The following is a 55856-nucleotide window of genomic DNA, read 5'->3' on the forward strand; positions in this document are numbered from 1 at the left end:
CCGTCCCCTATGCCGATGCCTGGAAAACACGGTGCCCGTATATCTCTTTATCGAATAACCAAATGAATAAATATGATTTAAAGATATATGAATCACCTGTTAAGGTCTCTTCATCGAAGCGAGATCGCACACGGCGAATCGCCAACACCGTTCAAGGAATCGTCTGAATGCTGGTCGTCTCACTGGGTGGCAGTCCGAGCCAACGCTCCCGTTCCGGGGTGCTGCTGGAGCGCTCCCAACGCTGGTTGCAGGAACAGGGTGTGGAAGTGGTGAGTTACCAGGTGCGGGACTTCCCGGCCGAAGACTTGCTGCACGCACGTTTCGACAGCCCGAAGGTGATCGACCTGCTGCAACAGATTGAAAACGCCGACGGCCTGCTGATCGCGACGCCGGTGTACAAGGCATCGTTCTCCGGCGCACTGAAAACCGTACTGGACCTGCTGCCCGAACGCGCCCTGGCCCACAAAGTGGTTTTGCCGATGGCTACCGGCGGCAGCATCGCCCACATGCTGGCGGTGGATTACGCACTCAAACCGGTGTTGTCGGCGTTGAAGGCCCAGGAAATGCTCCACGGGATTTTCGCTGCGGACAGCCAGATCGCTTACGGTGAAGGCAGCGCGCAAGCGCAACTGGCGCCAGAGCTGGAAGAACGTTTGAACGAATCCCTGGAGCTGTTTTTCAGCGCCATGGCGCGACGGCCGAAGCCGCTCGATCCGAACCTGTTGAATGAACGCCTGTTGAGTGCTCGCTGGAGCATTTAAGCCTGCACTCAAGCCACACCTGAATTCTGAAGTACTCACCTTACTCAGCCGTCAACGGCCAAGCAGGTGCAGCCAAAACCCAACGGCAAAAAGGAGAGCGCTATGCGCACTGTCATTTTGCGTCGTGGTCTGGTCGCTCTGTTTGCTGCGGCTGTGTCCTTCGGCGCCATTACTCAAGCTCAAGCCGAGACCCTTCGGATCGGTTATCAGAAGTACGGCACGCTGGTGCTGCTCAAAGCCAAAGGCACGCTGGAAAAACGCCTCGCCGCCCAAGGCGTGGATGTGCAATGGACTGAATTCCCCGGCGGCCCGCAGCTGCTTGAGGGGCTGAATGTCGGCTCCATCGACTTCGGTGTCACCGGCGAAACGCCTCCGGTATTCGCTCAAGCGGCGGGTGCCGATCTGCTCTACGTCGCCTACGAACCGCCAGCGCCCCACAGCGAAGCGATCCTGGTGCCGAAAGACTCGCCAATCAAATCGGTGAAGGACCTCAAGGGCAAGAAAGTCGTCCTGAACAAAGGCTCCAACGTTCACTACCTGCTGGTTCGCGCGCTGGAAGACGCCGGCCTCAAATACACCGACATCCAGACCGTCTTCCTGCCGCCGGCCGATGCCCGAGCCGCGTTCGAACGTGGCAGCGTCGACGCCTGGGTGATCTGGGACCCGTACCAGGCCGCCGCCGAACAACAGCTGCAAGCGCGCACCCTGCGCGATGGCCAAGGCATCGTCGACAACCATCAGTTCTACCTGGCGACCAAACCTTACGCACAGAAAAATCCTGAGGTCATCAAGACCCTCGTGGAAGAAGTGCGCGCCGTCGGCGAGTGGTCAAAGGCCAACCCGGAAGACGTGACCCAACAGGTTTCGCCACTGCTTGGCCTGCCGGCTGACATCACCCTGACCTCGGTGAAACGCCAGGGCTACGGCGCACTGTTCCTGACTCCTGAAGTGGTCGCCGCCCAACAGAAAATTGCCGACAGCTTCTATCAGCTCAAGCTGATTCCGAAGCCGCTGAGCATCAAAGACGTGATCTGGACGCCACCGGCGGCCGTCGCCAACGCGCAGTAATTCGATTCCCCAAGGAGACCACTCCATGAGCCTCAATATCTTCTGGTTCCTGCCTACCCACGGCGACGGCCATTACCTTGGCACCGCCGAGGGCGCTCGCGACGTCGATCACGGTTACCTGCAACAAGTTGCGCAAGCGGCGGATCGCCTGGGCTTCGGCGGGGTGCTGATTCCCACCGGCCGCTCGTGCGAAGACTCGTGGCTGGTGGCGGCGTCGCTGATCCCGGTGACCCAGCGTCTGAAATTCCTTGTCGCGCTACGCCCCGGGATCATTTCCCCGACGGTGGCCGCGCGTCAGGCCGCGACACTGGATCGCCTGTCCGGCGGTCGTGCGTTGTTCAACCTGGTGACGGGCGGCGATCCGGAAGAACTGGCCGGCGACGGTTTGTTCCTGACGCACGAAGAACGCTATCAAGCCTCGGTGGAATTCACCCGCATCTGGCGTCGTGTGCTGGAAGGTGAAACCGTTGATTACGACGGTCAGCACATCAGCGTGAAGGGCGCCAAGTTGCTCTATCCGCCGATCCAGCAACCGCGTCCGCCGCTGTACTTCGGCGGCTCTTCGGAAGCGGCGCAGGACCTCGCGGCAGAGCAAGTGGAAATGGTCCTGACCTGGGGCGAGCCACCGGCCGCTGTTGCCGAGAAAATCGAACAGGTTCGCGCTAAAGCCGCGAAGCTTGGCCGCACGGTGCGCTTCGGGATTCGCCTGCATGTGATCGTTCGTGAAACCAATGCCGAAGCCTGGCAAGCGGCGGACCGACTGATCTCGCACCTGGACGACGACACGATCGCCCGTGCCCAGGCTTCACTGGCGCGCTTCGATTCCGTCGGCCAGCAACGCATGGCGGCATTGCATGGCGGCAGCCGCGACAACCTGGAAGTCAGCCCCAACCTGTGGGCGGGCGTCGGTCTGGTGCGTGGCGGTGCTGGCACCGCGTTGGTCGGCGACGGTCCGACCGTGGCCGCACGCGTGAAGGAATACGCGGACCTGGGCATCGACACCTTCATTTTTTCCGGCTATCCGCACCTCGAAGAGTCCTACCGCGTCGCGGAATTGCTGTTCCCGCATCTCGATATCGAGCGCCCCGAGCTGCCGAAAAGCGCCGGTTACGTCAGTCCGTTCGGCGAGATGGTCGCCAACGACATTCTTCCCAAAGCCGCGCCCCGGAGTTGAGGCGCGCCATGAAGAAAATCATCCACAACCTTGCGCCCTGGGTGTTGCCGGTTTTGCTGTTGGCGGTGTGGCAGTTGTCAGTGTCGGCGGGCTGGTTGTCGACACGGATCCTGCCGGCGCCGATCGCGGTGATTGAGGCCGGCGTGAGCCTGGTACGCAGCGGCGAAATCTGGACGCACCTGGCGATCAGCGGCTGGCGTGCGGCGCTGGGCTTCACCCTTGGCGGCAGCATCGGACTGGCGCTGGGCTTCATCACCGGTCTGTCGAAATGGGGCGAACGCCTGCTCGACAGTTCGGTGCAGATGATCCGCAACGTGCCGCACCTGGCGCTGATTCCACTGGTGATCCTGTGGTTCGGCATCGATGAGTCGGCGAAGATTTTTCTGGTGGCGCTGGGCACGTTGTTCCCGATCTACCTCAACACCTATCACGGCATTCGCAACGTCGATCCGGCGCTGGTGGAGATGGCACGCAGCTATGGCTTGTCCGGTTTCAGCCTGTTCCGTCAGGTGATCCTGCCGGGTGCATTGCCTTCGATTCTGGTCGGCGTGCGTTTTGCGCTGGGCTTCATGTGGCTGACCTTGATCGTCGCTGAAACCATTTCCGCGAGTGCGGGCATCGGTTACCTGGCGATGAATGCCCGGGAGTTTTTGCAGACCGACGTGGTGGTGCTGGCGATCCTGATGTATGCGGTGCTCGGCAAACTCGCCGACCTCGCAGCCCGTGGACTTGAGCGCGTCTGGCTGCGCTGGCATCCGGCGTATCAGGTTGCCAAGGGAGGTGCAGCATGACCGCTCAACAACCTCCACGCCTGCTGCGCGGTATTCCGCTGGTGGTGCGCAGGCTGCAAAAAACCTTCGGCTCGCGGCAGGTACTGCGGGAGATCGATCTGCACATTCCGGCCGGCCAGTTCGTCGCCGTGGTGGGGCGCAGCGGTTGTGGCAAAAGTACCTTGCTGCGGTTGCTCGCCGGTCTCGACAAACCCACGGGTGGTGAATTGCGCGCCGGTTCCGCACCGCTGGGCGATGCGAGGGAAGACACTCGGCTGATGTTCCAGGAAGCGCGTTTGCTGCCATGGAAAAAGGTCATCGACAACGTCGGCCTCGGGCTCAAGGGCCACTGGCGTCCGCAAGCCTTGGAAGCGCTGGAGTCAGTCGGCCTGGCAGATCGCGCCAATGACTGGCCCGCGGCGCTGTCCGGTGGCCAGAAGCAACGTGTGGCCCTGGCCCGCGCGCTGATCCATCAACCGCGGTTGCTGTTGCTCGACGAACCGCTGGGTGCACTGGATGCCCTGACCCGAATTGAAATGCAGCAGTTGATCGAGCGGCTCTGGCAGAAGCACGGTTTTACGGTGTTGCTGGTGACCCACGATGTCAGCGAAGCGGTGGCGATTGCCGATCGGGTGATCCTGATCGAAGAGGGCGAAGTCGGTCTCGACCTGCACGTGGAGCTGCCGCGGCCTCGGGTTCGGGGTTCGCATCGGCTGGCGGCGCTGGAAACCGAAGTCCTCAATCGCGTCCTCGCACTGCCCGGCGAACCGCCGGAACCTGAACCTGTTTCACCCTTGCCTACGCAATTGCGTTGGGCTCAATAACTCAAGCCTCATCCAACGACAGGAATCAACATCATGACTATCAAGGCCATCAACGTTCGTAACCAGTTCAAAGGCTCGATCAAGGAAATCGTCCTGGGTGACGTGCTGTCGGAAATCGACGTGCAGACCGCTTCCGGCATTGTCACTTCGGTGATCACCACCCGTTCGGTCAAGGAGCTGGAATTGGTGGTCGGGAGCGAAGTGATTGCGTTTGTGAAATCCACCGAGGTGTCGATCGCCAAGTTGTGATCGTGTGCATTTCGAGCCACCCCGGAGGGTGTGAGCCCTTCGGGGTTTTTCATGGATGAGAATCAGCGAGTTCGGCGGTGCTGCCATCGCGGGCAGGCTCGCTCCCACAGGGATTGTTGTGGTCCACAAATGCTGTGTTCGCTGTGCGAGCCTGCTCGCGATGAGGCCGTCGCAGCCGCCATAGAGATCAGGCTGAAACGGCGCGCTTCGGCAGATACGGCGGCAAATACAACCCCAGATACGCATCAAACACCCGCATCCCTTCCTCGGCCATGCGCGGCGTAATCTGCCCATGCTGTTGCACCGAGCGTGCATACACCCGATCCCCCAATTCCATGGCCAGCGCAAACACATCAACGTCTGTCGGCAGCGTCGGCAGTTCGAAGTGATGATCGAACAGCTTGTGCATCAGGTCGCCCAATTCGATGTCGTGCTGACGGTCAGCCTGGGTGACTTCGGTCAGGCCATGCTGGGCGAGGATCAACTGGCGGGCGGCGGCGTCCTCGTCGTAGATCGCGAGCATCCGTTGTTCCACCAGCCGCGACAGGTCGCGCCAGCCGTCGAGGGCGCCGTGGTCGATGGGCGCTTGCAGGCAGGCGCGGAAAGCGGCATGGACGTCGGCGGTCAGCGCTTCGAGCAGGGCCGGGACACTGGCGAAAAAGTGGTAGACGGAGGAGGGCGGGATCTCCGCGCGTTCGGCGACACTGTAGATCGACAGGCTGGCCACACCTTCGGCAGCCAGCAGCGTGCGGGCGGCATCGAGTATCGAATCGATCCGGGCCTGGCTGCGGGCGCGGGGTTTGCGAATGGTGGCGGTGCGCGTCATTGGAGTCCTCCTGCGGGGCAGCGGGCATTGTACGCAGAGCGGGCAGATGTTCCATATCCCCTGTGGCGAGGGAGCTTGCTCCCGTTGGAGGCCGAAGGACTCCCTGTAACAGCGATACGGTTCTGTCAGACACACCTCATTGACTGTTTTGGGGCCGCTTCGCAACCCGGCGGGAGCAAGCTCCCTCGCCACAGGTTTGATGTTGGCCATAAAAAAACGCCGCTGGCTGTGAAGCCGGCGGCGTTGTTTTTACTGCAACCGCTTAAACGGTATGCAGATACCAGTTGTACTCAAGGTCGGAGATGGAGTGTTCGAACTCCTCCAGCTCACTTTCCTTGCAGGCCACGAAGATATCGATGTACTTCGGATCGATGTACTTGGCCATGACTTCGCTGTCGTCCAGCTCGCGCAACGCATCGCGCAGGTTGTTCGGCAGGCTTTGCTCGTTCTGCTCGTAGGAGTTGCCTTCCACGGGTGCGCCCGGCTCGATCTTGTTGGTCAGGCCGTGGTGCACGCCTGCCAGGACCGAAGCCATTAACAGATACGGGTTGGCGTCGGCACCGGCTACACGGTGCTCGATGCGCACGGCATCGGAAGAACCGGTCGGCACGCGGATCGCTACGGTGCGGTTGTCCAGGCCCCAGCACGGCGAGTTCGGCACGTAGAACTGTGCGCCGAAACGACGGTAGGAGTTGACGTTCGGGCAGAGGAAAGCCATCTGCGCCGGCAGGGTCTCGAGCACACCGCCGATCGCGTGACGCAGTGCGGCGTTCTGCTCGGGATCCTCGCTGGCAAAAATGTTTTTGCCATCTTTATCAAGAATCGAAATGTGTACATGCAGACCGTTGCCCGCCTGGCCCGGGTAAGGCTTGGCCATGAAGGTGGTGTCCATCTCATGGTCGTAGGCGATGTTCTTGATCAGTCGCTTGAGCAGGACCGCGTAGTCGCAGGCCTTGATCGGGTCGGCCACGTGATGCAGGTTCACTTCGAACTGCGCCGGGGCACTTTCCTTGACGATCGCGTCGGCAGGGATGCCTTGCTCTTTCGCACCTTCCAGAATGTCCTGGAGGCAGTCGACGTATTCGTCGAGGTCGTCGATCAGGTACACCTGAGTCGAATGCGGGCGTTTGCCGGAAATGGGCGAACGTGGAGGTTGCGGACGACCGTTCACGTTTTCCTGGTCGATCAGGTAGAACTCAAGCTCAAAGGCGGCGCAGATGGTCAGGCCCATCTCGTCGAACTTGGTCACGACCTGACGCAGGACTTCGCGAGGATCGGCGAAGAAAGGGTCACCTTCGAGTTCGTGCATGGTCATCAACAGTTGCGCGGTCGGGCGCTTCTGCCAGGGCTCATTGCACAGGGTGTCAGGGATTGGATAGCAGATTCGGTCAGCATCGCCGATGTCCAGGCCCAGGCCGGTGCTTTCCACCGTCGAGCCATTGATATCCAGAGCAAATAGAGAGGCCGGCAGGTTGATGCCTTTCTCGTAAACCTTGTGGAGACTGGTGCGTTCAATGCGCTTGCCGCGCACCACACCATTCATATCCGCAATCAGAAGGTCAACGTACAGAACCTCAGGATGTTCCTTAAGGAACGCGTTCGCTTCGTTAAGCTGAACGGCACGCGGGGGTACCGACATGATGCAACACCTTTGTTGTTAAAAATATCAATCATTGATCTCTTCGGGTTTCAGTCAACCTGAACGGCATGCCGAAGTCAAGCGAGGCCTTTTTTGCCCTAAAAAAGCGCCCATGAGGCTTTTTTGAGGCACTTTGGGGCGTTTTTATGCCTTTGAGCGCTTTACCGGCCGCGGGCTTGAGCGGGCCGTGTTGTATTTTTTACGGGGGTGTTGTGTAAAAAAATGAACAAGGCTAAGCTCGATTCAAACCCATAACAGCAATAATACCGGGGTGCTTCATGTCTCGCCTGCCGTTAATCGGCGTCACCATCTGCTCCAGGCAGATCGGTCTGCATGCTTATCACATCAGTGGCGATCGTTACGTCCACGCCATGGCCCGTGTTGCCCAAGGCGTGTCGTCGACTTCTCTTTCCCCGGCGAACCGGCTGGCTCCGTCCGATATTCTGGACGGTCAGCACGACATTCTCTTTACGAGTTGTCCTTCCAATATAGAACCGTTTTACCTTGGCAGCCCGTGCAACGTGTCGGCCGCTGCTCATGATTCTGCACGCCCTGATCTTCTCTTGCTCACCCTGCCATTACCCGAGTGGGTAGTTGTGCGCGGCAATTGCAATGGCAATCTGTACCAAGCGACGCCCACGCGTCAAACAACGCCTGACTTATAAGAGTCAGGAAACTCAGCCTAAGAGGCATTTATGAGTAACAACCTCGACCAGCTCACCGATTGGTTGAAAGACCACAAGATCACAGAAGTCGAATGCATGATCGCCGACTTGACCGGGATCACCCGGGGCAAGATTTCGCCGACCAACAAGTTCATTGCTGAAAAAGGCATGCGCCTGCCCGAGAGCGTTCTGTTGCAGACCGTGACCGGCGACTATGTCGAAGACGACATCTATTACGAACTGCTCGACCCGGCGGACATCGACATGATCTGCCGGCCCGATCAGAACGCGGTTTACCTGGTGCCTTGGTCCATCGAGCCGACCGCCCAGGTGATTCACGACACCTACGACAAGCAAGGCAACCCGATCGAGCTGTCGCCGCGCAACGTGCTCAAGAAAGTGTTGAAACTCTATGCCGACAAAGGCTGGCAGCCGATCGTGGCGCCGGAGATGGAGTTCTACCTGACCAAGCGCAGCGACGACCCGGACTATCCGTTGCAACCGCCGATTGGCCGTTCCGGTCGCCCGGAAATCGGTCGTCAGTCGTTCTCGATTGAAGCGGCAAACGAATTCGATCCGCTGTTCGAAGACGTCTACGACTGGTGCGAACTGCAGGAACTGGACCTCGACACGCTGATCCACGAGGACGGCACGGCGCAGATGGAAATCAACTTCCGTCACGGCGATGCCCTGTCCCTGGCCGACCAGATCCTGATCTTCAAGCGCACCATGCGCGAAGCGGCGCTCAAGCACGATGTGGCGGCCACGTTCATGGCCAAGCCCATGACCGGCGAACCGGGCAGCGCGATGCACTTGCACCAGAGCATCATCGACATCGAAACCGGCAAGAACGTCTTCTCCAATGAAGACGGGACCATGAGCCAACTGTTCCTGCACCACATCGGTGGCCTGCAGAAACTGATCCCCGAGCTGTTGCCGCTGTTCGCGCCCAACGTGAACTCGTTCCGCCGCTTCCTGCCGGACACCTCGGCACCGGTGAACGTGGAGTGGGGCGAAGAGAACCGCACCGTGGGCCTGCGGGTTCCGGATGCCGGGCCACAAAACCGTCGGGTGGAAAACCGCCTGCCGGGCGCCGACGCCAACCCGTACCTGGCGATTGCCGCGAGCCTGCTCTGCGGTTACATCGGCATGGTCGAAGGCCTGAACCCGAGTGCGCCGGTGGTAGGACGTGGCTATGAACGCCGCAACCTGCGCCTGCCACTGACCATCGAAGACGCGCTGGAACGCATGGAAAACAGCGCGACCATCGAGAAATACCTGGGCAAGAAATTCATCACTGGCTACGTCGCGGTCAAGCGGGCCGAGCATGAAAACTTCAAGCGCGTGATCAGTTCGTGGGAGCGGGAATTCCTGCTCTTCGCCGTCTGATGCGCCGGGCGCCGCTGCACTTGGCGGCGCCCTTCACTGGAATCTTAGGAGAATTCGCATGACCAGCAACAACCCGCAAACCCGTGAATGGCAAACCCTGAGCAACGATCACCACCTGGCCCCGTTCAGCGATTTCAAGCAGCTGAAAGAGAAAGGCCCGCGGATCATCACCAACGCCAAGGGCGTTTACCTGTGGGACAGCGAAGGCAACAAGATCCTCGACGGCATGGCCGGCCTGTGGTGCGTAGCGATCGGCTACGGTCGCGATGAACTGGCGGATGCCGCCAGCAAGCAAATGCGCGAGCTGCCTTACTACAACCTGTTCTTCCAGACCGCTCACCCGCCGGTGTTGGAGCTGGCCAAGGCCATCGCCGACATCGCACCTGAAGGCATGAACCACGTGTTCTTCACCGGTTCCGGTTCCGAAGGCAACGACACCATGCTGCGCATGGTTCGCCACTACTGGGCGATCAAGGGTCAGCCGAAGAAGAAAGTCATCATCAGCCGCAAGAACGGTTATCACGGTTCCACCGTGGCCGGCGCGAGCCTGGGTGGCATGACCTACATGCACGAACAGGGCGACTTGCCGATCCCGGGCATCGTCCACATCGCCCAGCCGTACTGGTTCGGTGAAGGCGGCGACATGACACCGGAAGAGTTCGGTGTGTGGGCGGCCAACCAGCTGGAAGAGAAGATTCTGGAAATCGGCGTGGACAACGTCGGTGCCTTTATTGCCGAGCCGATCCAGGGTGCCGGCGGCGTGATCATTCCGCCAGACACTTACTGGCCGCGCATCAAGGAAATCCTCGACAAGTACGACATCCTGTTCGTGGCGGACGAAGTGATCTGTGGTTTCGGCCGCACCGGTGAGTGGTTCGGTACCGATTTCTACGACCTCAAGCCCGACATGATGACCATCGCCAAAGGCCTGACGTCCGGTTACATCCCGATGGGTGGCCTGATCGTGCGTGACGAAGTGGTGGCGGTGCTCAACGAAGGCGGGGACTTCAACCACGGCTTCACCTACTCCGGTCACCCGGTAGCGGCCGCGGTAGCACTGGAAAACATCCGCATCCTGCGCGAAGAAAAAATTATCGAGCACGTTCATGCCGAAACGGCACCCTATTTGCAAAAGCGTCTACGGGAATTGAACGATCACCCGTTGGTGGGGGAAGTGCGAGGGGTTGGTCTGTTGGGGGCCATCGAACTGGTTCAGGACAAGGCCACGCGCAAACGTTACGAAGGCAAGGGCGTCGGCATGATCTGCCGTACGTTCTGCTTCGACAACGGCCTGATCATGCGTGCCGTGGGGGACACCATGATCATTGCTCCGCCACTGGTGATTACCAAGGCTGAAATCGATGAACTTGTAACCAAGGCTCGCAAGTGCCTGGACCTGACCCTGAGTGCGTTGCAGGGCTAAGTGCTAGGCTCTGAGCGGGAGTCATGAAACTTTCGCTCAGAGCAGTTCCAAAGGGTGGCCTTTCCTTGAAAGACCGCCTCGGATCTTGCCAGACTAGCCGCGGTTCCAGTTGTCCGGTTTCGGCCGCTGAACAAAGTGGTTCAAAAAAGAAAAAATTTGGAGCATTACGCATGAAGGCATTAGGAAAAAAGCTTGCTGGCAAGACACTCCTCGCCATGTCCCTGATGGGCATAATGGCGGGTGCGGTTCAGGCGGACGACAAGGTGTTGCACGTCTATAACTGGTCCGACTACATCGCTCCGGACACCATCAAGAAGTTCGAAGCCGAGTCGGGCATCAAAGTCGTTTACGACGTATTCGACAGTAACGAAACCCTGGAAGCCAAGTTGCTGGCAGGCAAGTCCGGCTACGACATCGTCGTACCGTCGAACAACTTCCTGGCCAAGCAGATCAAGGCCGGCGTTTACCAGAAGCTGGACAAGTCCAAGCTGCCTAACTGGAAGAACCTGAACACTGACCTGCTCAAAGCGGTATCGGTGAGCGACCCGGGCAACGAGCACGCCTTCCCGTACATGTGGGGTTCGATCGGTATCGGCTTCAACGCCGAGAAGGTCAAGGCTGCGCTGGGTGCCGATGCGCCAACCAATTCCTGGGACCTGCTGTTCAAACCTGAAAACGCCGCGAAGTTGAAATCGTGCGGGATCAGTTTCCTCGATTCGCCAACCGAAATGATTCCGGTGGCGTTGCACTACCTGGGCTATCCAACCGACAGCCAGGACAAAAAACAACTGGCCGAAGCCGAAGCACTGTTCCTGAAAATTCGTCCTTCGGTGGGCTACTTCCACTCGTCCAAGTACATCTCTGACCTGGCCAACGGCAACATCTGCGTAGCCGTGGGTTATTCGGGTGACATCTACCAGGCCAAGTCCCGCGCGGCTGAAGCCGGTGACAAGGTGAAAGTCAGCTACAACATTCCGAAAGAAGGTGCCGGCAGTTTCTATGACATGGTCGCCATCCCTAAAGATGCCGAAAACGTCGAAGGCGCCTACAAGTTCATGACCTTCCTGCAGAAGCCGGAAGTCATGGCCGAAATCACCAACGCCGTGCGTTTCCCGAACGGTAACGCGGCCGCCACCCCATTGGTCGAAAAAGAAATCACCGATGATCCAGGCATCTACCCGCCAGCGGACGTGCTGGCCAAGCTGTACGCGATCGCCGACTTGCCGGCCGCGACCCAGCGGATCCTGACTCGCAGCTGGACCAAGATCAAATCGGGTAAATAAGCCGGTTTGAGGTAACAACCTGTTGTCGTCGCCTGCGCGGTGACGGCAGCAGGTGTAATTAAATGACAGAAAGTTTTGCTGGAACGGTTTTTCGAGGGTAAGTTGCGCGCCGGTTTTGTTGCTGGGCAGCTACGACTGTCATGTAACGCGGGGCAACTTGGGCCCAACTAATTTTAGAGGACCTCCACTTGCCTATTTCTTCTTTGCTGCGCAATGCCCTGCTGGTCGGCGCCGGGCTGACATTCGCTGTCAGCGCCCAGGCCGCCGGCACTGTGCATATTTATAACTGGTCGGATTACATCGGCGAGACCACCCTGGCCGATTTCCAGAAAGAGACCGGCATCAAGCCGGTGTATGACGTGTTCGACTCCAACGAAACCCTGGAAGGCAAGTTGCTCGCCGGGCGTACGGGTTATGACGTGGTCGTGCCGTCCAATCACTTCCTTGGCAAGCAGATCAAGGCCGGTGCGTTCCAGAAACTCGACAAGTCGAAGTTACCGAACTACTCGAACCTCGACCCTGTGTTGCTCAAGCGTCTGGAGCAGAACGATCCGGGCAACCTGTACGCCGTGCCGTACCTGTGGGGCACCAACGGCATCGGTTACAACGTCGACAAGATCAAGGCTGTACTGGGCGTCGACAAGATCGATTCCTGGGCGGCGGTATTCGAGCCGGAGAACATCAAGAAGCTGCACAGTTGCGGCGTGGCGTTCCTCGACTCCGCCGATGAAATGATGCCCACCGTCCTCAATTACATGGGCCTCAATGCCAACAGCACCAACCCCGAAGATTACAAGAAGGCGGAAGCCAAGTTGCTGGCCGTGCGGCCTTACGTGACCTACTTCCACTCCTCCAAATACATCGCGGACCTGGCCAACGGCGACATCTGTATCGCCATCGGTTTCTCCGGCGACATGTTCCAGGCCCGCAACCGCGCGGCGGAAGCGAAGAAAGGCGTGAACATCGCCTACTCGATTCCGAAGGAAGGCGGTGCGCTGTGGTTCGACATGCTGGCGATTCCAAAAGACTCGGCCAACGTCAAAGAGGCGCACTCGTTCATCAACTATTTGCTGAAACCTGAGGTGATCGCCCAGGTCAGTGATTACGTCGGCTACGCCAACCCTAACCCGGGGTCGGACACACTGATGGAACAGTCCATTCGCACCGACGAAGCGGTTTATCCACCGCAGGCAGTCCTCGACAAGACTTACGTGTCGATCGAGCTGCCACCAAACATTCAACGTTTGATGACCCGCAGCTGGACCAAGGTCAAGTCGGGCAAATAGCTTCAAGGCTCAAACTATCCAAGGTTGGCTCACCTTGAGCGAACTGCACTCTTTTTTTCTGGGAGTTTCGTAAATGGCAGTTGCCTCCGGCGCCTATAAGAAAGCCCTCGAGGGCGACCAGTCACCTAAACAGGTGCTGGTCAAAATCGACCGGGTCACGAAGAAGTTCGACGAGACGATTGCCGTGGACGACGTGTCCCTGGAAATCAAGAAAGGCGAGATTTTCGCCCTGCTCGGCGGTTCGGGATCGGGCAAATCTACGTTGCTGCGCATGCTCGCAGGTTTCGAGCGGCCCACGGAGGGGCGCATTTTTCTCGATGGCGTAGACATCACCGACATGCCGCCGTACGAGCGGCCGATCAACATGATGTTCCAGTCCTACGCCTTGTTCCCGCACATGACTGTGGCGCAGAACATCGCCTTCGGCCTCAAGCAGGACAAGCTGCCGGCGGCTGAAGTCGATGCTCGCGTGGCGGACATGCTCAAGCTGGTTCAGATGACGCAGTACGCCAAGCGCAAACCGCATCAATTGTCCGGTGGCCAGCGTCAGCGTGTGGCCCTGGCGCGTTCGCTGGCCAAGCGACCGAAGTTGCTGCTGCTCGACGAACCGATGGGTGCGCTGGACAAGAAACTGCGCTCGCAAATGCAGCTGGAACTGGTCGAGATCATCGAGCGCGTCGGCGTAACCTGCGTCATGGTGACCCACGACCAGGAAGAGGCCATGACCATGGCCGAGCGCATCGCGATCATGCACCTGGGCTGGATCGCCCAGATCGGCAGCCCGATCGACATCTACGAAACCCCGACCAGCCGTCTGGTCTGCGAGTTCATCGGCAACGTCAACATCTTTGACGGTGAAGTGATCGATGACGCCGAAGGTCACGCCATCATCACCTGCAAGGACCTGGACCGGCAGATTTACGTGGGGCACGGCATCAGCACCTCGGTGCAGGACAAGTCGGTGACCTACGCGATCCGTCCGGAGAAACTGCTGGTGACCCCGACCATGCCGACCTGCGAATACAACTGGTCCAGCGGCAAGGTGCATGACATCGCCTACCTCGGCGGGCATTCGGTGTTCTACGTCGAACTGCCGAGCGGCAAGATCGTCCAGTCGTTTGTCGCCAACGCCGAGCGCCGCGGTCAGCGCCCGACCTGGGGTGACCAGGTTTACGTGTATTGGGAAGACGACAGCGGCGTGGTACTTCGCTCATGAACATGCGCAAATTCAAACGCCGCCTCAATCGAATAATTCCCGGTGGCCGTCAGCTGGTCATCGGGGTTCCGTTCATCTGGCTGTTCCTGTTCTTCATGCTGCCGTTCTTCATTGTCCTGAAGATCAGCTTTGCAGAAGCCGACGTGGCCATTCCGCCGTACACCGAGATCTACAACTTCGTTGACCAGAAGCTGCAGGTGCTACTCAACCTCGGCAACTACGCGATGCTGGCCGGCGACGAGTTGTACATCGCTGCCTACCTCGGTTCGTTGAAGATGGCGCTGATCAGCACCATCCTCTGCCTGCTGATCGGTTATCCGATGGCCTACGCCATTGCCAGTGCCCGTAAAGAGATGCAAACGGTGCTGGTGCTGCTGATCATGATGCCGACCTGGACCGCGATTCTGATCCGCGTTTATGCGTGGATGGGCATCCTCAGCAACAACGGCCTGCTCAACGGTTTCCTGATGACCATGGGCTGGATCGACGAGCCGCTGCAGATTCTCAACACCAACCTGGCCGTGTATATCGGCGTGGTTTATTCGTACCTGCCGTTCATGATCCTGCCGCTCTACGCCAACCTGGTGAAGCACGACAGCAGTCTGCTGGAAGCGGCGTCCGACCTCGGTTCAAGTACGTTCAACAGCTTCTGGAAGATCACCATTCCGCTGTCCAAGAACGGCATCGTCGCCGGTTGCATGCTGGTGTTCATTCCGGTGGTGGGTGAGTTCGTGATCCCGGAACTGCTCGGCGGTCCGGAAACCCTGATGATCGGTAAAGTGCTGTGGCAAGAATTCTTCAACAACCGTGACTGGCCGGTGGCCTCTGCCCTGGCGGTGGTGATGCTGGCGATCCTGATTGTGCCAATCATCCTGTTCAACCGTAGCCAGGCCAAAGAAATGGAGGGCAAGGAATGAAGCGCTTCCGTTTCTCGAGTTTCATGCTGATCGCCGGTTTGCTGTTCATCTATGCGCCGATGCTGATCCTGGTGATCTACTCGTTCAACGCCTCGAAACTGGTGACGGTGTGGGGCGGCTGGTCGATCAAGTGGTATGTCGGCCTGATGGACAACACCCAACTGATGGGCTCGGTGGTGCGCTCGCTGGAAATCGCCTGCTACACGGCGATTGCGGCGGTGGCGCTGGGTACATTGGCGGCGTTCGTCCTGACCCGGATCACCCACTTCAAGGGCCGCACGCTGTTCGGCGGCCTGGTCACCGCGCCGTTGGTCATGCCGGAAGTGATCACCGGTCTGTCGCTGTTGCTGCTGTTCGTGGCCATGGCGCAGATGATCGGTTGGCCACAGGAACGCGGCATCGTCACCATCTGGATCGCCCACACGACGTTCTGTGCGGCGTATGTGGCGGTGGTGGTGTCGGCGCGCTTGCGTGAGCTGGACCTGTCCATCGAAGAGGCGGCCATGGACCTTGGCGCGCGGCCGTGGAAGGTGTTCTTTCTGATTACCATCCCGATGATCGCGCCTTCGTTGGGTGCGGGCGGCATGATGTCGTTTGCGCTGTCGCTGGATGACCTGGTGCTGGCGAGCTTCGTGTCGGGGCCGGGGTCGACGACCTTGCCGATGGAAGTGTTCTCGGCGGTGCGTCTGGGTGTGAAGCCTGAAATCAACGCCGTGGCCAGCCTGATTCTGCTGGCGGTGTCGCTGATGACCTTCCTGGTCTGGTTCTTCAGCCGTCGCGCCGAAGAAGCCCGCAAGCGTGCGATTCAGCAGGCCATCGAAGAAAGCGCCGCCGACTCCTGGAAGCAACCGGACGTGCGTCGCGCACAACAGGCGCCGGAAGCGGCTTAACAGCAAAAGATCGCAGCCTGCGGCAGCTCCTACATTCCCATGTAGAAGCTGCCGCACGCTGCGATCTTTTGATTTTTTAGTTCAGGAAACCCAAGGCGACTTGCGGATGATCTCGACGAAGTTCATCGGCTTGAAGCCCGGTTCGCTGTCCACCAGCACGTCCGCATTCACCGTACCGAACGTGGTATCCGGCTTGTGTTTGAAGCCGTTGGCGAACGCACAAAGAATGCACTCCTTGAACCCTTCACCCCGCGGATGCGCGTGCACCACCGCTTCGCGCTGCACGGTGGGGAACGCCGCATAGTCGATACCCAGCACGTCCATTTCAACACCCGCGGTTACCAGCGCCACGTTTGGACGCAGATGTTGTGGCACGCCCGGTGTGGTGTGCAGGGCGATCGACAACCACACTTGCTCGAGGTCGTCATCGCTCAGTCCGTAAGGTTGGAGGAACGCTTTGGCGGCGTTGGCGCTATCGACTTCGAAGCGTTCGTCGTCCGTGCGATGGCCTTCCACCAGACCCAGGTCATGGAACATGGCGCCGACGTACAACAGCTCGGGGTTGTAGGCCAGTTGCTTGCGTTCACCGCTGAGCGCGCCGAACAGAAACACCCGGCGCGAGTGGTGGTAAAGCAGGTCGGATTCGACGTCGCGAATGTATTCCGTGGTGGCTCGGGCCAACGCGCTGTCAGGGATTTTGATACCGGCGATGGTGCTGCTCATGGTGGTGTCCTCGTGGCGAACGCCGTGGCGGCGCTGATGGGACAAGTCTGTTCCGGCCGCCAAGACCGGACAATCGATCCATGGCTGCGATCCTTGCCAATGAGCATGCATATCGCGCCAGCCTCGCTTGTTGGGCGTGGATTGGCTACGGTGAGTCGCAGCGTGGAAGCTATTTGTGGCGAGGGAGCTTGCTCCCGCCGGGCCGCGAATCGACCCCAATAACTGCAACCGAATTCCGTCAGGCACACCGCATCCGATGGTTTTGCGACGGCTGCGCAGTCGAGCGGGAGCAAGCTCCCTCGCCACAGGCATACGTGATCCTTAGAGGCGTTTTGAACCATGAGTAAAACCGTTGCCATCGTGGTCTTCGCTGGCGTCCAGTCCCTGGACGTCACCGGTCCCATGGATGTGTTTTCCGAGGCCAATCGTTTCCTGGCGCCGGAGGATCACTATCGGCTGGAGGTGATTGGCGTCGAGCGCGGGATGATGCCGTGTTCCAACGGTTTGTCGCTGAACGCCCATCGGCATTTCAGCGAGGCGCTGGAGGCGTACGACTTGTTGCTGGTGGCCGGAGGACCGCAGTTGCCCTTCATGGATTTCGGCGCAGCCTTCGATGCCTGGCTGCGGGATGCCAGCGCACTGGCGCAACGTTTCGGCTCGATCTGCAACGGCGCGTTCATGCTCGCCCGCGCCGGGTTGCTCGAGGGGCGAACGGTGACGACTCATTGGGGCGATGCCGCGGCGCTCGCTGCGTTGTGTCCTTCGACTCAGGTCGAGGCTGATCGCCTGTACGTGCAGGACGGTGAGTTGTACACCTCGGCCGGCGTCACCGCGGGAATAGATCTGTCGTTGTACCTGCTGGCCCGGGATCACGGGCCGGAAGTTGCACTGAATGTGGCCAAGCGGCTGGTGGTGTTCACCCAGCGTTCGGGCGGACAGTCACAGTTCAGCCCATTCCTGACACCCCACGCCGAACCGACGTCGGCGGTGGCGATGGTTCAGCATTACGTACTGGCCAACCTGACCGGCGATCTGACCATTGCCGACCTGGCCAACGCGGCCAACATGAGCGCGCGCAACTTTTCCCGGGTGTTTGCCAAAGAGGCGAAAGTCACCCCGGCGGAATTTGTCGAACGGGCGAGGGTGGATGCCGCGCGGGTGATGCTGGAAAGCACATCGGCGCCGCTGAAGACCGTGGCCTACCAGTGCGGATTTCGTGATGCCCAGCACATGCGCAGTGTGTTCAATCGCCGGTTGGGCGTGACACCGCAGCAGTTCAGGTTGAATTTTTCGGCAATGGTTTGAGCCATGAATATGCGTCGCTCTTGCCGGCCTCATCGCTAGCAGGCTGGCTCCCACACTGGATCTGCGTGCTGGGAGCTAGCCTGCTAGCGATGAGGCCAGTCCAGCCAATACGAATCTACTGCGCAGCCCGCGCCGGCAATAGCTTCAACGTGCTCCGTGTATTGGCCGTCACTTCCTCATCATTGAGATGCGCCTGGAAGTACATCCCTTCGACATACGCCTCCGCCTGATCCTCGTAATGCCGGTCAAACGGCACACCACTCTGGCCCACCGGGTTCACGGTCAGGCTGTGCGCCGGGTCGGCGAAATCGATCAGGCGCCGGGTCGATGGTCCATACGTGACCGGCCATGGCGCCGGCCCGATTTTGGCCGAGAGGTTGTTTGGCACTTCATGGGTACCGGGCGCCGCGAACGGCCCGACATTGAAAATCCGGTCCAGCGGCTTCTGCTGCCCCAGTGGATGACCATGGGTCAGCGTATGCGCCTTGCCCCACTGCCATTGCGCGAAATCCGCACCCAGGGTGGTCTTGAGGTGAGCAATGCTCGCTTGCCACGCCACCCTGACCGTATCGGCGCGCGTTTCCTTGCCGAGGGTGTTGCGGTTGTCCCACCACGGCGAATCAGCGTTCGCCGCCAGACGAGGCAGCGCAGCGTCGATCACCCGCGTCGAAAGCAGCGTTTCGAAAAAGTCGTTGCCCAGTTCATCGTGCATCGATGCGTCGGCGAGGTTGAACAGGAGCTGGTTGAACAGCGTGGCGCTGGTTGAATCCAGCGGGTAATCACCTTTCCACTGAGCCAGTTGCTCCACCAGTTTGAGTTCGGCGGAGTCGCTCACCACTTCACGCAACACCGGCAACAATGGCGCGAGCAGGCGCGTGCCGTAAGCAGTGGTGGTGCCCAATTGCAACTTCTGGCTGGTCTCCAGATCCCACTTGACGGTTTTGTCGCCGAGCTGGCGATTGAGCTGCTGACCTCGATCGGCGAGGTTGTAGTAACCGGGAATCTCCATGCCGGTCGGCGACACGGGCTGGAAGTTGGCCGAGACGATGTAGCCCCGTGCCGGGTTCTCTTCCTGGGGGTTGGCGCTGAAGGGGTAGAAGCCGTCCTTGTCCGATTCGGCGCTGCTGCCGTCAAGGATGAACCAGGGCCGAACACCGGCGGGCCGTTTCGGCAATTGCGCCGCTGCCCACCAGCCGATGTCGCCCTTGGCATTGGCCCACACGATGTTCAGACCGGGTGCCTGGACCTTGGCGGCGGCACTGCGCGCCTTGGCCAGGGAGTCGGCGCGGTTGAGCTGATAAAAACCTTCGAGAATCGGATTCTGGCTTTCGAGAAAGCCCCACCACATGGCAATCGGCGTTTTGCCGACGCTGTTGCCCAGCGCATCGTTGACGATCGGCCCATGGGGCGACTGGCGCAGCACCAATGTCACGGGCGCCTGGCCCTTGACCGCGATCTGCTGCTCGCTGGTGACCATGTCCACCCACTTGCCGCGATACCAGACCTGATTGGGGTTATCCGGGTTGACCTTCTCGGCGATCAGGTCGAGGTCGTCGTTCTGGAACATGGTGATGCTCCAGCCGAAGTCGCGGTTCATCCCCAGCGAGGCGAACGGCATCAACGCTTGATAGTGACCGTAGAGTTCGAAGCCCGGTGCCGAGAGTTGTGCTTCGTACCACACCGACGGTGCGGAAAAGCGGATATGCGGGTCACCCGCCAGCAGCGGCTTGCCGCTTTTAGTGTGGTTGCCGGAGACCACCCAGGCGTTGCTGCCCTCGAACTGTGGCAAGCCGTTGTCTGCCAGCGCCTGCTCGCTCAGGCGGGCGAGGGCGTTGAGGTCTTTCCAGTCGGCGCTGGCGAGGGGTGGCATGGCGCCGCCAGGGTTTTTCGCCAGCACGCCTTTGGGCTGCCAATCGAGATCGAAAACGTTCAGGTACTCGGCGCCCAACTGATCGCGCACGTACGTCAGCAACGGTTCAGTACGAAACGCCGCGGCAAAACTGTAGGCCATGTATCCGGCGATGCTGATGGTGTCCTGCGCGGTGAACGGGCGTTTTGATATGCCCAGCGCATCGAACTCGGCGGGTTTTGCATGACCGTCCTGATACTGGTTGATGCCATCCAGATAGGCCTGCATGGCAATGAAAGACGGGGACTGTTTGTCCAGATTGGCGAGGTATGTTTCGGCGCGTTCGCGAATCCGCAGGCTGCGCATCAGTTTGTCGGTGTCGAGCAGTTTCGGGCCCAGCACTTCGGCCAGTTCACCGCGGGCGAGGCGACGCAGGATTTCCATCTGGAACAGCCTGTCCTGGGCGTGCACATAGCCGAGGGCGCGGTACAGGTCGGTCTCGTTTTCGGCGCGGATGTGCGGGATGCCGCGCTCGTCGTAACGGACGGTGACGGAGCCTTGCAGGTGTTGCAACTCAACCATGCCCTGGCGTGTCGGCTGCTTGCTGTAGACGTACCAGCCGGCGCCTGCGGCGAGCACGACAATCAGCAGGACGAGCGCAGTCAGGAGGCGTTTCATGGTGATTCCTTGTTCTTGTTATGAGTGGCAGCAATTCCCTGGCATCACTGTTTAACACGGCCTGCCGAATCGGCCCATCACCCGTAGGAGGGATTCTTGTTGCCTGACCTGTCGCTACTTTGTTGTATCGACTGGCCACGGGCAGTAACACCCGACTGCCAGGGTGTGCGTGGCATTCACCGCGCGGCCGGCGTTCAACGCTTGCAGGATCGGTTCGATAAAGCTGTTGCTCGAATTGCAGGTCAGGCCTTCGCTGTAAGGGCCGAAGTAGGCGAGCTTGCCGCTGCGATCCCAGATCGCCACGGCCGGGCTGGCCGGGATCTGTTCCGAGCCTGGGAGGACGGTGATGGTTTTCAGGCTGCTCAAGGTGCTGGGCAACTGGCCGTGGCTGCCGGGCTTTTGTACCGCATAGAACTCGACGCCCTGCGCAGCGTACTGCTCGACCAGTTCGCTAAGGTGTTGCTGATTGCCGACGTTGCACGGGCAGGCCGGGTCCCAGAAATGCACGAGGCGGATGGCGCCGGGGCCGACGAGGGTGTCGGGCAGGCGCAACGGGTCGCCGGAAAATACCGCGGTGTGCTCGCTGAACGCGCGCAGATAGCGTCCCTGAAACCAGTCGTAAGCCGACCACAACACACCGGCACACACGAGGGCGATCAGGCTGGCAAGCAGTGGGGTGCGGTAGGGCGAGCGCATGGGTGTCGATCCTCGAAGGTCGCCCAGCTTGCCATGCTTGCCGCGACAGATGAATATCGCAGGCTTATAAAGTCTGCTTCGTGCTCTGGAATCGCCCATGTCCGCCACTTTCGACCCTGATCATCTGCGTGCCGGCCTGCGCCCTCTGGCCGAGTGGCAGCCGCTGTCCGTGGAGGCGCTGGCGTACCAGCGGTTCTACGGCGTGGATTTTCCAGGGCGTCAGTTGCGCAGGGGCCTGGGGCGTTTCGAGGTGGACGGTTATGAGCTGGTCAGCCAGCTCTGGTGGCCGGAGCGGGCGAAGGCCACGTTGTTTGTGTTTCACGGTTTCTACGATCACACCGGGCTTTACCGGCATGTGATCGAATGGGCCCTGGATCAGGGGTTTGCGGTGATTGCCTGCGACTTGCCGGGGCACGGTCTGTCCAGCGGCGAACGGGCGAGCATCAAGGATTTCGCCGAGTATCAAGACACGCTGCAAGGGCTGTTTGCCGAGGCGCAATCCCTCGATCTGCCGCAACCGTGGCACCTGTGCGGGCAGAGTACCGGTGGCGCCATCGTGATCGATCATGTGTTGAATGAAGGTGCGAACAGCCCGGCACAGGGTCAGGTGATTCTGTTGTCGCCGCTGGTGAGGCCGCGGGCCTGGGGGTGGTCACAGCTCAGTTATTACCTGCTCAAACCTTTCGTCAAAGCCATCGCCCGGCGCTTCAGCGAGAACTCCAACGACCCGGATTTCCTGCCATTCCTGCAAGCCGACCCGTTGCAGCCGCTGCGCCTGCCAACAGCATGGGTCGGCGCGCTGGCGCGCTGGATCAAGCGCATCGAGGCCGCACCCGGCAGCATGCGCCAGCCGCTGATCGTGCAGGGGCAGGCGGACATGACGGTGGATTGGAAGCACAACCTTGAAGTGTTGAAAGCCAAGTTCGATCGGCCGCAGGTGTTGATGTTGCCGCAGGCTCGGCATCATTTGGCGAATGAGACCTTGGCGTTGCGGGGGGAGTATTTCGGGTTTTTGACGAAGCGGATCAAAGGCCGGAATCTTTAGCGTTTGTTCGGGCTTCATCGCGAGCAGGCTCGCTCCCACAGTTGACCGAGTTGCTTGGGAAAACCCGGTCTAATGTGTGCGAGCCTATCTGATGCCGAAGATTACTGGTTGAGGCTCGAAGGATTCTGCCCCACCGCCAACCCCGCCCGAATCGCCGCCAACGCCGCCTGGTAATAGGCCTTGCCTTCAGCCGACTCGGCAAACGTGGCGAACTCCTCCAGCTCGTCATCCGACAGGTCGCGATAGACATACAGCAACGTGTTGTTCAGGTCGCTGCCGATCTGCTCCATCAAGCGCTGACGCTGACCGTTCAACAGGCCTTGCGCCTGACCGCCGCCGAGCAGGCCGGGGATCATCGAACTCAAGCTGTCGGCCGCGACGCCGGCAATCGCCAGGCTGACTTCCGCTCCGGCCTCGCGCGCGGGCAAGGCCTGGGCGAGGTGACCGATGATCAGCATGCGGTTGTCGCTGGCCTGAATCTTCGGCAGGCCCTTGGCGTTCTTCGCCAACTGATCACGACGGGTCGCCAGCAGTTCGGCGGCCACGATTTTCTTGCCCAGCGGCGACTGGAAGAAGGTCAGTGCCGGCTTCGGATCAGCAAGGGTTTTGCGCAATTGCGCTTCGGCGCGCTGGTCCACGGCCTGCGGGGCAAAGCGCTGATTGCTGTTATTCACCAGCGCTTGAAACACGGCGGGCGGCAGGCTGTTCTGGTAACGCTGCTGAGCGGCTGAGAGTGCATCGTTGAAATGCGCGCGTTGTTCTGGCCAGCCGGCGACCTTGTACAACTGGTCGTGGCCGTCTGCCCAGGCGGGCAAAACGCAGAACATCAGCAGTGAGAAAAGCAAACGGCGCATAGGGACTCCTGTCAGCAGGCGACTATTCTCCGTGCGGCATAAGGACTTGTCGAGAATTCGTATCAAGCCGCTGCGCGGCTCTGTCGGATTTTCGGGCACAGGAATACTATGCGCGCCATGCAAATATCCTCTGATCACCCGCTGCTGTTACGTATCGTCGATGACCTGGCTGAACACGGCTGGTCGCAGCAGAATATTTTCCTTCCTCTGGATCTGACCCGGGCGTTGGCCGCTGAGTGCCGTAAACGTGCCGCCGAGGGTGAACTGGCCCCTGCCGCCGTGGGCCGCGGGCCGACATCGGAGATTCGCGAGGGGATTCGCGGCGACAAGATCCAGTGGATCGAGCCCGGTCAGGCGTTGGCATGCGACAGCTACCTGCAGTTGATGGACAGCCTGCGCGAGGCCATGAATCGCGGCTTGTATCTGGGCCTTGAAGATTTCGAAAGCCATTTTGCGATGTACCCGCCCGGCGCTTTCTACCTCAAGCATGTCGACCGCTTCCGCGATGACGACCGACGCACGGTCTCGGCGGTGGTCTACCTCAACGACGCCTGGTTGCCGGAGCACGGCGGTCAGTTGCGCATGTACCTCAAGGAAGACGTCGAATACGATGTGGTGCCTACCGGCGGATGCCTGGTGGTGTTCCTGTCGGGCGAGGTGCCCCACGAAGTCCTGCCCGCGACCCGCGATCGCCTGTCATTGACCGGCTGGTTCCGGCGCCGTGGCAACGAGCCGTTCTGATCATGCAGAAAATCCTGGTAAGTCGCTGCCTGCTCGGCCACCGCGTGCGTTATGACGGCGGGGCCAGCGGGCCGTTCGATCAGCTTCAACAGTGGCTCGACGAAGGTCGCGTCGTGCCGTTGTGCCCTGAGGTCGCCGGCGGGTTGCCGACGCCACGGGCGGCGGCAGAGATTCCGGGCGGGCAGGGTGGGGAGGTGCTTGATGGCCAGGCTTCGGTGATCACCACCGAAGACGAGGATGTCAGTGCGCAGTTTCTTTCTGGCGCTTATCAGGCGCTGGAACTGGTAGAAAAACACGGCATCCGCATCGCCGTGCTCAAGGCCAACAGCCCGTCTTGCGGGAATTTGCTGACCTATGACGGCTCGTTCAGCGGCGTGAAGGTCAGCGGTGAAGGCGTCACTGCTGCGTTGCTCAAGCGCCATGGTGTGCAAGTGTTCAGCGAACTGGAGTTGCCGCAGGCGGCTTCGGTCCTGGCAGCACTCAGCTAGCGATCAACACAAAACCACTGTGGGATCGAGACCGGCTTGCCGGCGATAGCGGTCTGACAATCAATGAAGATGTTGAGTGTTATGCCCTCATCGCGAGCAGGCCCGTTCCCACAGGGTTGCTCATCAGCCTGAGATCAGGGTTTGGGCGCCACACTCGCATCCGCCCCAAACCATTTCTGCTCCAGCGCCGCCATCCGCCCATCCGCCTTGATCCGCTGCAACGCGTTCTCCAGGCTGGCGTGGAACGCCGGGTTACCCTTCTGAAACGGAATCGCCAGCTCGACAGGAGGGCTGGCTTTCGGTTTTTCGTCCGTCAGCGATTGCACCAGCAGGATGGAGCGAGGCTCTTCTTTCTGAGCGATCAACTGCGCATCGGCCTGAATGTAAGGTTCGCTGAAGTCGAAACGATCCTTGAGTTCCGGGGTCACTGCTATGTGGTTGATGGCGACGTCGTACTTGCCGCTTTCGACGCCGGACAACAGATCGCTGGAGTCGGTGACGACAAAGTCGGCCCGCACATCCAGCTCGTTGGCCAGCAGATGGCCCAACTCGACTTCGAAGCCACTGAGTTGGCCGTCGTCCTTGAAATTGAAGGGCGGTGTATTAGCCTCAAGGGCAATGCGCAATTCGCCGCGGTCGTTTACATCATCAATCAGTTCGGCATGAGCCAAAGGGCTCAGAAGGGGTAGCAGGCAGATCAGGCCAGGCAGAAAGCGCATGGTCACTCCTTTGAATACATTTATCGCGATGCGCTGATTCAGGCTCGCTTTGCTATGGTTGTCGAGAGCCTTCGACAACGAATGGCCGTGAAGTTGTCATGGTCACGCGGATTTTATGAAAAAACTGGAGAAGAGAATGAAAACCTTTATGTCACGTGCTGCGCTGACCGGTCTGCTGATGGGCGTTTCGGTGCTGGCCAGTGCGGCTACGCCGGCACCCAAGGGTGCTGAAGTGTCCATCGTTTCTCCTAAAGATGGTGGGACTGTCCCGCAAACGTTCAAAATCAAGTTCGCTGTTAAGAACGTGGCGTTGGCGCCAGCGGGCGATCTCACCAAGAATACGGGCCACCACCATTTGCTGGTCGATGCCAAGGAAATCGTTGCAGCAGGGGCCGTCATCCCGACAGATGCCAATCACGTTCATTTCGGCAAGGCGCAGACAGAAACCGAGCTGACGCTGACACCGGGCAAGCACACCTTGCAGCTCGAGTTGGGCGACATGAGCCACATGGCCTTCGATCCGCCGATCGTTTCCGAGAAGATCACCGTCAACGTCAAGTAACGATAGTAGCGGCCATGAAAAAGGAGACCCGAAGGTCTCCTTTTTTTGTCGCTCAAATTGCTGTCAGAACAACACGCGGCAACGAATGGTGCCGTTGATGTGCTGCAGCTTCTCTTGCGCCAGGTCCGAGTACTCGGCGTCGACGTCGATGACCACGTAGCCGACTTTCTCGTTGGTCTGCAGGAACTGACCGGAGATGTTGATGCCGTTTTCGGCGAAGACCTTGTTGATCTCGCTCATCACACCCGGGATGTTCTCGTGGATGTGCAGCAGACGGTGCTTGCCAGGGTGAGCCGGCAGGGCCACTTCCGGGAAGTTCACCGACGATACCGAAGTGCCGTTGTCGCTGTACTTGACCAGTTTTTCTGCCACTTCCAGACCGATGTTGGCTTGCGCCTCAGCGGTGGAACCACCGATGTGCGGGGTCAGGATCACGTTGTCCAGGCCACGCAGCGGGCTTTCGAACTCTTCGTCGTTGGAGCGTGGCTCCACCGGGAATACGTCGATGGCTGCGCCGATCAGGTGCTTGTCCTTGATCGCGTCCGCCAGGGCTTGCAGCTCGACCACGGTGCCGCGCGCGGCGTTGATCAGGATGCCGCCCTTCTTGATGGAGCGGATTTCCTTCTCGCCGATCATCCACTGGGTCGCAGCGGTTTCCGGAACGTGCAGGGTGACGATGTCGGACATGCCCAACAGCTCGTGCAGGTTGCCGACCTGGGTCGCGTTGCCCAGTGGCAGCTTGGTCACGGTGTCGTAGAAGTACACCTGCATGCCCAGGCCTTCAGCCAGGACCGACAGTTGCGTACCGATCGAGCCGTAGCCGACGATGCCGAGCTTCTTGCCACGGATTTCGAAGGAGTTGGCCGCGCTCTTGATCCAGCCGCCACGGTGGCAGGAAGCGTTCTTCTCAGGGATGCCGCGCAGCAACAGGATCGCTTCGGCCAGCACCAGCTCGGCAACGGAGCGAGTGTTGGAGTACGGAGCGTTGAACACCGCGATACCGCGTTCGCGGGCAGCGTTCAGGTCAACCTGGTTGGTGCCGATGCAGAAACACCCTACAGCCACGAGCTTCTTCGCGTGATCGAAGATCTCTTCGGTCAGTTGAGTGCGGGAGCGAATGCCGATGAAGTGAGCATCAGCGATCTTTTCCTTCAGCTGAGCTTCCGGCAGAGAACCGGTGAGGTACTCGATGCTGGTGTAGCCCGCCGACTTGAGAACGTCGACAGCCGATTGGTGGACGCCTTCGAGAAGAAGGAACTTGATCTTGCTCTTATCGAGAGAAGTCTTGCTCATCTGCGTAAACCTGTATCCCGGAGAAAAATGGCAGGAAATAGCCAGCAGACGCTGACCCGGACGGCAGGAAAGCCGTCGCCGCAGAATAGCCGTCGGGCACTATCCTGCGGGGTCGGTATGCTAGCATATGCACCCCGCTAAACACTCATTCCTGCGACGTGAAGCGTTCTCAGGATGACCATGAATTGTTCGAGAGTTCCGTCGATGACCAATCCTGCCCTGATTGATGAGCTGAAGACCTTGGTTGAGCCTGGCAAGGTGCTGACCGATGCCGACTCCCTGAATGCTTACGGCAAGGATTGGACCAAGCACTTCGCCCCGGCCCCGACCGCCATTGTGTTTCCCAAGACCACCGAACAGGTCCAGGCCATCGTCCTTTGGGCCAATAAACACAAGGTGGCGCTGGTGCCGTCCGGCGGACGTACCGGGCTGTCCGCCGCTGCGGTGGCCGCCAATGGCGAAGTGGTTGTGTCGTTCGACTACATGAACCAGATTCTCGACGTGAACCTGACCGACCGCACCGCTGTATGCCAGCCGGGTGTGGTCACCGAGCACCTGCAGAACGTCGCCGAAGACAAAGGCCTGTACTATCCAGTGGATTTCGCTTCCGCAGGTTCGAGCCAGATTGGCGGTAATATCGGCACCAATGCCGGCGGGATCAAGGTTATTCGCTACGGCATGACCCGTAACTGGGTGGCCGGCATGAAAGTCGTCACCGGCAAGGGCGATGTGCTGGAGCTGAACCGCGATCTGATCAAGAACGCCACCGGCTACGACCTGCGTCAGCTGTTCATTGGCGCGGAAGGCACCCTCGGTTTTGTGGTCGAAGCGACCATGCGTCTGGACCGTGCGCCGAAAAACCTCACTGCGATGGTGCTCGGCACCGCCGATTTCGACTCGATCATGCCGGTGTTGCACGCCTTCCAGAGCAAGCTCGACCTGACGGCCTTCGAGTTCTTCTCCGACAAGGCCCTGGCCAAAGTCATGGGGCGCGGCGATGTGCCGGCACCGTTCGAAACCGATTGCCCGTTCTATGCACTGCTGGAATTCGAAGCGACCACCGAAGAAGTGGCCAACCACGCCCTGGAAACCTTCGAGCACTGCGTCGAGCAGGGCTGGGTGCTGGACGGCGTGATGAGCCAGAGCGAAACCCAGTTGCAGAACCTCTGGAAGCTGCGCGAATACATCTCTGAAACCATCTCCCACTGGACGCCGTACAAGAACGACATTTCGGTCACTGTGTCGAAAGTCCCGGCGTTCCTGAAGGAAATTGATGCGATCGTCGGCGAACACTACCCGGATTTCGAAATCGTCTGGTTCGGTCACATTGGCGATGGCAACCTGCACTTGAACATCCTCAAGCCGGACAACCTGAGCAAGGACGAGTTCTTCGCCAAGTGCGCCACCGTCAACAAGTGGGTGTTCGAAACCGTCGAGAAGTACAACGGTTCGATTTCCGCCGAACACGGCGTGGGCATGACCAAGCGTGATTACTTGACCTATAGCCGCTCGCCGGTTGAGATCGAGTACATGAAAGCCGTCAAAGCGGTGTTCGACCCGAACGGCATCATGAACCCGGGCAAGATTTTCGCTGTTTGACTTTCGAACTTAAGAGCTACGAACCAGGAGTCGGTCAATGAGCTATCAGCACCAGTATGTCGATGGAACGCGTATCCACTTTCCATTGGGTAAAGTGGTGTGCATCGGCCGCAACTACGCCGAACACGCCAAGGAACTGGACAACCCGGTGCCTACAGAGCCGCTGCTGTTCATCAAGCCGGGCAGTTGCGTGGTGCCGCTGGAAGGTGGTTTTACCATTCCAACCGAGCGTGGCTCGGTGCATTACGAAGCGGAAATCGCGGTGTTGATCGGCAAGCCTTTGTCGACGAAGCCAAGCCGTGAAGAAGTGCTGGATGCCATTTCAGGTTTCGCCCCGGCGCTGGACCTGACCCTGCGCGACAAGCAGGCCGAGCTGAAATCCAAGGGCCTGCCATGGGAAATCGCCAAGTCTTTCGACGGTGCCGCAGTGATTGCCCCGTTCGTGTCCGGCAGCACCTTTGCCGACCTGACTGACATCGGCATTCGCCTGACCATCAACGGCGAAGTCCGCCAGGATGGCAACAGCAGCGCGATGCTCAACCCGATCGTGCCGATGATCCAGCACATGGCCGGCTGCTTCTCGCTGCAGGCCGGTGATGTGATCCTGACTGGCACGCCGGTTGGCGTGGGTCCGCTGAATGTCGGTGATGAGCTGGTTATCGAATTGCCGGGCGCCAGCAGCTTCACAAGCAGCGTCCGCTAACCGCAACACCCTGTGGGAGCGAGCCTGCTCGCGATGGCGGTCTGTCATTCAACATCTTTGTCGACTGACACGGCCTCATCGCGAGCAGGCTCGCTCCCGCATTGGTTTTTGTGGTCGGCCGAAAAAGGGCAATCCCGCCATTTGCCGTTTTTTTCACATCTTGTCTGGATAATTCCGCGGAATCCGGCGTCTGAGCCGGTCCCAATTGTGCTATTACCCTTAGCCTGAATTTCTGGAACGCATCCCTTGATGGCCATCCAATCGCTGCCCACGCTTAAAACTGCCCGGCGCCCGCGCTTTTTCATGCGCTGGTATTACTGGCTGTTGCTGGCCGTGGCCGCCGCGTATGGCCTTGCGTTTGCGATGCATTGGGATGACCGCGGTGTGCTCTGGGTGCTGGAGCGTTTCGAAAGCCAAACCGAACGCCAGGAAAGTATCTGGCTCCCGGAATACCGCGCGGTAATCGATGCCAAGCCATTGCCGGGGATGGAAAAGGACGAAGCGTCCGACCTGGCCTACAACCCTCAAACCAAAACCCTGTTCTCGGTGATGGGCAAAAACCCGTTCCTGGTCGAGCTGACTTTGCAAGGCGATGTGTTGCGCAAGATGCCGCTGGTGGGCTGGAGCAATCCGGAAGCCGTGACGGTCATGGGCAACGGCCTGCTAGCCATCGTCGATGAGCGTGAGCACTTGCTGACCATCGTCAAGGTCGACGCCGATACCCGTGAGTTGAACATCGCCAACTTCCCGAAGTACGACCTCGGTCCGTCGAAAGACCAGAACAAAGCCTTCGAAGCGATGGTCTGGGATGCACGCAATCAACAAATGCTGCTGGGTGAGGAACGGCCACCGGCACTGTTCACCTGGAAAAGCGCCGACGGTCAGACACTCACCGGCGACAAGCAGAAGCTTGCCAGTGACGAACTGGACATCCGCAACCTCTCGGCCCTGGCCATTGACCCGCGCACCCGGCACACGCTGGTGCTGTCCGCTGACTCCCACTTGCTGCTGGAGCTGGACGAGAAGGGCGAGCAGGTCAGTTTCATGACCTTGCTGGGGGGCTTCAATGGTCTGAAGAAGACCATTCCTCGCGCCGAAGGCGTGACCATGGATGACAATGGCACGCTGTACATGGTGAGCGAGCCTAACCTGTTCTATCGATTCGAAAAGCAGCACTGATTCTATTTTGTAGGAAACGCGACGCTCAGTTGTAGGCCCAGGCTAATGGCCATTAAGCTTCAATTCAGACTGCCGTGGTATTTCATCCACCCGTCCTGATTCCGAGCTTGCCTGAATGCGCCGACTTGCCCGTCCCAAACCCCTGATGCTGATTGTGCTGGTAATTGCGCTGATCGTGCTGGTTGCGATCGGCCAGTACCTGCGGCTGTTCGAGCGCACCTGGTTCAATCTGCACACGCTTTGGCAGGCTGAGAGCGAACAGTCCATCGGCCTGGGTCACTATCAGGTCGCGGTCGAGGGTCGGGTCATCGAAGGCCTGGACGACGATGTGTCGGCGCTGACCTTTGATCCGGTGCGCAAAAGCCTGTTCACCGTCACCAACAAAAATTCCGAACTGATCGAGCTGTCGCTGGAAGGCCGGATCATTCGGCGTATCTCGCTGGTCGGCTTCGGTGATCCGGAGGCAGTGGAGTTCATCAGCGCCGACACGTATGTGATCACTGACGAGCGCCAGCAACGGCTGATCAAGATTCATCTGGAAATGGACACAACGTTCCTCGACGCAGCGGAAGCCGAGCAAATGACCCTGGGCGTGCACATGAGCGGCAACAAGGGTTTCGAAGGCCTGGCTTACGATTCGGTGGGCAAGCGCCTGTTCGTCGCCAAGGAGCGCGACCCGATGCTGATCTACGAAGTGCAGGGTTTCCCGCATTACAACCCGGAAAAATCTTACGCGGTGCACGTGGTCAACAACCCCAAGCGCGATGCCGGGATGTTTGTCCGAGACCTGTCGAGTCTGCAATACGACGAACGCAGCGGCCATTTGCTGGCGCTGTCCGACGAGTCGCGACTGATTCTGGAGCTGGACGTGGACGGGCGACCACTGAGCACCATGTCATTGAACAAGGGGCGTCAGGGGTTGCAGAAGACGGTGCCGCAAGCGGAAGGGATCGCCATGGATGACGACGGCACGATGTACCTGGTGAGCGAGCCGAACCTGTTCTATGTCTTCAAGAAACCAACGCAAAACTAACCAACACCCCTAAACCAATGTGCGAGCCTGCTCGCGATGAGGTCGTGTCAGCAGTCGATAGAGATGTTGACTGAAAGACCGCTATCGCGAGCAGGCTCGCTCCCACAGGGTTTATCTGCGTGTCTGATTATTGGGCGCGGAGGGTTTTCACGCCTTCGCTGGTGCCCAGCAACAGCAAATCCGCCGGACGCGCCGCGAACAACCCATTGGTCACCACGCCGACGATCGCATTGATCTGCGACTCCAGCTCCACCGGGTTGGTGATCTGCATGTTGGACACATCCAGAATGATGTTGCCGTTGTCGGTCAACACGCCTTCACGGTAAACCGGGTCGCCGCCGAGCTTCACCAGCTCGCGAGCCACATGGCTGCGGGCCATCGGGATCACTTCCACCGGCAGCGGAAACGCGCCGAGCACCGGCACCAGTTTGCTGGCGTCGGCGATGCAGATGAAGGTCTTGGCCACGGCCGCGACGATCTTCTCGCGGGTCAGGGCCGCGCCGCCGCCCTTGATCAGGTTCAGGTGCTCGTCGCTTTCATCGGCGCCGTCCACGTAGAACTCCAGGTCGCTGACGGTGTTCAGTTCATACACCGGAATGCCATGGCCCTTGAGGCGCGCGGCGGTGGCTTCGGAGCTGGCGACGGCGCCGTCGAATGCACCTTTATGCTGGGCCAAAGCATCGATGAAGCAGTTGGCAGTGGAGCCGGTGCCGACCCCGACGATGCTCTTGTCGTCGAGTTTCGGGAGGATGAAGTCGACGGCGGCCTGGGCCACTGCCTGTTTGAGTTGATCCTGGGTCATGCGGGCTCCGAGGTGCCGAAGAGGGGAAACGAAAGGCGGGCATTATAGGCTTCGGGGCGGGGAAGGTCATTGCCCGATTGGCGGGTGCGACGGTATGTCTGAGCGAGCAGAGTCTTGTGGCGAGGGAGCTTGCTCCCGCTGGAGCGCGAAGCGGTCCTCTCGCATGCCTTCCGGCATACCGCGCCAGCAGGGTTTGCGACTGCTGCGCAGCCGAGCGGGAGCAAGCTCCCTCGCCACAAGGTATGTGCCTGGCCTTAAAACCACCGGTTTAGTGTGGTCGCCCGGCCGAAAGCCGGGTTAGACTCCATGGCCCTGCCCAACCCGCTCAGTGATGCTTTCCGATGCTCGAACAGTACGTCAAAAAGATCCTCACCTCGCGCGTTTATGACGTTGCCGTAGAAACCCCATTGCAGACTGCCCGCCAGCTCTCCGAGCGGCTGGGCAACAGTATTTTGCTCAAGCGTGAAGACTTGCAGCCGGTGTTCTCGTTCAAGATTCGCGGGGCCTACAACAAGCTCACGCAGCTGAGCGATGAAGAGCGCGCTCGCGGCGTAGTGACCGCTTCGGCGGGCAATCACGCGCAGGGCCTGGCCCTGGCGGCGAAAGTGCTGGGCGTGAAAGCCACCATCGTCATGCCGAAAACCACTCCCGAGATCAAAGTCGAAGGCGTGCGTTCCCGAGGCGGCAAAGTCGTGCTGCACGGGGATTCGTTTCCGGAAGCCCTGGCCTACTCGCTGAAACTGGTCGACGAAAAAGGCTACGTCTACATTCACCCGTACGACGATCCCCACACCATTGCCGGGCAGGGCACGGTGGCCATGGAGATTCTGCGCCAGCACCCTGGGCGTCTGGACGCGATCTTCGTTCCGGTGGGCGGCGGCGGGCTGATCGCCGGTATCGCGGCGTACGTGAAATACCTGCGCCCGGAAATCAAAATCATCGGCGTCGAGCCGGACGATTCCAATTGCCTGCAAGCGGCCATGGCCGCCGGCGAGCGCGTGGTGCTGCCGACCGTGGGCATCTTCGCCGATGGCGTCGCGGTCGCTCAGATCGGTCAGCACACCTTCGATATCTGCAAAGACTATGTCGATGAAGTGATCACGGTCAGCACCGACGAGATCTGCGCGGCCATCAAGGATATCTACGACGATACCCGCTCGATCACTGAACCTGCCGGCGCTTTGGGCGTGGCCGGGATCAAGAAGTACGTCGAGCAGCGCGCCGTCACAGGTCACACCTTCGTGGCCATCGACTCCGGCGCCAACGTCAACTTCGACCGCTTGCGTCACGTCGCCGAACGCGCCGAGCTGGGTGAGGGCCGCGAGGCCATTATCGCCGTGACCATTCCCGAGAAGCCGGGCAGCTTCAAGGCGTTCTGCGAAGCCATCGGCAAGCGCCAGATCACCGAATTCAACTACCGCTACAACACCGGCAGCGAAGCGCACATCTTCGTTGGCGTGCAGACGCACCCGGAAAACGACCCGCGCAGTGCGTTGCTCGCCAGCCTGACCGAGCAGGGTTTTCCGGTGCTGGACCTGACCGACAACGAACTGGCCAAGTTGCACATCCGGCACATGGTTGGCGGCCGCGCGGCGCAGGTGGTCGATGAAGTGGTGCTGCGTTTTGAATTTCCGGAGCGGCCGGGCGCGCTGTTCAACTTCCTCAGCAAGCTGGGCGGGCGCTGGAACATTTCGATGTTCCATTACCGCAACCACGGCGCGGCGGATGGTCGTGTGGTCGCGGGCCTGCAAGTGCCTCACGAGGAACGTCATCTGGTGCCGGCGGCGCTGGAAGAAATCGGCTACCCGTACTGGGACGAGAGCGACAACCCGGCCTATCAGCTGTTTCTTGGCTGAGGGGCTACGCTGATGGGCAGGTCATAAGGAAATCGAACAATGGAAACGTTAACTGCCCTGAAAATGGCCCACACCGCGGCGACGGCAATATTGTTGGGCTGTGCACTGGGCCTGGGGATATGGGTTTGGCGAACGCGGCGTAATGGCGATACGACTGCTGCGGCGCGCACGCTCCAGCGGCCACGAGTGTTCGTCTGGCTACTGATGGGCGTGGCGTTGCTGAGCATGCCGTTTACCGGCTGGTGGATGGTGCACCTGGTGGGCTGGCCGCTGGGGCAGACGTGGTTGCTGGGGTCCAGCGTGCTCTACACCGTGGCGGCGTTGGGCTGGTTCTGGTTGCTGGTGCGGCTGAACAGGCTGCGCACTGCGCCGGGAGGCAACGGCAGGTTCACCTTTGCACTGGCACTGTTCAGCTTTGTTTGTTTTGTCGCGATTGCGGGATTGATGGGCGCGAAGCCGGTTTAAGGCTTGGGCGAGTCGACCCCCATCGCGGGCAAGCCCGCGATGGCGATTTCAGTCGCGCAGACTGATCACCGGCCAGCCACGCTTCTCGGCCTCGGCTCGCAAGTTCGGATCCGGATCAACCGCCACCGGATTCGCCACCTGCTCCAGCAATGACAAGTCGTTCATCGAGTCGCTATAGAAGTAACTGTCTTCCAGCGAATGCCCGGTTTCTTCCAGCCAGCGACTCAGCCGCGTCACTTTGCCTTCACGGAAGCACGGGATGTCGGTGCTGCGCCCGGTATAACGGCCATCGACCATTTCACATTCGGTGGCGATCAGGGTTTCAACGCCCAAACGCTCGGCAATCGGACCGGTTACAAAGCGGTTGGTCGCGGTGATGATCACCAGCTTGTCACCCGCTTCACGATGCTGGGCCAGTAGATCGATCGCCTTGGGCAACACAATCGGCTCGATGCAGTCGCGCATGTAATCGAGGTGCCATTGATCCAGCGTGGCCATTTCGGTGCGGCCAAGGACTTCCAGGCAAAAGTTCAGGTAGGCGTCGTTATCCAGCTTGCCGGCCAGGTAATCCTGATAGAACTCATCGTTGCGTGCCTTGTAGGCAACGGCGTCGAGGAAGCCGCGTTCGCACAGGTAATCGCCCCAGGCGTGGTCACTGTCGCCGCCCAGAAGGGTGTTGTCCAAGTCGAATAAAGCCAGCCGCATTGCAGTTACTCGCTGAAAAGTCTGTAGAAAGGTGTCCAGAATACGGACTTTTCACAAGAGTGCACATAAGCTAAGCCGGCTCGTTGCTGCCTTCACAACCTTTGTGGAACAATGCGGCGACATGCGTTTGCGAGGTTGTTGCCGTGATCGACCCCGATGGTTTCCGCCCCAATGTCGGGATCATTCTCACGAATGATGCCGGACAGGTGCTATGGGCTCGCCGTATCAATCAAGATGCCTGGCAGTTTCCACAGGGTGGTATCAACCCCCAGGAGACGCCGGAAGACGCCTTGTACCGCGAGTTGAACGAAGAAGTGGGTCTGGAGCGTGAAGATGTTGAAATTCTCGCCTGCACCCGGGGCTGGTTGCGCTATCGTTTGCCGCAACGTCTGGTCCGTACCCACAGCCAACCGCTGTGCATCGGCCAGAAACAGAAATGGTTTCTCCTGCGCCTGATCTCCAACGAGCAGCGGGTGCGGATGGATTTGACCGGTAAACCGGAATTCGATGGCTGGCGCTGGGTCAGCTATTGGTATCCGTTGGGCCAGGTGGTGACATTCAAGCGCGAGGTGTATCGACGCGCTCTCAAAGAGCTTGCCCCGCGCCTTTTAGCGCGCGACTGACGACGGAGTTCGACCCCGAGCCATGCTCAATACGCTGCGCAAGATCGTCCAGGAAGTTAACTCCGCCAAGGATCTCAAGGCGGCGTTGGGGATTATTGTGTTGCGCGTCAAAGAGGCCATGGGCAGCCAGGTCTGCTCGGTCTACCTGCTTGACCCCGAGACCAACCGCTTCGTGCTGATGGCGACCGAGGGCTTGAACAAGCGCTCGATCGGCAAAGTCAGCATGGCACCCAACGAAGGTCTGGTCGGCCTGGTCGGCACGCGTGAAGAACCCCTTAACCTCGAAAACGCCGCGGATCACCCGCGCTACCGCTACTTCGCCGAGACCGGTGAAGAGCGCTACGCCTCATTCCTCGGGGCGCCGATCATTCACCACCGCCGCGTCGTCGGCGTGTTGGTCATTCAGCAAAAAGAACGCCGCCAGTTCGATGAGGGTGAAGAAGCCTTCCTCGTGACCATGAGCGCGCAGCTCGCCGGCGTTATCGCCCACGCCGAGGCCACCGGTTCGATTCGGGGGCTGGGCCGTCAGGGCAAAGGGATTCAGGAAGCCAAGTTCGTCGGTGTGCCGGGCTCGCCGGGTGCGGCGGTCGGTACGGCGGTGGTCATGTTGCCTCCGGCCGATCTGGATGTGGTGCCGGACAAGACCATCGTCGACATCGAAGCTGAACTCGGGCTGTTCAAGACCGCCATCGAAGGCGTGCGCGCCGACATGCGTGCGCTGTCGGCCAAATTGGCCACGCAGCTGCGCCCCGAAGAGCGGGCCTTGTTCGACGTGTATCTGATGATGCTCGACGACGCCGCGCTGGGCAACGAAGTGACCACTGTGATCAAGACCGGTCAGTGGGCCCAGGGCGCGCTGCGCCAGGTGGTCACCGATCATGTCAATCGTTTCGAATTGATGGACGACGCCTACCTGCGTGAGCGCGCCTCGGACGTCAAGGACCTCGGTCGCCGCTTGCTTGCCTACTTGCAGGAAGAGCGCCAGCAGACCCTGGTCTACCCCGACAACACCATTCTGATCAGCGAAGAGCTGACGCCGGCGATGCTCGGCGAGGTGCCGGAAGGCAAGCTGGCGGGCCTGGTGTCGGTACTTGGCTCCGGCAACTCCCACGTGGCAATCCTCGCGCGCGCCATGGGCATCCCGACGGTGATGGGCCTGGTCGACCTGCCGTATTCCAAGGTCGACGGCATTCAGATGATCGTCGACGGCTATCACGGTGAGGTCTACACCAACCCCAGCGAAGTACTGCGAAAGCAGTTCGCCGAAGTGGTCGAGGAAGAAAAACAACTGGCCCTCGGGCTGGATGCATTGCGCGACTTGCCGTGCGTGACCGTCGATGGCCACCGCATGCCGCTTTGGGTCAACACCGGCCTGCTGGCTGACGTGGCGCGGGCGCAGAAGCGCGGCGCCGAGGGTGTCGGTCTGTACCGCACCGAAGTGCCGTTCATGATCAACCAGCGGTTCCCGAGCGAAAAGGAGCAGTTGGCGATCTACCGCGAGCAACTCGCCGCGTTCCATCCGCAACCGGTGACCATGCGCAGCCTGGACATCGGCGGTGACAAATCGCTTTCTTACTTCCCGATCAAGGAAGACAACCCGTTCCTCGGCTGGCGCGGCATTCGCGTCACCCTCGACCACCCGGAAATCTTCCTGGTGCAGACCCGCGCGATGCTCAAGGCCAGCGAAGGCCTGAACAACCTGCGGATTCTGTTGCCGATGATCTCCGGCACCCATGAACTCGAAGAAGCCCTGCACCTGATTCACCGGGCCTGGGGTGAAGTCCGCGATGAAGGCTGCGACGTACCTATGCCGCCGATCGGCGTGATGATCGAGATCCCGGCGGCGGTGTATCAGACCAAGGAACTGGCACGGCAAGTGGATTTCCTGTCGGTCGGCTCCAACGACCTGACCCAGTACCTGCTGGCGGTGGACCGAAACAACCCGCGGGTAGCCGACCTCTACGACTACCTGCACCCGGCGGTGCTGCAAGCCCTTCAAAGCGTGGTGCGTGACGCCCATGCCGAAGGCAAGCCGGTGAGCATCTGCGGTGAAATGGCCGGTGATCCGGCGGCGGCGGTGTTGTTGATGGCGATGGGCTTTGACAGCCTGTCGATGAACGCCACCAACCTGCCGAAAGTGAAGTGGATGCTGCGTCAGATCAACCTGAGCAAGGCCAAGGAACTGCTCGCGGAGCTGATGACCATCGACAACCCGCAAGTGATCCACAGTTCGCTGCAGTTGGCGCTGAAGAACCTCGGATTGGCGCGGATGATCAATCCGGCGGCGATCAAGCCTCTCTGAAACACTGAGGACCCTTGTGGCGAGGGAGCTTGCTCCCCTGCTGGAGTGCGAAGCGCTCCCAATCTGGCCAATGTTTTCTTTCGGAAAACTTCATCTGCCATTTTGCGACTGCTACGCAGTCGAGCGGGAGCAAGCTCCCTCGCCACAATTTATTGTCAAATCCTGACCTCAACTTCCCCCAAATGCCCGCCATACGGCCCGAAACTCCGTTCAACCAGATGCCGCGTCCCGTCGGCATGAACAATCAACGCCGTACTCGCCCGCGTCCCGTAACTCTGGCTGGCAATAAACACACTCGATAACAGCGTCTCGGTCGCCAAACCCACCCCGGTGTCGGGCAGCTCCGCAAACGGCGCCACCTGCGCATCACTCAGCAACGCCAACAACGCCTCAGGCTGCGGATTATCCAGAACCGTCTCCAACGCTGCCCGCGCCTTGAGCAACTTCGGCCACGGCGTATCCAGTCCCGCATTCGATAAACCGTAAACGCCCGGCTGCAGCATCACTGCCTCAGTTCCCTGTGCGTTGTAATGCCACAGCTCGTTGGCGTTGCCGATAAGCAGGTTAAATCCGGCATATTCCAGCGAACGTCTGACAACGTCGGCCAAGTAATCATCAATCGGCATTTCGCCATTGAGAAATTGCGCGACGAGCTCACCCCGGGATTTCCGCGCGGGCGGTTGATGAGGGTCGCGGATATTGGTCAGGGCGGCGAAGCGCCCGTTAGCGCCGACACCGAGCCAGGTGCCACCGGCTTCCAGGTCGCGACCGGCGTGGACCTGCGGTGCTTCGGGCCACTGCGCCAGGGGCAGGCTGGGCCGGGCATAGAATTCGTCGCGGTTGGCCGCCACGATCAGCGGCTGGGCATGACCCGGGCGCCAGGCAAAGACAATCAGGCACATAAGGTGGTCCTTGTGTGTTTTTTGCCCACTCTACGCAGTCATGGTGCTGGTATCCATCGCCATCCAGTGGAGCCCAAGGCCATGCATCCGTTACCATGCCGCTCCGGTTTTGGGGTTGGGTGGGGAAACAGCATGGAATTTCTGCTCTATCTGGCGCTCGGCGCCTGTGCCGGAGTGCTCGCCGGGCTGTTTGGCGTGGGCGGTGGGATCATCATCGTTCCGGTGCTGGTGTTCAGTTTCACCCTGCAGGGCTTCGATGCGTCGATCCTGACTCACCTGGCGGTCGGCACCTCCCTGGCGACGATCATTTTCACCTCGGTCAACGCGGTGCGCGAACACCATCGCCGCGGTGCCGTGCGTTGGCCGATCTTTGCCTGGATGACCGTCGGCATTCTGCTGGGCGCCGGTTTCGGAGCGCTGACCGCCGAAGCGATCTCCGGGCCCAACCTGCAGAAAATCATCGGCGTGTTTGCCCTGATCATCGCCGTGCAGCTTATGCTGGACGTCAAACCCAAGGCCAGCCGAACGGTGCCGGGAAAAGTCGGTCTGACCCTGGCCGGCACCGTGATTGGCTGGGCCTCGGCGATTTTCGGGATTGGCGGCGGTTCGCTGACCGTGCCGTTCCTGACCTGGCGCAGTGTGCCGATGCAACAAGCGGTGGCGACGTCATCGGCGTGCGGCCTGCCCATTGCGCTGGCCAGTGCATTAAGTTTCATGATTCTGGGCTGGCACGATCCGTTGCTGCCGGCCCATAGTCTCGGTTTTATTTATTTGCCGGCGCTGCTGGGGATCGCCCTGACCAGTATGGTTTTCGCCCGTCTCGGTGCGCGATTGGCCCACAGGCTGTCGCCGAAGTTGCTGAAAAGACTGTTCGCCGCTTTGCTGTTCTGCGTAGGTTTGAGTTTCCTGATCTGACGCACCGCACAATCCTGGCTTAATCCTGAGGTGGCAGCGTCGCCCGGGAATTTTGAAGGTTTCAACTCTAACGAGGAGTCGCAATGCTGCCTTACCCGCAGATCGACCCGGTGGCCCTGGCCATCGGTCCGCTGAAAATCCACTGGTACGGCCTGATGTACCTGATCGGCATCGGCGGTGCGTGGCTGCTGGCGTCGCGCCGGCTCAACCGTTTCGACCCGACCTGGACCAAGGAGAAACTCTCCGACATGGTCTTCTGGATGTCGATGGGTGTGATCGTCGGCGGTCGCCTGGGCTATGTGCTGTTCTACGATCTGAGTGCTTATCTGGCCAACCCGACGCTGATTTTCGAAGTGTGGAAGGGCGGCATGTCGTTCCACGGCGGTTTCATCGGCGTGATGCTGGCGGCGTTGTGGTTCGGTAAAAAGAACAACAAGTCGTTCTTCCAACTGATGGACTTCGTCGCGCCAATGGTGCCGATCGGCCTGGGCGCCGGGCGTATCGGCAACTTCATCAATGCCGAATTGTGGGGCAAGGCGACCGACGTGCCGTGGGCGATGATCTTCCCGCCGTTCAGCGACCCGGCGCAGTTGCCGCGTCACCCGTCGCAGCTGTATCAGTTCGCGCTGGAAGGCGTGGCGCTGTTCCTGATCCTGTGGCTGTTCTCGCGTAAACCGCGGCCGACCATGGCGGTGTCCGGGATGTTCGCGCTGTTCTATGGCATTTTCCGCTTCATCGTCGAATTCGTCCGCGTGCCGGACGCGCAACTGGGCTATCTGGCCTGGAACTGGCTGACCATGGGCCAGGTGCTCTGCGTGCCGATGATCGTCGGCGGTCTGTTCCTGATCTGGCTGGCGTATCACCGCGCCCCGGCGACTCCAGCGGCAGCCGTATAAATTCGAATACCGGAGCGACGGCTCCGGTTTCAAGGACACAGGTAACTCATGAAGCAATATCTCGAACTGGTCGCCCACGTCATCAAGAACGGCACCAAACAAGCCAACCGCACTGGCGTGAACACCATCAGTTTTCCCGGCGCGATGCTGCGTTATGACCTGCAGGAAGGGTTCCCGGCGATCACCACGCGCAAGATGGCCTTCAAATCGGCCATCGGCGAGATGTGCGGCTTCCTGCGTGGAGTGAACAACGCTGCGGAATTTCGCGCGTTGGGCTGCAAGGTCTGGGACCAGAACGCCAACGAAAACGCGCAGTGGCTGGCCAACCCGTTCCGTCAGGGTGAGGACGACCTCGGCGAGATCTACGGCGTGCAATGGCGCAAATGGCCGGCGTACAAGCAGATCCCGATCAGCAATAAGGCTGCTATCGAGCAGACCCTGAGCCAGGGCTATCGTCAGATCGCCGAAGGTGAAGAAGACGGTCAGGCCTACGTGGTGCTGTACAAGGCGATCGACCAGATCCGTCAGTGCGTCGACACCATCATCAAGGACCCCGGCAGCCGCCGCATCCTGTTCCACGGCTGGAACGTTGCGCAGCTCGATGAAATGGCTCTGCCGCCGTGCCACTTGCTGTACCAGTTCCACCCGAATGTCGAGACCAGGGAAATCTCCCTGACGCTCTACATCCGCTCCAACGACCTGGGCCTGGGCACGCCGTTCAACCTCACCGAAGGTGCCGCGCTGCTGAGCCTGATCGGTCGCCTGACCGGCTACACGCCGCGCTGGTTCACCTATTTCATCGGTGATGCGCACGTCTACGAAAACCATCTGGACATGCTGAACGAACAGCTCAAGCGCGAGCCGTTCCCGATGCCGAAACTGGTGATCAGTGATCGTGTGCCGGAGTTCGCCAAGACGGGTGTTTATCAGCCGGAATGGCTGGAGTTGATCGAGCCGAGTGATTTTTCGCTCGAGGGTTACGAGCATCACGCCCCAATGACCGCGCCGATGGCGGTCTGACAATCTGCACGCCATACCCCTGTGGGAGCTAGCAGGCAGCTAGCTCCCACATTGGGTTTTGGGGTGTGCTTTTAGTGGCCGTGGCTTCGGCCCACATGCGACTGTTCAACCTCCGTCGCCACCACACCGCCACTCACTTCCAGCCGCTGCAAAATCCCGCACTGATCAATATCCGGCCCTTCGCCACAGCGTTGGCGCAGGTCGAGCAGTTGCGCCTGTAACGCCAGCAGCCCGTCGATCCGTGCTTTGACGTGATGAATATGTTCGTCGATCAGCGCATTCACGCTCTCACATTGATCCTGCGGGCTGTCGCGCAAGGCCAGCAGGCTGCGAATCTCCTCCAGCGTCATGTCGAGGGTGCGGCAGTTGCGGATGAAAGTCAGGCGCTCGGCATGGGCCTGGGTGTAGACGCGGTAGTTGCCGTCACTGCGGGCCGGCTCCGGCAGCAGGTTTTCGCGCTCGTAGTAGCGGATGGTTTCCACGGCGCAGTCGGTGAGTTTCGCCAGTTCTCCGATCTTCATGACGGCAATCTCCAAATGGGTGCTTGACCCTATAGTGGCTACAGGGTCTTTACTTGGCAACAGGCACCTTCATGGACGCAACCAATGAGCGATTCCCTTCACACCCACAAACCCGAGGCTGATCACGATCACGATCACGATCACGATCACAGCCACAAGCTGCAGCCTGTGCAGAAGCATGACCATGGCGGTCACGGGGATTCCTGCTGTTCTTCCAAAGCGGCGGCGCCGTCGCTGATCAAGCTCAGTGAAAACTCAACTGCCAACGCGCGGTTGAGCAGTTTCCGTATCGACGCGATGGACTGTCCGACCGAGCAGACGCTGATCCAGAACAAACTCGGCAAGCTCGCGGGTGTGCAGCAGCTCGAATTCAACCTGATCAACCGCGTGCTGGGCGTGACCCACGACCTGCCGAGCACCGCGCCGATCATCGACGCAATCAAGTCCCTCGGCATGCAGGCCGAGCCGCTGGAGCAGGGCGTCGAAGCGCCAGTTCCAGCGCCCGAGAAAAAGCCGTGGTGGCCATTGGCGTTGTCCGGCGTGACCGCGCTCGCCGCCGAAGTGATTCACTTCACCAGCGCGGCGCCCAATTGGGTCGTGGCGGTTATCGCGTTGATCTCGATCCTCAGCGCCGGTCTCAGCACCTACAAGAAGGGCTGGATCGCGCTGAAAAATCTCAACCTGAACATCAATGCATTGATGAGCATCGCGGTGACCGGCGCGATCCTGATCGGACAGTGGCCGGAAGCGGCGATGGTGATGTTCCTGTTCACCGTGGCCGAGTTGATCGAGGCCAAGTCCCTGGACCGCGCGCGTAACGCCATCAGCGGCTTGATGCAGATGACCCCGGAACAGGCCACGGTGTTGCAGGCCGATGGCAGCTGGATCTTGCAAGACGTGAAATCCATCGAGCCGGGCGCCCGGGTGCGGGTGCGGCCCGGTGAGCGGATTGGTCTGGACGGCGAAGTCATATCGGGCAGTTCGACCATCAATCAGGCGCCGATCACCGGGGAAAGCCTGCCGGTTGAGAAAACCATTGGCGACAAGGTGTTCGCCGGCACTATCAACCAGGCGGGATCTCTGGAGTTTTCCGTAACCGCCGCCGCAAACCATTCGACCCTGGCCCGGATCATCCACGCCGTGGAACAGGCGCAAGGCGCACGAGCACCGACCCAACGCTTCGTTGACCAGTTTTCGAAAATCTACACCCCCGCCGTGTTCATCTTTGCCCTCGCGGTGGCAGTGATTCCGCCGCTGTTCATGGGCGCAGTCTGGTTCGACTGGATCTACCGCGCGCTGGTGTTGCTGGTGGTCGCATGCCCCTGCGCACTGGTGATTTCCACCCCGGTGACCATCGTCAGCGGCCTCGCGGCGGCGGCGCGCAAAGGGATTTTGGTCAAGGGCGGCGTGTACCTGGAGGGTGGCTACAAGCTCGACTATCTGGCGCTGGACAAGACCGGCACGATCACCCACGGCAAGCCGGTTCAGACGGATTACCTGTCGCTTGATCCCACGGCCGATGCCTCGGCGCCGGCAATTGCAGCGGCGTTGGCCGGACGCTCGGACCACCCGGTGTCGTTGGCGATTGCTAACGCCGCAGTGGATAAAACCTCTGCGCCGCTCGTTGTGCATAACTTCGAAGCACTGGGCGGTCGCGGGGTACGCGGTGAGATCGACGGGAAGACTTACCACTTGGGCAACCACCGCCTGGTGGAAGAGCTGAACCTGTGCTCGCCAGAGCTGGAAGAAAAGCTGTTTGCACTGGAGAAACAGGGCAAGTCCGTGGTGCTGTTGCTCGACAACTCCGGTCCGCTGGCGCTGTTCGCCGTGGCCGATACGGTCAAGGAATCCAGCCGCGAGGCGATCCAGCAGCTGCACGATCTGGGCATCAAGACCCTGATGCTCACCGGCGACAACGTCCACACCGCCCAGGCGATTGCCGCGCAAGTCGGCATCGACGAGGCCAGGGGTGATCTGCTGCCGACCGACAAACTGCAAGCCATCGAAGCCCTTTATGCACAGGGTCATAACGTTGGCATGGTCGGCGACGGCATCAATGATGCTCCGGCACTGGCCCGGGCGGAAATCGGTTTTGCGATGGCCGCGGCCGGCACCGATACTGCCATCGAAACCGCCGATGTCGCCCTGATGGACGACGATCTGCGCAAGATTCCCACGTTCATACGTTTGTCGCGGCAGACGTCGAGCATCCTCAAACAGAACATCGCCCTCGCTTTGGTCATCAAGGCTATCTTTCTTGGGGTAACCTTCGCCGGGATCGCCACCATGTGGATGGCGGTGTTCGCCGACATGGGCGTGAGCCTGTTGGTGGTGTTCAACGGTTTGCGTCTGTTGCGCAAATAATCGATGAGGAGCGGGTGTGCTGAGTGCCGAGCTGAAGGCGTTTTACATGGTGGCCCGCCTGGGCAGCATTACCCTGGCGGCGAAAAAGCTCGGCCTGAGCCAGCCCACGGTCACCACGCAGATCCGCAATCTGGAAAGCCAGTACTCGGTCGAGCTGTTTTACCGTGGCGGCCGCCGCCTCAGCGTCAGCGATGAAGGTGCGCGGTTGCTGCCGATGGTCAAGGCGCTGTTGCAGCAGGAAGCCGACATCGAGTTTTTCCTGCGCAACAGCGGCCAGGTCCAGGGCACGTTGCGCATCGCCGCCACCGCTCCGTATTACATTCTCGATCTGGTGAAGACCTTTCGCGAGCGCTTGCCGCAAGTGGAAGTGTCGGTGGAAATCGGCAACTCGCAGCAGGTGCTGGAAGCCTTGGAGGATTACCGGGTCGATGTCGCCGCGTCCTCGCAACTGCTCGACGACGCGCGCCTGATTCGCCGGGTCCTTGGCAGCGATCCGCTGGTGTTGGCGGTGCATCGCCATCACCCGTTGGCGGTGCACGATCATGTGCCGCTCAGCGCGTTGGCCGGGCATACCTTATTGATGCGCGAGCCGGGCTCGACCACCCGGCGTCTGACCGAGGAGTTGCTGGCCACCGCCGGGGTGAGTTTCGGGCCGTTGCTGGAGATTGGTAGCCGTGAATCGATCCGCGAGGCGGTGCTGCGCAACATCGGGATCAGCATCATTGCCCGGCAGGAAGTGCCGCATGATCCGCAATTGCGTGTGCTGACCCTCGAGAACGCGCCGCAGATTCCGGAGTATTTGTACTGCCTCAAGGAGCGAAAGGGTGCGCGTCTGCCGGCAGCATTTCTCGGCCTGGCGCAGGAAATGGCCCCAGCATAAATCCCTGTGGCGAGGGAGCTTGCTCCCGCCGGGCTGCGAAGCGGCCTCCTTTCCCCTGAAAAGAAGGGGCCTGCTGCGCAATCCAACGGGAGCAAGCTCCCTCGCCACAGGTTATTCATTGCCTGTGCTATCCAACCCAAATCCCCGAATACCACTATCGGCCGTTTTTGCCTCACTGCCACATGACGGACGCATTGCCTCCTTAGGATGGCCTTCATCTGCTTGATGAGGCCTGTCCATGAACCACTCGATCGCAACTGCCCTGACCAATCCCGGCGCCCCGATGAGGGTGCGTGGCGTGCAGAAACGCTTCGGCGCCTTTACTGCGCTGGATAACGTTTCCCTCGACGTGGCGGCCGGTGAACTGGTGTGCCTGCTGGGCCCGTCGGGTTGTGGCAAAACCACGCTGTTGCGTTGCATCGCCGGTCTGGAGAAACAGGACAGCGGCGAGTTGTACCTCGGTGATCGCGACGTTTCCCACCTGGCACCGCAGGCTCGGGACTACGGCATTCTGTTCCAGTCCTACGCGCTGTTCCCCAATCTCACTGTCGAAGCCAACATTGCCTATGGCCTTGCCGGCAGCGGTCGCGATGAAGTGCGCAAGCGCGTCGGTCAGATGCTGGAGCTGGTCGGCCTGATCGGCAGTGAGAAAAAGTACCCCGGCCAATTGTCCGGCGGTCAGCAGCAACGTGTCGCACTGGCCCGCGCCCTGGCACCGGCGCCGTCGTTGTTGTTGCTGGACGAACCGATGTCGGCCCTCGACGCCCGGGTCCGCGAGCACTTGTGCACCGAACTGCGCCAACTTCAACGCAGCCTCGGCATCACCACCCTGATGGTCACGCACAATCAAGACGAGGCCATGCTGATGGCCGACCGCATCGCGGTGATGAACAACGGCAAGGTTGAGCAGTACGCCACGCCACAGGAAATCTACGATCGTCCGGCCACGCCGTTCGTGGCGGAGTTTGTCGGTCAGGGCAATTGGTTGCCATTCAGCCGCAGCAGCGACAGTCACGCCCAGGTCGGCGGGATGAGCCTGCGCCTGGCAGACGGCAGCGCCAAAACCGCCTCGGGCCGTTTGTTCTGTCGCCCCGAAGCGATCAACGTCAACCCGCTGGTGCATGAGGAAAACCTGTTCCCGGCCAAGGTTCGCGAAATCACCTTCCTCGGCAACCGCTGCCGAATGAGTTTCGAGCTCGATCAACTGCCGGGCCACGCCTTGCTCGCGGAACTGGCGCCGGAAGCCATGCCGCGACTCGGCGCCCAGCAGATCATGGTCGCCTTGCCGCCGCGCAGCCTGCAGGTGTTTGCCTGATGAGCGCGAACATCGCGCTGCCGATACCGCACAAGCAGGTTCGGCAGACCTCCCGCGCCGAGATCGGCGACCGGGTGTTCGTGGTCGGCGGCAAAGTCTTGTTGCTGGTGTTGCTAGGCATCGCCGTGTTGATGCCATTGCTGGCGATCTTCTGGCGTGGCTTCAGTCCGGAGGCCGGGCAGGGCGGTGGTCTGGTGGCTGCGCGTGAACTGGTCACCAGTGCGAATTTCCACTGGTTGCTCGGCAACAGCCTGAAGGTTTCCCTCAGCGTGGCGGCCATTGTCGTACCGCTGGCCTACCTGTTTGCCTACGCCCTGCAACGCACGTTGATACCGGGCAAAGGCCTCTGGCGTGGCCTGTCGTTGTTGCCATTGATGGCGCCTTCGATGTTGCCGGGGATTGCGCTGGTTTACCTGTTCGGCAACCAGGGCCTGTTGCGTGGTTTGCTCTCGGACAATATCTACGGCTTCTGGGGCATCGTTCTGGGTGAGGTGATCTACACCTTCCCACACGCCTTGATGATTTTGCTGTCGGCCCTGTCCCTGGCGGATGCGCGTCTCTTCGATGCCGCCTCCAGCATGGGCGCCAGTCCGGCCAAAGCCTTCCGCAGCATCACCTGGCCGGCCACGCGTCAGGCGGTGTTCGCGGCGTTCTGCCTGGTCTTCACCCTGACCATCACCGACTTCGGCGTGCCCGTGGTGGTCGGCGGCGATTATCAGGTGCTGGCGCTGGAAGCCTACAAAGCCGTGGTCGGCCAGCAACAGTTCGGTCGCGGTGCATTGATCGGCATGGTTCTGTTACTGCCGGCGCTGTTCAGCTTCGGTGTCGATGCCTGGTTGCGTCGGCGCCACGGCGACTCCATGAGCGGTCGGGCGCAGGTCTTTCAACCTGCACCATCGAAACTGCGCGACGGCTTCTATCTCGCCATCGTGCTGCTGATCTGCGCGGTATTGCTGCTGGTGTTCGGCATGGCGGTGTTCTCGTCGCTGGTGAAATTCTGGCCGTACAACCTGTCGCTGTCGCTCAACCATTACCAGTTCAACGACACGGCGGGCGGTGGCTGGCTGGCCTACGGCAACAGCGTGAAGATGGCCCTGTGCACGGCGTTGATCGGCAGTGCGTTGATCTTCACCGGCGCGTACCTGATGGAAAAAACCAAAGGCCAGCGCGGACTGAATCTGACATTGCGCATGCTCAGTTTCGTACCGATGGCGGTGCCAGGGCTGGTGCTGGGCCTGGGTTACGTCTTCTTCTTCAACCTCACCGACAACCCGCTGCATGTGCTTTACGGAACCATGACCCTGCTGGTGGTCTGCACCATTGCTCACTATTTGACCACCGCGCAAATGACCGCGACCACCGCGCTGCGCCAGCTCGACGCTGAGTTCGAAGCCGCCGCGCTGTCGCTCAAGGCGCCGCTGTATCGGCATTACTTGCGGGTCACCGTACCGATTTGCCTGCCGGCGCTGCTGGACATCGTGCGCTATCTGTTCGTCTCGGCCATGACCACCGTTTCGGCGGCGATCTTCCTCTACAGCCCCGACACCATTCTTGCTGCGGTGGCGGTGCTGAACATGGATGACGCCGGCAACGTCGGCGGCGCGGCGGCGATGTCGACCCTGATTCTGTTCACCTCGGCGGGCGTGTCCCTGCTGCTGGCCTGGGCCTCGCGCGGTTTGCTGCGCCGTTCCCAGGCGTGGCGCCAGACCGCACCCGGTCACTGATTTCCAATCCCGCAAACCTCAACTCAAACAGGAAAAGATCATGTTCAAGCCTATGGCCCTGGCCGCTGCTGTCCTCACCGCTTTCAGCCTGAACGCCTTCGCGGCGAAAACCGAGTTGACGGTGTACACCGCCCTCGAGGCCGAACAATTGAAGACCTACAAAGAAGCCTTCGAAAAAGCCAACCCGGACGTCGAGATCAAGTGGGTACGCGACTCCACCGGTATCATCACCGCCAAGCTGCTGGCCGAAAAAGCCCGGCCACAGGCTGACGCCGTCTGGGGTCTTGCCGCATCGAGCCTGGCGATCCTCGATCAGCAAGGCATGCTGCAAAGCTACGCGCCGAAAGACCTGGGCAAGATCGGCGGCAACTACCGCGACGCCGCCAACCCGCCAGCCTGGGTCGGCATGGACGTGTGGGCCGCAACCATTTGCTTCAACACCGTCGAAGCGGAAAAACAGGGTTTGACCAAACCCGTGAGCTGGCAGGACCTGACCAAGCCTGAGTACAAAGGCAAGATCGTCATGCCCAACCCGGCCTCGTCCGGCACCGGTTTCCTCGATGTCAGCGCCTGGCTGCAAACCTTCGGTGAGAAGCAGGGCTGGCAGTACATGGACGACCTGCACCAGAACATCGGCCAGTACGTTCACTCCGGCTCCAAGCCTTGCAAACTGGCAGCGGCGGGGGAGTTCCCGATTGGTATTTCCTTTGAATACCCGGCTGTTCAGTTGAAGCGCCAGGGCGCGCCGCTGGACATCATCCTGCCGAAAGAAGGCCTGGGCTGGGAAATTGAAGCGACGGCTGTGATCAAGGGCACACCGCATGAAGATGCGGCGAAGAAACTGGCTGACTTCTCGGCCAGTCCGGCGGCGATGGAGCTCTATAAAGAGAACTTCGCGGTGCTTGCGCAGCCGGGGATTGCCAAGCCGCAGACTGAATTGCCGGCGGATTACGAGCAGCGTTTGATCAAGAACGACTTTGCCTGGGCGTCGAAGAATCGCGACGAGATCCTGACCGAGTGGCGCAAGCGCTATGACGGCAAGTCCGAGAAAGTGGCTGCCAAGTAACTGACTCACATCCTGTGGCGAGGGAGCTTGCTCCCGCTGGACTGCGCAGCAGGCCCTTATTTTGGGGCCGCTTCGCGACCAGCGGGAGCAAGCTCCCTCGCCACAAAATCGGGATTATCTTAATGACACACCCCAACGACATGCTGATCGTAGGCGCCGGCATCCTCGGCCTGTCCCACGCCTACGCTGCCGCCAGGCGCGGCCTCAAGGTCACGGTTTTCGAACGCAGCGAAACCCCGCTCGGCGCCTCGGTGCGCAACTTCGGCCAGGCCCTCGTCACCGGCCAACCGCCAGGCCCGATGCTGGAACTGGCCAAGGCCAGCCGCGAGATCTGGGGACAATGGGCGCCACTGGCCGGCCTGCAGCTCAAGCGCAACGGCTCGTATCTGTTCGCCCGCACCGAGGCGGAGGAACACCTGCTGGAAGCTTTTTGCGCCGGACGAGCCGTGGAACACGGTTACCGCGTCGACCTGCTGCGCGGTGCTGCATTGCGCGATCTGTACGGCGGCCAGTTCAGCCATCATCGCGCCGCGTTGCATGGCATGGACGATCAACAACTGTATTCCCGCGAAGCGATACCGGCATTGATCGATTACCTGCGCCGCGAAATGAACGTCGAGTTTCACTTCTCCACCCTCGTGCGCGACATCGAACCGGGCCGTTTGCACAGCACCGCCGGCACCTTCAGCGCCGAGCAGATCATCATCTGCTCCGGCCATGATTATCAGACCTTGCTCGCCGAGCCGATGGCCGCGCTCAACCCGCAAATCTGCCGCCTGCAAATGCTCCGCGCCCGCCCGCAGATCAACCTCAACCTGCAACACGCACTGCTCACCGGTTTGAGTTGCGTGCACTACGGCGCCTTCGCCGATCTGCCGGAAGCGGCGGCGGTGCAGGCGCAGATCCTGCGTGAAGAGCCGCACCTGCACGAAAACGGTATTCACCTGCTGATCAGCCCGACGCCTTACGGCGAACTGATCATCGGCGACTCCCATCACTATGGCCGCGACCCCTCGCCATTCAACGCCGAGCAAGTGGACGACTGGATGATCGAACTGGCCGAGCAGACGTTGCGCTGCAAGGTACAAGTGGTCGAGCGCTGGCAGGGTGTCTATGGTTCACGCGGGCCAGGACCGTTTTCATTCCTGCGGCCGATGCCGGGCGTGAGCGTGGCGCTGATGCACACGGGCGTCGGCATGAGTGTCGGGCCGGCCATGGCAGAACGTAATGTCGCGACTGTATTGGGAGAGCGTTGATGGACCGCACTGAGCAAGTGATCGACGAGGTATTCGCGCTGTACGAGCGTTTTGGCGACAGTGATTACATCGGCGAGCCGGTATCGCAAATCGAGCACATGTCCCAGGCCGCACAACTGGCCATGGCCGAAGGCTTCGATGACGAAGTGGTGCTGGCGGCGTTCTTTCACGACATCGGACACATTTGCGCCGAGAGCGCCGAGAACATGGGTGGTTTCGGCGTGGTCAGCCATGAGCGGTTGGGTGCTGATTATCTGCGCCGCGCAGGCTTCAGCGAACGCATGGCGCGGCTGGTGGAATTCCACGTGCAAGCCAAGCGTTATCTGACACTCAAAGAGCCCGGGTACTACGATCGCTTGAGCGAAGCCAGCCGCCGGACCCTGGAATACCAGGGCGGGGTGATGACCGAGGCGGAGGCTGAAGCGTTCGAGCAGGACCCGTTGTGCGCCGTCAGTTTGCGCATGCGGCAGTGGGATGAGCTGGCCAAGGAGATGTGGGTGCCGGTGATTGATCTTGGCGTTTTGAAGGAAAAGGCCTTGCGCCTGTTGGCGGCTTAGGACATAGGCGCCGAGGCGCGATGAGGCCGGCCCAGACACTGTAGTTTTACAGCTGCTGCGCCAACACCTCAACCTGCTCCTGCCGCTCCGCCTGACTCAACTTCGCCTGCGGATTCAGTGATGACCACTGCGGATGCGCCCGAGCCTTGTTCAGGGCTTCGGGCAGTTTGCCTTCGCGCCAACTCTTGTCCTGTGGCGTGGCGACTTGAATGCTGTCCATCGCCGCGTGCCCACGTGCATTCAGCGCCTGAAGCAATTGCCGCTGACGCAATGCCAACAACCGCAACACGCTGTCATCGACCGTCAACTCTCGCTGACCCTTGATCTTGCCCAGCAACCGGCTGCCATAACTGCGTGCGGTTTGCAGCGCGCCGCCGGCAATCGCGCCGGCCAGTGCCGCCGCGCCGAGGGTCAAACCGCCGACCAGCAAATCCACCCCGGCCCCGGCCGCCGCCCCCGCCGCGATACCTCCGCCGACCCGCACGCCCAGTTGCTTGAGGGTTTCCGGATTGAACAGATCATCGCCCCAACGACCGTCGAGCAGCGGCAGATCACTGGCCGCCGCGTCCTGAGGGCGGAAGGCGAAGAGCTTGAGCAACGCTTCGACACAGCGCTGTTCCCGTTGCCGAACGGCTTTGCGCAGTTCGCTGATGGCTTGCTGTTCCTGTTCCGCATCGCTGACCACGCTGCGCCGACACGCTGCGCAATCGATCAACAATTCAGCAATCAGCCGCGCCGCGCTTTGTTGGCGGGCCAGGCGCTGGGCTTGCTGATCGGCGATCAGTCGTTCCAGTTGCTCGCGGGAGTTTTCCAGCAGCAGCGCGAGGCTTTCATAGAGCCGACGTTCGCCATCCTCCGGCGGCGCCACGCTGTCGAAACGCACCAGGGCGTGCAAGCCCAACCGTGCCAGCGCTTCGCGCCAGTCCGGTTCGCGGTGGTTGGCACTGCTGACGAAATTCAACACCGGCAGTAACGGTTTGCCGCAGCTGGCGAGCACTTCCAGTTCGTCGCGGTATTTGGCCAACACCGGTTCGCGGGCGTCGATCACATAGAGGCCGGCGTCGCAGGTGAGCAGTTGCCGCAGCACTTTGGCTTCTTGCTCGAAACGCTGCCGGGCTTCACTTCCTTCAAGAAAGCGCGCCAGCCGCGCCGGGCCGTCGAGGCGTTCACCGGGACGTTCCAGGCGTTCGAGGTAGTCGAGCAGGGCGATGGCGTCTTCCAGTCCCGGCGTGTCGAACAGGTCGAGCAAGGGCTCGCCGTCCACCGACAACCGCGCGCCTTCGACGTGTCGCGTGGTACTCGGGCGATGGGAGACTTCACCGAAACCGACGTCACGGGTCAACGTGCGCAGCAACGAGGTTTTGCCGACGTTGGTGTGGCCGACCACGGCGAGCTTCAACGGCGCTTTCCACGAATTAGTCATGACCGGTCTCCAGCCAGTTCAGCGGCGCGCAGTCGGCGAAGGGCAGATTCAGTTGTTGCAGCGCCACGTGCCAGTCGCCGAGGCGCTCGGCATCCAGCGCTTCGCCGGGCGGCGCTTGCAGCAACCAGACGCGGGTAGCGCTGGCGCTGCGGGCCAGTTCGGCGATCAAGGCGAGGCTGCCGCGATCCGGCGAGCGCCGTGGATCGCAGGCGATGGCCAGGCGGGCCGGAGGAAAACGGCTGAGCTGTTCGAGGAGTTTGTTACGCGATTCACGGCTGTCGAGGATGCCCGCGTCGCTCACGTTTTCAGGCAGTTGTGGCGGCCATGGGCGTTGATTGTCCAGCTCGATGGCCACCAGCAGTGCGCCATCGCTTTGCAGATCGCTGACAGCGCTTTCCACCCGATGAAGTTGCGCGGGCGCCGCGTCGCTGATGCCCAGGCGTTCGCTGGTGGGCATCAGGCGTTCGCGCAGTTGGGCGTAACCGGGCAGGTTCAGGTCCAGATGCAGGTTTGCGCGGCCGCTTTTCCAGCGCCACAGGCAGAACAACGCCAAGAGCAGGCGCGGCACAATGCCGTAAATCACCAGCACGCCAACCAGCCAGGTGGCCCAGGCCTGGCGGGCGCTTTCGATGTTCAGCGCGGCATCGCCACTGGCGCGGATCATCTCCATCGTTGGCACGTTGAACCCCAGCACGGCGGGCAGTGCACCCAGCGTTTGGGTCATGGTCACGAAGGTGTCGGTGCTGAGCAGGGTGGTTTCCCAGACGAAGCCATAACGCCGGGTCGCCATCAGCATCAGCAGAATCACCAGCGCGCTCAGCATCGCCAGCAACCACAAGCCATTGACCAGCACGCCGAGCGCCCAGCGATTGAGTTTTTGTCGTTGCAGCAGCAACAGCAGCGCGGGCGCCAGTTGCGCGGCTTTGGCGTCGCGGGCGAGTTTTTCGCTGAGCCACAACCACAAGCGTCCCAGCGTTGCGCCGTGTTCGCCGGCAAACACCAGGCCCATGGCCCAGCTCAGCAGCAGAATCAGGTTCAGCCCGAGCAGACTGCCCAAGGCCCAAAACACATTCACCGGTGTCTGACCGTCACCCATCGCGGCAAACGCCAGCCCGGCGCCACTGACCACGGCCAGCACGGCCATGACGATCAATGCCAGTCGTGCGCCTTGCAGCCAATGCCTGAGGGCTTCGGTCAGTCCATCGCGCTCGGCCAGCCACACGGCGCGGCGCGCAATCCTCGTCGGCAGATCGCCGCCGGCAGTGCGGGCCAGTCTGTTGGCTTCCAGGTCATCCAGAGGGCCGGCGTGTTCTTCACGCAGGCGGATGGTTTCTGTCAGCCATAGGTTATTCAGTTCAGTCACGCGGCATCCCGTCGCTCAATCGAGCTGTGAGCATAACCGCTGTGACGCTTATCGGGGTACGGGGGGCTCTGGTATCCTCGCCGGCATGACTAAATCACTCCCCCTCAGCCTGATCGCAGCCCTCGGTGAAAACCGCGTGATCGGCGTCGACAACAGCATGCCCTGGCACCTGCCGGGGGACTTCAAATACTTCAAGGCCACCACCTTGGGCAAGCCGATCATCATGGGGCGCAAGACCTGGGATTCCCTCGGTCGTCCGCTGCCGGGCCGGTTGAACATCGTGGTCAGCCGTCAGGCGGATCTGGTGCTGGAAGGCGCGGAAGTTTATCCGTCGCTGGAAGCTGCGGTGGTTCGCGCTGAAGAGTGGGCGAAGGAGCAGGGCGTCGATGAGTTGATGCTGATTGGCGGCGCGCAGTTGTATGCGCAAGGAATGGCTCAAGCGGATCGGTTGTACCTGACACGCGTGGCGTTGAGCCCGGAAGGGGATGCGTGGTTTCCAGAGTTTGATTTGACGCAGTGGAAGTTGGTGTCTAACACCCCGAATCCGGCCGTAGGCGACAAACCGGCGTACAACTTCGAAGTCTGGGAAAAGGCTTAAAAACATCGCCAGCAGGCTGGCTCCCACAGTGGGTTTGGGGTGAAACACAGATTGTGTGAACACCCAAAATCCCTGTGGGAGCCAGCCTGCTGGCGATGAGGCCAGTTCAGACGCTAAAGAATTTAAGCGTGAGCCAACGCCGAATGCTCATCCGCATCCAGCAGCGCTTTATCCGTCTGCTGCATGATCTGGCTGGTAATCGCCCCGGCCGTGATCGAACCGCTCACGTTCAACGCCGTACGCCCCATATCAATCAGCGGCTCAACCGAAATCAGCAACGCCACCAGTGACACCGGCAAGCCCATCGCCGGCAACACGATCAGCGCCGCGAACGTTGCGCCACCCCCCACACCGGCCACGCCGGCCGAGCTCAGCGTCACAATCGCCACCAGCGTCGCGATCCACAGCGGGTCCAGCGGGTTGATGCCCACGGTCGGCGCCACCATCACCGCCAAC

Annotated in this window: 53 protein-coding genes (1 of these 53 running past the window's edge); 38 read left to right on the plus strand and 15 right to left on the minus strand. The window is 60.6% G+C overall.

Annotation, left to right across the window (positions count from 1 at the left end; all coding sequences use genetic code 11):
• Window positions 1–167 precede the first annotated feature (167 nt).
• From ssuE to ACM6I5_RS01160, 6 genes are all read left to right on the plus strand, one after another.
• Complete coding sequence (gene ssuE / locus ACM6I5_RS01135) at window positions 168–761, plus strand: NADPH-dependent FMN reductase (protein WP_017341364.1); 594 nt, start codon at window positions 168–170, stop codon at window positions 759–761.
• Window positions 762–863: 102 nt separating this feature from the next.
• Window positions 864–1829 carry a sulfonate ABC transporter substrate-binding protein gene (locus tag ACM6I5_RS01140; protein WP_017341363.1) on the plus strand — a complete coding sequence of 322 codons (966 nt, stop codon included), beginning with the start codon at window positions 864–866 and terminating at the stop codon, window positions 1827–1829.
• Window positions 1830–1854: 25 nt separating this feature from the next.
• Window positions 1855–3003, plus strand: a complete 1149-nt coding sequence (gene ssuD, locus ACM6I5_RS01145; RefSeq protein ID WP_414883038.1) for an FMNH2-dependent alkanesulfonate monooxygenase — start codon at window positions 1855–1857, stop codon at window positions 3001–3003.
• Window positions 3004–3011: 8 nt separating this feature from the next.
• The gene (gene ssuC / locus ACM6I5_RS01150) at window positions 3012–3794 is read left to right on the plus strand and encodes an aliphatic sulfonate ABC transporter permease SsuC (protein WP_414877916.1); all 783 of its coding nucleotides are present in this window, start codon (window positions 3012–3014) and stop codon (window positions 3792–3794) included.
• Entirely contained in the window at window positions 3791–4597 is an 807-nt protein-coding gene (gene ssuB, locus ACM6I5_RS01155; RefSeq protein WP_017341360.1) for an aliphatic sulfonates ABC transporter ATP-binding protein, read from the plus strand. The genes ssuC and ssuB overlap by 4 nt, the downstream gene beginning before the upstream one ends.
• 33 nt (window positions 4598–4630) lie before the next feature.
• On the plus strand, window positions 4631–4846 hold the full coding sequence (locus ACM6I5_RS01160) for a TOBE domain-containing protein (protein WP_003229256.1): 216 nt from the start codon (window positions 4631–4633) through the stop codon (window positions 4844–4846).
• Window positions 4847–5033: 187 nt separating this feature from the next.
• Here ACM6I5_RS01160 and ACM6I5_RS01165 read toward each other — a convergent pair whose 3' ends face one another.
• Window positions 5034–5672, minus strand: coding sequence for a TetR/AcrR family transcriptional regulator (locus ACM6I5_RS01165; RefSeq protein WP_017341359.1), 639 nt, complete (start codon window positions 5670–5672; stop codon window positions 5034–5036).
• Window positions 5673–5934: 262 nt separating this feature from the next.
• Entirely contained in the window at window positions 5935–7311 is a 1377-nt protein-coding gene (locus tag ACM6I5_RS01170) for a glutamine synthetase family protein (RefSeq protein WP_017341358.1), read from the minus strand.
• Window positions 7312–7589: 278 nt separating this feature from the next.
• Between ACM6I5_RS01170 and ACM6I5_RS01175 the strand changes: the two genes are divergently transcribed.
• From ACM6I5_RS01175 to ACM6I5_RS01210, 8 genes are all read left to right on the plus strand, one after another.
• Window positions 7590–7976 (plus strand): glutamine amidotransferase, encoded by a 387-nt coding sequence (locus ACM6I5_RS01175; RefSeq protein ID WP_414883039.1) that lies wholly within the window; start codon window positions 7590–7592, stop codon window positions 7974–7976.
• Between the two features lie 30 nt (window positions 7977–8006).
• Complete coding sequence (locus ACM6I5_RS01180; RefSeq protein ID WP_017341357.1) at window positions 8007–9365, plus strand: glutamine synthetase family protein; 1359 nt, start codon at window positions 8007–8009, stop codon at window positions 9363–9365.
• Window positions 9366–9423: 58 nt separating this feature from the next.
• Window positions 9424–10788, plus strand: a complete 1365-nt coding sequence (locus ACM6I5_RS01185; RefSeq protein WP_414877913.1) for an aspartate aminotransferase family protein — start codon at window positions 9424–9426, stop codon at window positions 10786–10788.
• Between the two features lie 170 nt (window positions 10789–10958).
• A complete protein-coding gene (locus tag ACM6I5_RS01190; RefSeq protein WP_017341355.1) occupies window positions 10959–12071 on the plus strand; it encodes a polyamine ABC transporter substrate-binding protein in 1113 nt (370 codons plus the stop codon).
• Between the two features lie 188 nt (window positions 12072–12259).
• Window positions 12260–13357 (plus strand): polyamine ABC transporter substrate-binding protein, encoded by a 1098-nt coding sequence (locus ACM6I5_RS01195; RefSeq protein ID WP_414883040.1) that lies wholly within the window; start codon window positions 12260–12262, stop codon window positions 13355–13357.
• Between the two features lie 73 nt (window positions 13358–13430).
• The gene (locus ACM6I5_RS01200; RefSeq protein WP_017341353.1) at window positions 13431–14573 is read left to right on the plus strand and encodes an ABC transporter ATP-binding protein; all 1143 of its coding nucleotides are present in this window, start codon (window positions 13431–13433) and stop codon (window positions 14571–14573) included.
• Window positions 14570–15490: an ABC transporter permease subunit gene (locus ACM6I5_RS01205; protein WP_150638051.1), complete on the plus strand. Its 921-nt coding sequence runs from the start codon at window positions 14570–14572 to the stop codon at window positions 15488–15490. Before ACM6I5_RS01200 ends, ACM6I5_RS01205 begins: the two co-directional genes overlap by 4 nt.
• The gene (locus ACM6I5_RS01210) at window positions 15487–16380 is read left to right on the plus strand and encodes an ABC transporter permease subunit (protein ID WP_052909675.1); all 894 of its coding nucleotides are present in this window, start codon (window positions 15487–15489) and stop codon (window positions 16378–16380) included. Before ACM6I5_RS01205 ends, ACM6I5_RS01210 begins: the two co-directional genes overlap by 4 nt.
• A gap of 81 nt (window positions 16381–16461) precedes the next feature.
• Here the strand turns inward: ACM6I5_RS01210 and ACM6I5_RS01215 are convergent, their stop codons facing one another.
• Window positions 16462–17103, minus strand: coding sequence for an HD domain-containing protein (locus tag ACM6I5_RS01215; protein ID WP_017341350.1), 642 nt, complete (start codon window positions 17101–17103; stop codon window positions 16462–16464).
• Window positions 17104–17442: 339 nt separating this feature from the next.
• Between ACM6I5_RS01215 and ACM6I5_RS01220 the strand changes: the two genes are divergently transcribed.
• Entirely contained in the window at window positions 17443–18408 is a 966-nt protein-coding gene (locus tag ACM6I5_RS01220; protein ID WP_017341349.1) for a GlxA family transcriptional regulator, read from the plus strand.
• 115 nt (window positions 18409–18523) lie between these two features.
• Here ACM6I5_RS01220 and ACM6I5_RS01225 read toward each other — a convergent pair whose 3' ends face one another.
• Both ACM6I5_RS01225 and ACM6I5_RS01230 read right to left on the minus strand, forming a co-directional pair.
• Window positions 18524–20935 (minus strand): penicillin acylase family protein, encoded by a 2412-nt coding sequence (locus ACM6I5_RS01225; protein WP_414883041.1) that lies wholly within the window; start codon window positions 20933–20935, stop codon window positions 18524–18526.
• 114 nt (window positions 20936–21049) lie between these two features.
• Window positions 21050–21631, minus strand: a complete 582-nt coding sequence (locus tag ACM6I5_RS01230) for a DUF6436 domain-containing protein (RefSeq protein ID WP_414883042.1) — start codon at window positions 21629–21631, stop codon at window positions 21050–21052.
• Between the two features lie 97 nt (window positions 21632–21728).
• On the opposite strand from ACM6I5_RS01230, the gene ACM6I5_RS01235 reads away from it, so the two are divergent.
• A complete protein-coding gene (locus ACM6I5_RS01235) occupies window positions 21729–22676 on the plus strand; it encodes an alpha/beta hydrolase (protein ID WP_414883043.1) in 948 nt (315 codons plus the stop codon).
• Window positions 22677–22777: 101 nt separating this feature from the next.
• On the opposite strand, the gene ACM6I5_RS01240 is transcribed toward ACM6I5_RS01235, so the two are convergent.
• Window positions 22778–23530 (minus strand): DUF2059 domain-containing protein, encoded by a 753-nt coding sequence (locus tag ACM6I5_RS01240; RefSeq protein ID WP_017341345.1) that lies wholly within the window; start codon window positions 23528–23530, stop codon window positions 22778–22780.
• Between the two features lie 108 nt (window positions 23531–23638).
• Here ACM6I5_RS01240 and ACM6I5_RS01245 point away from each other — a divergent pair, with 108 nt between their 5' ends.
• Window positions 23639–24271, plus strand: coding sequence for a 2OG-Fe(II) oxygenase (locus ACM6I5_RS01245; RefSeq protein WP_414883044.1), 633 nt, complete (start codon window positions 23639–23641; stop codon window positions 24269–24271).
• A 2-nt stretch (window positions 24272–24273) separates the two neighbouring features.
• The gene (locus ACM6I5_RS01250) at window positions 24274–24759 is read left to right on the plus strand and encodes a DUF523 domain-containing protein (RefSeq protein WP_414880137.1); all 486 of its coding nucleotides are present in this window, start codon (window positions 24274–24276) and stop codon (window positions 24757–24759) included.
• Window positions 24760–24893: 134 nt separating this feature from the next.
• Here the strand turns inward: ACM6I5_RS01250 and ACM6I5_RS01255 are convergent, their stop codons facing one another.
• Window positions 24894–25478 (minus strand): transporter substrate-binding domain-containing protein, encoded by a 585-nt coding sequence (locus ACM6I5_RS01255; protein WP_414883045.1) that lies wholly within the window; start codon window positions 25476–25478, stop codon window positions 24894–24896.
• Window positions 25479–25614: 136 nt separating this feature from the next.
• Between ACM6I5_RS01255 and ACM6I5_RS01260 the strand changes: the two genes are divergently transcribed.
• Complete coding sequence (locus ACM6I5_RS01260) at window positions 25615–26040, plus strand: DUF4399 domain-containing protein (protein ID WP_017341341.1); 426 nt, start codon at window positions 25615–25617, stop codon at window positions 26038–26040.
• A 63-nt stretch (window positions 26041–26103) separates the two neighbouring features.
• On the opposite strand, the gene serA is transcribed toward ACM6I5_RS01260, so the two are convergent.
• A complete protein-coding gene (gene serA / locus ACM6I5_RS01265; protein ID WP_017341335.1) occupies window positions 26104–27333 on the minus strand; it encodes a phosphoglycerate dehydrogenase in 1230 nt (409 codons plus the stop codon).
• A 204-nt stretch (window positions 27334–27537) separates the two neighbouring features.
• Here serA and ACM6I5_RS01270 point away from each other — a divergent pair, with 204 nt between their 5' ends.
• From ACM6I5_RS01270 to ACM6I5_RS01285, 4 genes are all read left to right on the plus strand, one after another.
• A complete protein-coding gene (locus tag ACM6I5_RS01270) occupies window positions 27538–28932 on the plus strand; it encodes an FAD-binding oxidoreductase (RefSeq protein WP_031319170.1) in 1395 nt (464 codons plus the stop codon).
• 37 nt (window positions 28933–28969) lie between these two features.
• The gene (locus tag ACM6I5_RS01275) at window positions 28970–29635 is read left to right on the plus strand and encodes a fumarylacetoacetate hydrolase family protein (RefSeq protein ID WP_017341333.1); all 666 of its coding nucleotides are present in this window, start codon (window positions 28970–28972) and stop codon (window positions 29633–29635) included.
• A 249-nt stretch (window positions 29636–29884) separates the two neighbouring features.
• Window positions 29885–30814, plus strand: a complete 930-nt coding sequence (locus ACM6I5_RS01280) for an SdiA-regulated domain-containing protein (protein ID WP_414880139.1) — start codon at window positions 29885–29887, stop codon at window positions 30812–30814.
• Window positions 30815–30929: 115 nt separating this feature from the next.
• Window positions 30930–31847, plus strand: coding sequence for an SdiA-regulated domain-containing protein (locus tag ACM6I5_RS01285; protein WP_414883047.1), 918 nt, complete (start codon window positions 30930–30932; stop codon window positions 31845–31847).
• A 127-nt stretch (window positions 31848–31974) separates the two neighbouring features.
• Here ACM6I5_RS01285 and rpiA read toward each other — a convergent pair whose 3' ends face one another.
• Window positions 31975–32649, minus strand: a complete 675-nt coding sequence (gene rpiA, locus ACM6I5_RS01290) for a ribose-5-phosphate isomerase RpiA (protein WP_414883048.1) — start codon at window positions 32647–32649, stop codon at window positions 31975–31977.
• A gap of 341 nt (window positions 32650–32990) precedes the next feature.
• On the opposite strand from rpiA, the gene ilvA reads away from it, so the two are divergent.
• Both ilvA and ACM6I5_RS01300 read left to right on the plus strand, forming a co-directional pair.
• Window positions 32991–34505 (plus strand): threonine ammonia-lyase, biosynthetic, encoded by a 1515-nt coding sequence (gene ilvA / locus ACM6I5_RS01295; protein WP_017341329.1) that lies wholly within the window; start codon window positions 32991–32993, stop codon window positions 34503–34505.
• 39 nt (window positions 34506–34544) lie between these two features.
• On the plus strand, window positions 34545–34970 hold the full coding sequence (locus tag ACM6I5_RS01300) for a DUF2269 domain-containing protein (protein WP_017341328.1): 426 nt from the start codon (window positions 34545–34547) through the stop codon (window positions 34968–34970).
• 48 nt (window positions 34971–35018) lie between these two features.
• Here the strand turns inward: ACM6I5_RS01300 and ACM6I5_RS01305 are convergent, their stop codons facing one another.
• Window positions 35019–35675 carry an HAD family hydrolase gene (locus ACM6I5_RS01305; protein ID WP_017341327.1) on the minus strand — a complete coding sequence of 219 codons (657 nt, stop codon included), beginning with the start codon at window positions 35673–35675 and terminating at the stop codon, window positions 35019–35021.
• Window positions 35676–35818: 143 nt separating this feature from the next.
• On the opposite strand from ACM6I5_RS01305, the gene ACM6I5_RS01310 reads away from it, so the two are divergent.
• Both ACM6I5_RS01310 and ptsP read left to right on the plus strand, forming a co-directional pair.
• Entirely contained in the window at window positions 35819–36298 is a 480-nt protein-coding gene (locus tag ACM6I5_RS01310; protein WP_007897732.1) for an RNA pyrophosphohydrolase, read from the plus strand.
• 22 nt (window positions 36299–36320) lie between these two features.
• The gene (gene ptsP / locus ACM6I5_RS01315) at window positions 36321–38600 is read left to right on the plus strand and encodes a phosphoenolpyruvate--protein phosphotransferase (RefSeq protein WP_017341326.1); all 2280 of its coding nucleotides are present in this window, start codon (window positions 36321–36323) and stop codon (window positions 38598–38600) included.
• 155 nt (window positions 38601–38755) lie between these two features.
• Here ptsP and ACM6I5_RS01320 read toward each other — a convergent pair whose 3' ends face one another.
• On the minus strand, window positions 38756–39502 hold the full coding sequence (locus ACM6I5_RS01320) for an NRDE family protein (RefSeq protein ID WP_414883049.1): 747 nt from the start codon (window positions 39500–39502) through the stop codon (window positions 38756–38758).
• 132 nt (window positions 39503–39634) lie between these two features.
• Between ACM6I5_RS01320 and ACM6I5_RS01325 the strand changes: the two genes are divergently transcribed.
• From ACM6I5_RS01325 to ACM6I5_RS01335, 3 genes are all read left to right on the plus strand, one after another.
• Entirely contained in the window at window positions 39635–40417 is a 783-nt protein-coding gene (locus ACM6I5_RS01325) for a sulfite exporter TauE/SafE family protein (protein ID WP_253433382.1), read from the plus strand.
• 83 nt (window positions 40418–40500) lie between these two features.
• On the plus strand, window positions 40501–41313 hold the full coding sequence (lgt, locus tag ACM6I5_RS01330) for a prolipoprotein diacylglyceryl transferase (protein ID WP_017341323.1): 813 nt from the start codon (window positions 40501–40503) through the stop codon (window positions 41311–41313).
• A 48-nt stretch (window positions 41314–41361) separates the two neighbouring features.
• On the plus strand, window positions 41362–42333 hold the full coding sequence (locus ACM6I5_RS01335; protein WP_414883050.1) for a thymidylate synthase: 972 nt from the start codon (window positions 41362–41364) through the stop codon (window positions 42331–42333).
• Window positions 42334–42404: 71 nt separating this feature from the next.
• On the opposite strand, the gene cadR is transcribed toward ACM6I5_RS01335, so the two are convergent.
• Window positions 42405–42854 carry a Cd(II)/Pb(II)-responsive transcriptional regulator gene (gene cadR, locus ACM6I5_RS01340; RefSeq protein WP_017341321.1) on the minus strand — a complete coding sequence of 150 codons (450 nt, stop codon included), beginning with the start codon at window positions 42852–42854 and terminating at the stop codon, window positions 42405–42407.
• A gap of 84 nt (window positions 42855–42938) precedes the next feature.
• On the opposite strand from cadR, the gene ACM6I5_RS01345 reads away from it, so the two are divergent.
• The 7 genes from ACM6I5_RS01345 (at window position 42939) to ACM6I5_RS01375 (ending at window position 52016) form a co-directional block, all read left to right on the plus strand.
• On the plus strand, window positions 42939–45218 hold the full coding sequence (locus ACM6I5_RS01345) for a heavy metal translocating P-type ATPase (RefSeq protein WP_414883051.1): 2280 nt from the start codon (window positions 42939–42941) through the stop codon (window positions 45216–45218).
• Window positions 45219–45234: 16 nt separating this feature from the next.
• On the plus strand, window positions 45235–46098 hold the full coding sequence (locus ACM6I5_RS01350; RefSeq protein WP_414880142.1) for a LysR family transcriptional regulator: 864 nt from the start codon (window positions 45235–45237) through the stop codon (window positions 46096–46098).
• Window positions 46099–46336: 238 nt separating this feature from the next.
• Window positions 46337–47413, plus strand: a complete 1077-nt coding sequence (locus ACM6I5_RS01355) for a putative 2-aminoethylphosphonate ABC transporter ATP-binding protein (protein ID WP_017341318.1) — start codon at window positions 46337–46339, stop codon at window positions 47411–47413.
• Window positions 47413–49137, plus strand: coding sequence for a putative 2-aminoethylphosphonate ABC transporter permease subunit (locus ACM6I5_RS01360; RefSeq protein WP_414883052.1), 1725 nt, complete (start codon window positions 47413–47415; stop codon window positions 49135–49137). The genes ACM6I5_RS01355 and ACM6I5_RS01360 overlap by 1 nt, the downstream gene beginning before the upstream one ends.
• Window positions 49138–49177: 40 nt before the next feature.
• Window positions 49178–50203, plus strand: coding sequence for a putative 2-aminoethylphosphonate ABC transporter substrate-binding protein (locus ACM6I5_RS01365; RefSeq protein WP_017341316.1), 1026 nt, complete (start codon window positions 49178–49180; stop codon window positions 50201–50203).
• 122 nt (window positions 50204–50325) lie between these two features.
• Complete coding sequence (locus tag ACM6I5_RS01370; protein WP_017341315.1) at window positions 50326–51459, plus strand: TIGR03364 family FAD-dependent oxidoreductase; 1134 nt, start codon at window positions 50326–50328, stop codon at window positions 51457–51459.
• Window positions 51459–52016 (plus strand): phosphonate degradation HD-domain oxygenase, encoded by a 558-nt coding sequence (locus tag ACM6I5_RS01375; protein WP_414883053.1) that lies wholly within the window; start codon window positions 51459–51461, stop codon window positions 52014–52016. The genes ACM6I5_RS01370 and ACM6I5_RS01375 overlap by 1 nt, the downstream gene beginning before the upstream one ends.
• Before the next feature lie 46 nt (window positions 52017–52062).
• On the opposite strand, the gene ACM6I5_RS01380 is transcribed toward ACM6I5_RS01375, so the two are convergent.
• Both ACM6I5_RS01380 and ACM6I5_RS01385 read right to left on the minus strand, forming a co-directional pair.
• Window positions 52063–53439 (minus strand): GTPase/DUF3482 domain-containing protein, encoded by a 1377-nt coding sequence (locus ACM6I5_RS01380; protein ID WP_017341313.1) that lies wholly within the window; start codon window positions 53437–53439, stop codon window positions 52063–52065.
• Entirely contained in the window at window positions 53432–54802 is a 1371-nt protein-coding gene (locus ACM6I5_RS01385) for a DUF2868 domain-containing protein (protein ID WP_414883054.1), read from the minus strand. The genes ACM6I5_RS01380 and ACM6I5_RS01385 overlap by 8 nt, the downstream gene beginning before the upstream one ends.
• A gap of 85 nt (window positions 54803–54887) precedes the next feature.
• Here ACM6I5_RS01385 and ACM6I5_RS01390 point away from each other — a divergent pair, with 85 nt between their 5' ends.
• Window positions 54888–55400, plus strand: a complete 513-nt coding sequence (locus tag ACM6I5_RS01390) for a dihydrofolate reductase (RefSeq protein ID WP_414883055.1) — start codon at window positions 54888–54890, stop codon at window positions 55398–55400.
• A 122-nt stretch (window positions 55401–55522) separates the two neighbouring features.
• On the opposite strand, the gene ACM6I5_RS01395 is transcribed toward ACM6I5_RS01390, so the two are convergent.
• Window positions 55523–55856, minus strand: partial view of an L-cystine transporter gene (locus ACM6I5_RS01395; protein ID WP_414880148.1) — the 3' end only. It continues 1058 nt past the right edge of the window; only the last 334 of its 1392 coding nucleotides appear in the window; its start codon lies off the right edge, out of view; it ends in the stop codon at window positions 55523–55525.

Origin of the sequence: Pseudomonas sp. IT-P171, assembly GCF_949767765.1 — a bacterium.
Lineage (GTDB): Bacteria > Pseudomonadota > Gammaproteobacteria > Pseudomonadales > Pseudomonadaceae > Aquipseudomonas > Aquipseudomonas fluorescens_B.

Coding starts and splice junctions, on each gene's coding strand:
- ACM6I5_RS01380 (WP_017341313.1), bottom strand. CDS start 53,439: ATGACTAATTCGTGGAAAGCGCCGTTGAAGCTCGCCGTGGTCGGCCAC.
- ACM6I5_RS01170 (WP_017341358.1), bottom strand. CDS start 7,311: ATGTCGGTACCCCCGCGTGCCGTTCAGCTTAACGAAGCGAACGCGTTC.
- ssuB (WP_017341360.1), top strand. CDS start 3,791: ATGACCGCTCAACAACCTCCACGCCTGCTGCGCGGTATTCCGCTGGTG.
- ACM6I5_RS01370 (WP_017341315.1), top strand. CDS start 50,326: ATGACACACCCCAACGACATGCTGATCGTAGGCGCCGGCATCCTCGGC.
- ACM6I5_RS01285 (WP_414883047.1), top strand. CDS start 30,930: ATGCGCCGACTTGCCCGTCCCAAACCCCTGATGCTGATTGTGCTGGTA.
- ACM6I5_RS01260 (WP_017341341.1), top strand. CDS start 25,615: ATGAAAACCTTTATGTCACGTGCTGCGCTGACCGGTCTGCTGATGGGC.
- ACM6I5_RS01205 (WP_150638051.1), top strand. CDS start 14,570: ATGAACATGCGCAAATTCAAACGCCGCCTCAATCGAATAATTCCCGGT.
- ACM6I5_RS01280 (WP_414880139.1), top strand. CDS start 29,885: ATGGCCATCCAATCGCTGCCCACGCTTAAAACTGCCCGGCGCCCGCGC.
- ACM6I5_RS01320 (WP_414883049.1), bottom strand. CDS start 39,502: ATGTGCCTGATTGTCTTTGCCTGGCGCCCGGGTCATGCCCAGCCGCTG.
- ACM6I5_RS01365 (WP_017341316.1), top strand. CDS start 49,178: ATGTTCAAGCCTATGGCCCTGGCCGCTGCTGTCCTCACCGCTTTCAGC.
- ACM6I5_RS01300 (WP_017341328.1), top strand. CDS start 34,545: ATGGAAACGTTAACTGCCCTGAAAATGGCCCACACCGCGGCGACGGCA.
- ACM6I5_RS01220 (WP_017341349.1), top strand. CDS start 17,443: ATGAGTAAAACCGTTGCCATCGTGGTCTTCGCTGGCGTCCAGTCCCTG.
- ACM6I5_RS01230 (WP_414883042.1), bottom strand. CDS start 21,631: ATGCGCTCGCCCTACCGCACCCCACTGCTTGCCAGCCTGATCGCCCTC.
- ilvA (WP_017341329.1), top strand. CDS start 32,991: ATGCTCGAACAGTACGTCAAAAAGATCCTCACCTCGCGCGTTTATGAC.
- ACM6I5_RS01235 (WP_414883043.1), top strand. CDS start 21,729: ATGTCCGCCACTTTCGACCCTGATCATCTGCGTGCCGGCCTGCGCCCT.
- ACM6I5_RS01355 (WP_017341318.1), top strand. CDS start 46,337: ATGAACCACTCGATCGCAACTGCCCTGACCAATCCCGGCGCCCCGATG.
- ACM6I5_RS01190 (WP_017341355.1), top strand. CDS start 10,959: ATGAAGGCATTAGGAAAAAAGCTTGCTGGCAAGACACTCCTCGCCATG.
- ssuE (WP_017341364.1), top strand. CDS start 168: ATGCTGGTCGTCTCACTGGGTGGCAGTCCGAGCCAACGCTCCCGTTCC.
- ACM6I5_RS01140 (WP_017341363.1), top strand. CDS start 864: ATGCGCACTGTCATTTTGCGTCGTGGTCTGGTCGCTCTGTTTGCTGCG.
- ssuC (WP_414877916.1), top strand. CDS start 3,012: ATGAAGAAAATCATCCACAACCTTGCGCCCTGGGTGTTGCCGGTTTTG.
- lgt (WP_017341323.1), top strand. CDS start 40,501: ATGCTGCCTTACCCGCAGATCGACCCGGTGGCCCTGGCCATCGGTCCG.
- ACM6I5_RS01200 (WP_017341353.1), top strand. CDS start 13,431: ATGGCAGTTGCCTCCGGCGCCTATAAGAAAGCCCTCGAGGGCGACCAG.
- ACM6I5_RS01240 (WP_017341345.1), bottom strand. CDS start 23,530: ATGCGCCGTTTGCTTTTCTCACTGCTGATGTTCTGCGTTTTGCCCGCC.
- ssuD (WP_414883038.1), top strand. CDS start 1,855: ATGAGCCTCAATATCTTCTGGTTCCTGCCTACCCACGGCGACGGCCAT.
- ACM6I5_RS01225 (WP_414883041.1), bottom strand. CDS start 20,935: ATGAAACGCCTCCTGACTGCGCTCGTCCTGCTGATTGTCGTGCTCGCC.
- ACM6I5_RS01375 (WP_414883053.1), top strand. CDS start 51,459: ATGGACCGCACTGAGCAAGTGATCGACGAGGTATTCGCGCTGTACGAG.
- ACM6I5_RS01255 (WP_414883045.1), bottom strand. CDS start 25,478: ATGCGCTTTCTGCCTGGCCTGATCTGCCTGCTACCCCTTCTGAGCCCT.
- ACM6I5_RS01360 (WP_414883052.1), top strand. CDS start 47,413: ATGAGCGCGAACATCGCGCTGCCGATACCGCACAAGCAGGTTCGGCAG.
- ACM6I5_RS01160 (WP_003229256.1), top strand. CDS start 4,631: ATGACTATCAAGGCCATCAACGTTCGTAACCAGTTCAAAGGCTCGATC.
- ACM6I5_RS01185 (WP_414877913.1), top strand. CDS start 9,424: ATGACCAGCAACAACCCGCAAACCCGTGAATGGCAAACCCTGAGCAAC.
- ACM6I5_RS01215 (WP_017341350.1), bottom strand. CDS start 17,103: ATGAGCAGCACCATCGCCGGTATCAAAATCCCTGACAGCGCGTTGGCC.
- ACM6I5_RS01250 (WP_414880137.1), top strand. CDS start 24,274: ATGCAGAAAATCCTGGTAAGTCGCTGCCTGCTCGGCCACCGCGTGCGT.
- ACM6I5_RS01275 (WP_017341333.1), top strand. CDS start 28,970: ATGAGCTATCAGCACCAGTATGTCGATGGAACGCGTATCCACTTTCCA.
- ptsP (WP_017341326.1), top strand. CDS start 36,321: ATGCTCAATACGCTGCGCAAGATCGTCCAGGAAGTTAACTCCGCCAAG.
- ACM6I5_RS01165 (WP_017341359.1), bottom strand. CDS start 5,672: ATGACGCGCACCGCCACCATTCGCAAACCCCGCGCCCGCAGCCAGGCC.
- rpiA (WP_414883048.1), bottom strand. CDS start 32,649: ATGACCCAGGATCAACTCAAACAGGCAGTGGCCCAGGCCGCCGTCGAC.
- ACM6I5_RS01325 (WP_253433382.1), top strand. CDS start 39,635: ATGGAATTTCTGCTCTATCTGGCGCTCGGCGCCTGTGCCGGAGTGCTC.
- ACM6I5_RS01270 (WP_031319170.1), top strand. CDS start 27,538: ATGACCAATCCTGCCCTGATTGATGAGCTGAAGACCTTGGTTGAGCCT.
- ACM6I5_RS01180 (WP_017341357.1), top strand. CDS start 8,007: ATGAGTAACAACCTCGACCAGCTCACCGATTGGTTGAAAGACCACAAG.
- ACM6I5_RS01175 (WP_414883039.1), top strand. CDS start 7,590: ATGTCTCGCCTGCCGTTAATCGGCGTCACCATCTGCTCCAGGCAGATC.
- ACM6I5_RS01390 (WP_414883055.1), top strand. CDS start 54,888: ATGACTAAATCACTCCCCCTCAGCCTGATCGCAGCCCTCGGTGAAAAC.
- ACM6I5_RS01305 (WP_017341327.1), bottom strand. CDS start 35,675: ATGCGGCTGGCTTTATTCGACTTGGACAACACCCTTCTGGGCGGCGAC.
- ACM6I5_RS01245 (WP_414883044.1), top strand. CDS start 23,639: ATGCGCGCCATGCAAATATCCTCTGATCACCCGCTGCTGTTACGTATC.
- ACM6I5_RS01210 (WP_052909675.1), top strand. CDS start 15,487: ATGAAGCGCTTCCGTTTCTCGAGTTTCATGCTGATCGCCGGTTTGCTG.
- serA (WP_017341335.1), bottom strand. CDS start 27,333: ATGAGCAAGACTTCTCTCGATAAGAGCAAGATCAAGTTCCTTCTTCTC.
- ACM6I5_RS01335 (WP_414883050.1), top strand. CDS start 41,362: ATGAAGCAATATCTCGAACTGGTCGCCCACGTCATCAAGAACGGCACC.
- ACM6I5_RS01345 (WP_414883051.1), top strand. CDS start 42,939: ATGAGCGATTCCCTTCACACCCACAAACCCGAGGCTGATCACGATCAC.
- cadR (WP_017341321.1), bottom strand. CDS start 42,854: ATGAAGATCGGAGAACTGGCGAAACTCACCGACTGCGCCGTGGAAACC.